44 protein-coding genes and 1 pseudogene (1 of these 45 cut by a window edge) are annotated in these 57,671 nt (G+C 40.8%); 24 read left to right on the top strand and 21 right to left on the bottom strand.

Annotated elements, in window-relative coordinates; genetic code table 11:
- Positions 1-59: 59 nt before the first annotated feature.
- The 7 genes from FFJ24_RS16440 to FFJ24_RS16410 form a co-directional block, all read right to left on the bottom strand.
- Positions 60-1,304 (bottom strand): arsenic transporter, encoded by a 1,245-nt coding sequence (locus FFJ24_RS16440; RefSeq protein WP_138818239.1) that lies wholly within the window; start codon positions 1,302-1,304, stop codon positions 60-62.
- Between the two features lie 14 nt (positions 1,305-1,318).
- Positions 1,319-2,440, bottom strand: a complete 1,122-nt coding sequence (locus FFJ24_RS16435; RefSeq protein ID WP_138818238.1) for a metallophosphoesterase — start codon at positions 2,438-2,440, stop codon at positions 1,319-1,321.
- Between the two features lie 142 nt (positions 2,441-2,582).
- On the bottom strand, positions 2,583-3,800 hold the full coding sequence (locus tag FFJ24_RS16430) for an MFS transporter (protein ID WP_138818237.1): 1,218 nt from the start codon (positions 3,798-3,800) through the stop codon (positions 2,583-2,585).
- Positions 3,801-3,960: 160 nt separating this feature from the next.
- Entirely contained in the window at positions 3,961-5,298 is a 1,338-nt protein-coding gene (locus FFJ24_RS16425; RefSeq protein ID WP_138818236.1) for a HAMP domain-containing sensor histidine kinase, read from the bottom strand.
- Positions 5,299-5,982 carry a response regulator transcription factor gene (locus tag FFJ24_RS16420; RefSeq protein WP_138818235.1) on the bottom strand — a complete coding sequence of 228 codons (684 nt, stop codon included), beginning with the start codon at positions 5,980-5,982 and terminating at the stop codon, positions 5,299-5,301.
- Positions 5,979-6,674, bottom strand: a complete 696-nt coding sequence (locus FFJ24_RS16415; RefSeq protein ID WP_168202494.1) for a hypothetical protein — start codon at positions 6,672-6,674, stop codon at positions 5,979-5,981. Before FFJ24_RS16415 ends, FFJ24_RS16420 begins: the two co-directional genes overlap by 4 nt.
- A gap of 653 nt (positions 6,675-7,327) precedes the next feature.
- On the bottom strand, positions 7,328-8,059 hold the full coding sequence (locus tag FFJ24_RS16410) for an OB-fold nucleic acid binding domain-containing protein (protein ID WP_138818233.1): 732 nt from the start codon (positions 8,057-8,059) through the stop codon (positions 7,328-7,330).
- Positions 8,060-8,613: 554 nt separating this feature from the next.
- Between FFJ24_RS16410 and FFJ24_RS16405 the strand changes: the two genes are divergently transcribed.
- From FFJ24_RS16405 to FFJ24_RS16350, 12 genes are all read left to right on the top strand, one after another.
- Positions 8,614-11,601 carry a TonB-dependent receptor gene (locus FFJ24_RS16405; RefSeq protein WP_138818232.1) on the top strand — a complete coding sequence of 996 codons (2,988 nt, stop codon included), beginning with the start codon at positions 8,614-8,616 and terminating at the stop codon, positions 11,599-11,601.
- A 12-nt stretch (positions 11,602-11,613) separates the two neighbouring features.
- Positions 11,614-13,203, top strand: a complete 1,590-nt coding sequence (locus FFJ24_RS16400; RefSeq protein WP_138818231.1) for a RagB/SusD family nutrient uptake outer membrane protein — start codon at positions 11,614-11,616, stop codon at positions 13,201-13,203.
- 10 nt (positions 13,204-13,213) lie between these two features.
- Positions 13,214-14,278 carry a phosphatidylinositol-specific phospholipase C1-like protein gene (locus FFJ24_RS16395; RefSeq protein WP_138818230.1) on the top strand — a complete coding sequence of 355 codons (1,065 nt, stop codon included), beginning with the start codon at positions 13,214-13,216 and terminating at the stop codon, positions 14,276-14,278.
- A 7-nt stretch (positions 14,279-14,285) separates the two neighbouring features.
- The gene (locus FFJ24_RS16390) at positions 14,286-15,689 is read left to right on the top strand and encodes an alkaline phosphatase (protein WP_138818229.1); all 1,404 of its coding nucleotides are present in this window, start codon (positions 14,286-14,288) and stop codon (positions 15,687-15,689) included.
- A 213-nt stretch (positions 15,690-15,902) separates the two neighbouring features.
- Positions 15,903-17,075 carry a CehA/McbA family metallohydrolase gene (locus FFJ24_RS16385; protein WP_138818228.1) on the top strand — a complete coding sequence of 391 codons (1,173 nt, stop codon included), beginning with the start codon at positions 15,903-15,905 and terminating at the stop codon, positions 17,073-17,075.
- 454 nt (positions 17,076-17,529) lie between these two features.
- Entirely contained in the window at positions 17,530-18,114 is a 585-nt protein-coding gene (locus FFJ24_RS16380; RefSeq protein WP_168202493.1) for an RNA polymerase sigma-70 factor, read from the top strand.
- 115 nt (positions 18,115-18,229) lie between these two features.
- Positions 18,230-19,393, top strand: a complete 1,164-nt coding sequence (locus tag FFJ24_RS16375; RefSeq protein WP_138818226.1) for a FecR family protein — start codon at positions 18,230-18,232, stop codon at positions 19,391-19,393.
- Positions 19,394-19,595: 202 nt separating this feature from the next.
- Positions 19,596-23,069 carry a TonB-dependent receptor gene (locus FFJ24_RS16370; protein WP_210419382.1) on the top strand — a complete coding sequence of 1,158 codons (3,474 nt, stop codon included), beginning with the start codon at positions 19,596-19,598 and terminating at the stop codon, positions 23,067-23,069.
- Positions 23,070-23,091: 22 nt separating this feature from the next.
- The gene (locus FFJ24_RS16365) at positions 23,092-24,669 is read left to right on the top strand and encodes a RagB/SusD family nutrient uptake outer membrane protein (protein ID WP_138818225.1); all 1,578 of its coding nucleotides are present in this window, start codon (positions 23,092-23,094) and stop codon (positions 24,667-24,669) included.
- Positions 24,670-24,675: 6 nt separating this feature from the next.
- The gene (locus FFJ24_RS16360) at positions 24,676-25,788 is read left to right on the top strand and encodes an IPT/TIG domain-containing protein (protein ID WP_138818224.1); all 1,113 of its coding nucleotides are present in this window, start codon (positions 24,676-24,678) and stop codon (positions 25,786-25,788) included.
- A gap of 216 nt (positions 25,789-26,004) precedes the next feature.
- On the top strand, positions 26,005-26,553 hold the full coding sequence (locus FFJ24_RS16355; RefSeq protein WP_138818223.1) for a carbohydrate binding domain-containing protein: 549 nt from the start codon (positions 26,005-26,007) through the stop codon (positions 26,551-26,553).
- 5 nt (positions 26,554-26,558) lie between these two features.
- On the top strand, positions 26,559-28,328 hold the full coding sequence (locus FFJ24_RS16350) for a glycoside hydrolase family 9 protein (RefSeq protein ID WP_138818222.1): 1,770 nt from the start codon (positions 26,559-26,561) through the stop codon (positions 28,326-28,328).
- A gap of 1,194 nt (positions 28,329-29,522) precedes the next feature.
- Here the strand turns inward: FFJ24_RS16350 and FFJ24_RS16345 are convergent.
- From FFJ24_RS16345 to FFJ24_RS16335, 3 genes are all read right to left on the bottom strand, one after another.
- Positions 29,523-31,580 carry a PAS domain-containing sensor histidine kinase gene (locus FFJ24_RS16345; protein ID WP_138818221.1) on the bottom strand — a complete coding sequence of 686 codons (2,058 nt, stop codon included), beginning with the start codon at positions 31,578-31,580 and terminating at the stop codon, positions 29,523-29,525.
- A 162-nt stretch (positions 31,581-31,742) separates the two neighbouring features.
- On the bottom strand, positions 31,743-33,092 hold the full coding sequence (locus FFJ24_RS16340) for a paraquat-inducible protein A (RefSeq protein ID WP_138818220.1): 1,350 nt from the start codon (positions 33,090-33,092) through the stop codon (positions 31,743-31,745).
- Positions 33,093-33,104: 12 nt separating this feature from the next.
- Positions 33,105-34,427 (bottom strand): paraquat-inducible protein A, encoded by a 1,323-nt coding sequence (locus FFJ24_RS16335; protein ID WP_246862633.1) that lies wholly within the window; start codon positions 34,425-34,427, stop codon positions 33,105-33,107.
- A gap of 807 nt (positions 34,428-35,234) precedes the next feature.
- Here FFJ24_RS16335 and FFJ24_RS16330 point away from each other — a divergent pair.
- Entirely contained in the window at positions 35,235-36,863 is a 1,629-nt protein-coding gene (locus tag FFJ24_RS16330; RefSeq protein ID WP_246862632.1) for a PAS domain-containing protein, read from the top strand.
- The gene (locus FFJ24_RS16325; protein WP_138818219.1) at positions 36,856-37,218 is read left to right on the top strand and encodes a response regulator; all 363 of its coding nucleotides are present in this window, start codon (positions 36,856-36,858) and stop codon (positions 37,216-37,218) included. Before FFJ24_RS16330 ends, FFJ24_RS16325 begins: the two co-directional genes overlap by 8 nt.
- A gap of 224 nt (positions 37,219-37,442) precedes the next feature.
- Here the strand turns inward: FFJ24_RS16325 and FFJ24_RS16320 are convergent, their stop codons facing one another.
- Positions 37,443-38,174, bottom strand: a complete 732-nt coding sequence (locus FFJ24_RS16320) for a DUF72 domain-containing protein (protein ID WP_138818218.1) — start codon at positions 38,172-38,174, stop codon at positions 37,443-37,445.
- Between the two features lie 65 nt (positions 38,175-38,239).
- Positions 38,240-38,536, bottom strand: a complete 297-nt coding sequence (locus tag FFJ24_RS16315; RefSeq protein WP_138818217.1) for a hypothetical protein — start codon at positions 38,534-38,536, stop codon at positions 38,240-38,242.
- Between the two features lie 264 nt (positions 38,537-38,800).
- On the opposite strand from FFJ24_RS16315, the gene FFJ24_RS16310 reads away from it, so the two are divergent.
- Entirely contained in the window at positions 38,801-39,004 is a 204-nt protein-coding gene (locus FFJ24_RS16310; protein ID WP_138818216.1) for a hypothetical protein, read from the top strand.
- A gap of 315 nt (positions 39,005-39,319) precedes the next feature.
- Entirely contained in the window at positions 39,320-41,434 is a 2,115-nt protein-coding gene (gene glgX / locus FFJ24_RS16305) for a glycogen debranching protein GlgX (RefSeq protein WP_138818215.1), read from the top strand.
- Between the two features lie 12 nt (positions 41,435-41,446).
- Here the strand turns inward: glgX and FFJ24_RS16300 are convergent, their stop codons facing one another.
- A complete protein-coding gene (locus FFJ24_RS16300; protein ID WP_138818214.1) occupies positions 41,447-41,692 on the bottom strand; it encodes a hypothetical protein in 246 nt (81 codons plus the stop codon).
- Positions 41,693-41,746: 54 nt separating this feature from the next.
- The gene (locus FFJ24_RS16295; protein WP_138818213.1) at positions 41,747-43,321 is read right to left on the bottom strand and encodes an FAD-dependent oxidoreductase; all 1,575 of its coding nucleotides are present in this window, start codon (positions 43,319-43,321) and stop codon (positions 41,747-41,749) included.
- Between the two features lie 145 nt (positions 43,322-43,466).
- Here FFJ24_RS16295 and FFJ24_RS16290 point away from each other — a divergent pair, with 145 nt between their 5' ends.
- Complete coding sequence (locus FFJ24_RS16290) at positions 43,467-44,132, top strand: hypothetical protein (protein WP_246862631.1); 666 nt, start codon at positions 43,467-43,469, stop codon at positions 44,130-44,132.
- Here the strand turns inward: FFJ24_RS16290 and FFJ24_RS16285 are convergent.
- The 6 genes and pseudogenes from FFJ24_RS16285 to FFJ24_RS16260 all read right to left on the bottom strand — a co-directional run bounded on the left by FFJ24_RS16285 (position 44,129) and on the right by FFJ24_RS16260 (position 47,933).
- Entirely contained in the window at positions 44,129-44,602 is a 474-nt protein-coding gene (locus tag FFJ24_RS16285) for an ankyrin repeat domain-containing protein (protein ID WP_138818211.1), read from the bottom strand. The two genes, FFJ24_RS16290 and FFJ24_RS16285, sit on opposite strands and share 4 nt — an antisense overlap.
- A gap of 100 nt (positions 44,603-44,702) precedes the next feature.
- Positions 44,703-45,094 (bottom strand): annotated as a pseudogene (locus tag FFJ24_RS16280) (low affinity iron permease family protein).
- 203 nt (positions 45,095-45,297) lie between these two features.
- Positions 45,298-45,855, bottom strand: coding sequence for a ferritin-like domain-containing protein (locus FFJ24_RS16275; RefSeq protein WP_138818210.1), 558 nt, complete (start codon positions 45,853-45,855; stop codon positions 45,298-45,300).
- A gap of 67 nt (positions 45,856-45,922) precedes the next feature.
- On the bottom strand, positions 45,923-46,717 hold the full coding sequence (locus FFJ24_RS16270; RefSeq protein ID WP_138818209.1) for an inorganic diphosphatase: 795 nt from the start codon (positions 46,715-46,717) through the stop codon (positions 45,923-45,925).
- Positions 46,718-46,755: 38 nt separating this feature from the next.
- A complete protein-coding gene (locus FFJ24_RS16265) occupies positions 46,756-47,433 on the bottom strand; it encodes a DUF6766 family protein (protein WP_138818208.1) in 678 nt (225 codons plus the stop codon).
- 14 nt (positions 47,434-47,447) lie between these two features.
- Complete coding sequence (locus tag FFJ24_RS16260) at positions 47,448-47,933, bottom strand: CinA family protein (protein ID WP_138818207.1); 486 nt, start codon at positions 47,931-47,933, stop codon at positions 47,448-47,450.
- 213 nt (positions 47,934-48,146) lie between these two features.
- Here FFJ24_RS16260 and FFJ24_RS16255 point away from each other — a divergent pair, with 213 nt between their 5' ends.
- The 5 genes from FFJ24_RS16255 to FFJ24_RS16235 all read left to right on the top strand — a co-directional run bounded on the left by FFJ24_RS16255 (position 48,147) and on the right by FFJ24_RS16235 (position 53,088).
- On the top strand, positions 48,147-48,701 hold the full coding sequence (locus FFJ24_RS16255; protein WP_138818206.1) for a ferritin-like domain-containing protein: 555 nt from the start codon (positions 48,147-48,149) through the stop codon (positions 48,699-48,701).
- Positions 48,702-48,715: 14 nt separating this feature from the next.
- Entirely contained in the window at positions 48,716-50,908 is a 2,193-nt protein-coding gene (locus tag FFJ24_RS16250; protein ID WP_138818205.1) for a catalase, read from the top strand.
- A 195-nt stretch (positions 50,909-51,103) separates the two neighbouring features.
- Complete coding sequence (locus tag FFJ24_RS16245; protein WP_138818204.1) at positions 51,104-51,997, top strand: SDR family oxidoreductase; 894 nt, start codon at positions 51,104-51,106, stop codon at positions 51,995-51,997.
- Between the two features lie 50 nt (positions 51,998-52,047).
- On the top strand, positions 52,048-52,239 hold the full coding sequence (locus FFJ24_RS16240; protein ID WP_138818203.1) for a hypothetical protein: 192 nt from the start codon (positions 52,048-52,050) through the stop codon (positions 52,237-52,239).
- Positions 52,240-52,290: 51 nt separating this feature from the next.
- Complete coding sequence (locus FFJ24_RS16235; RefSeq protein ID WP_138818202.1) at positions 52,291-53,088, top strand: SDR family oxidoreductase; 798 nt, start codon at positions 52,291-52,293, stop codon at positions 53,086-53,088.
- A 1,253-nt stretch (positions 53,089-54,341) separates the two neighbouring features.
- On the opposite strand, the gene FFJ24_RS16230 is transcribed toward FFJ24_RS16235, so the two are convergent.
- Positions 54,342-55,349: an SDR family oxidoreductase gene (locus FFJ24_RS16230; protein WP_138818201.1), complete on the bottom strand. Its 1,008-nt coding sequence runs from the start codon at positions 55,347-55,349 to the stop codon at positions 54,342-54,344.
- Positions 55,350-55,482: 133 nt separating this feature from the next.
- Between FFJ24_RS16230 and treZ the strand changes: the two genes are divergently transcribed.
- Together treZ and treY are read left to right on the top strand one after the other, a co-directional pair.
- Positions 55,483-57,342 (top strand): malto-oligosyltrehalose trehalohydrolase, encoded by a 1,860-nt coding sequence (gene treZ, locus FFJ24_RS16225; RefSeq protein ID WP_138818200.1) that lies wholly within the window; start codon positions 55,483-55,485, stop codon positions 57,340-57,342.
- Positions 57,335-57,671: the start of a malto-oligosyltrehalose synthase gene (gene treY, locus FFJ24_RS16220; protein ID WP_138818199.1), read on the top strand. It continues 3,716 nt past the right edge of the window; only the first 337 of its 4,053 coding nucleotides appear in the window; its start codon is at positions 57,335-57,337; its stop codon lies off the right edge, out of view. The genes treZ and treY overlap by 8 nt, the downstream gene beginning before the upstream one ends.

Below are 57,671 nucleotides of genomic sequence, written 5' to 3'. Positions count from 1 at the left end.
TATTGTTCTATCAATTGACAACTGGATTAAAGTCATGTAGTGTCAGGATACCTAACAGATCAAATCCATAAGGATAGTATGGCAATTATCAAAGCCGCAGTCATAATTACACTTCCTAATTTTAAAAATTTCCAGGCACTAACTTCTTGCCCCTCCCTTCTTAAAGCTACCAGCCATAGTATCGTAGCCAATGAACCGGTTATAGAGAGGTTGGGACCAAGATCTACGCCAATAAGCACCGCGCTTTTAACCATTTCGGGTGTATGTGTATTTTGCAACACACTTCCTGCTATTAATCCGGCCGGCAAATTATTCATTAAATTGCAGGCTACTGCGATCAGAGCACCACTAAGCCACACGGCCCCTGTCTCAGATTGTGCTATCGCATCATTTAACCATCTACTTAACTGCTGTGTCATCCCGGTTTTATTTAAAGCTTCTACCACTACAAATAAACCTGCCACTAACGGAAGTACTGCCCAGGATATCCCTTTAATAATATTGACCGGGTTTTTTCTTGCCCTGGCCAATACAATTGCGCTGGTGGTGACACCGGTAATTAACGTGGGCAATCCAAGTTGAATATTCCAGGCTGAAGCAGCCAGTAAAACAGCAGCAGTTCCACAAATCCCAATTAAAGCTGTCTTACCGCCCGGACTTAATTCAGGCAAACTAATGTCAGTTCTGATTTTCTGTTTAAAACAGTCGCGCTGAGAGAACCGGAGCATAAAATAAGTAACGGTAATGGCACATATAGAGGGTATCAGGTACAAGCTTAGCCAATGCATTAAGGAAGGCATGTGTGTGCCATAAATGACCAGATTTGCAGGGTTTGAGATGGGCAGCATAAAAGAAGCTGCATTAGCAATGAAAGCACAGATCAATAAATATGGCAGTGGTTTTTCTACTTTAGCTGCTTTAACTGCAGCGGCCACGGCTGGCGTTAGTACAACAGCTGTGGCATCATTGGAAAGAAATGTGGTTACAATAACACCAACAAGATAGATCAGCAAAAACAATTTCCCGGAAGATTCCCTGGCCCTTAAAGTGGCATGGGCAGCCAGCCAATCGAACAGTTTTTCCTCCCTGGCTGTTTCGGCCAGTAACATCATGCCCGTGAGGAATAAATAAACATCTAAACCTTTTGCTATCCCGGAAAAGGCATCAGAAACGGTAATCAGATGGAATAATAACAATATGGTAGCCCCAATTATGGCGTATACTGCTTCTGTAACTTTAAAAGGCCTGATGATCACACCTGCTATTGCCAGGAAGGAAATGATCCAGATTAGGATGTTATTCATATTTTTTTATAGCGCTAAGATATCGGTTTTCCATTTCGGTTAGGGCCAAGCTGTGTACCCATGATCCCGTTTTCCGGCCAGGTGCCAATAGTATCTGCATCGCTGCCATCTTTAATATTTTGAGGTGAAATGTATTTATCTGTAGCAGGCTGTATGGTCCAGATACCGGGACGGCCTGCAACATCTGTGGCTTTGATGGTCAGATTATTCAAAGGTTGTTCCAAAACTTCGACTCTGACCTTCCATAATCCATCTTTCTCTTCAAAGGTCATATCTTGCCAATCTGATAAACCAGATTTGCATACTACAGACGAGATTTTCCGAGGACCCAATACTAAAACAGAAGCTTCATATTCTCCTTCAACCCTTTGGTTGTCTCTGTTCAATAAACGGTAATCAGCCGGCCAGGTAGTCATTACAAATGGAAAAGGTTCTGCTAGTTGTTTAAAACGCCAGGTAACAGCAGATTTATGAACAGAAATGATTGAATAACCAACCGGACCCTCTTCAATCTGCCCGGTCGATCTGGTTGCTGCAAAAATGGTTTGACCGTTATTGGCGATATCGTTATAATGCGTGTGTCCCATATCCACCAGCACTACATCGTATTTTTCCAGCATCTCATTGATGGCTTGCCGCTCATCCGGTGCTTTCAAATCAGCAGGAAAAACATGCATAAACAGTAGGATTGTTTCTCTTCTTTCCTTAGCCGCAGCCATTTCTTTTTCCAACCATTCTAATTGTTTAATACCTAATCTAAAATCTGGTCCGCCATTTCCAAATCCGCAAACGTCTATAAACAGGCACCTGTTATTCTTATGTAAAACGGATAGCGGTAGTTTTTGGGTTTGAGGCATTTTATACATATTATCGAGGCTGCCTTGTTCCATATCATGATCACCCGCCAGGATATAAACCGGTATGCTTAACATTTTAAGGGCAGTAGCCACTAACTTATATTGTTCAGGCAAACCGTTATCGGCATTGTCGCCGGGTAACAGGACAAAATCAAGCTGGTTGTTTAGTTCTGTTTCAATTTGAGCTATAATCGATAGCAGATCTAGGTAATTCTGTTCTTTGGCTTTAGTAATATGCAGATCTCCTAAATGAGCGAAGACTAGTGGGGCTGGACTCATAGATTTATTTTTTGTATTCGCGAAGTGTTTTTAAAGATCCTGTAGAATCTTGTTTCTCTTTTGTTATCGTTTGATGTATTTTTTTAACCTCTTACAACAGCGTTTATTTACTACCATGCTATCATATAAGAATTAATAGGGGTTAGCAAGCATCCTTAATTGTTTTTGCAAATATGATCCACAATAGGATAGAACCAATAGCAAACGCACCAAGGATCATAAAAGTAGTATTATAACCTATTCCCTCAGCTATCCAGCCTCCAATTGCAGGACTAAATGAAGCACCCAGGCCTTGTACCGTCATTACTGCGCCTTGTCCGATATTTACCCTTCCTGTACCATTTAGTATATGCGCAACCAAGCCAGGAACGGCAACACTTTGAAGGCCCGCTCCGATTCCGTCTAAAATTTGTACGGGGTAAATGCCTACGTGACTGTGCATATAAGCGGCAAATAAGCCACGTATAGGTAAGGATAGGAAAGAAATGAATAAGACCAACCAGTAGCCTCTTTTATCTGCCATCTTCATGGCCAGTAATGATGTACCGATCATGACCAATTGTGCAATGATAATGGTCATGGCCACAAATACGGAAGCGTTACCATGGCCATTGGCAGCAGCGGCGAGTCCATAGAGGGGTAGCATCGCACCGTTTCCCAAATGAAAAAAGGCTAATGCGCCTGCCAATACCAATAATGATTTACATTGAAATAATACTTTAAATCCGCTGGCTTTTTCATTTTTTTCTCCTTCTTTCATGCCTCTTGCTACATGATCATCAATGGATTTAGCCGGAATCAATAACACTGAAATAATGGACAATAAACCAAAAAAAGCAGCGAGCAAGAATATGGCCGTGATGCCAAATTTATAACCGAGGTAACCAGAAAGTGCAGAACCGACTACATTGCCTGCGTGGTTGAATGCCTGGTTATAACCATTTTGCTTGTTAAAACCTTTTTGTTTGACTATGCCTAGTGTAATACCGATTATAGCCGGCCCAATAGCCGACCCGGCTATAGCTGTTGCCACTTGCGAAATACTAACCAGCCAAAACTCCTGGGTGAATAAGATTATTCCTGATGCCAGTATGGTGAAGATTGCAGATATAACCACATAAAACCGTTTTCTTTTGGTAGCATCAATTAATGCACCCGCTGGAATAGTCATGATCATCCCGGCAACTCCACCAATGGTCATCACTGAGCCGATTAGTCCGCTTTTCCAGCCATGTGCTAAAAGGAAGATGCCTAAAAACGGACCTATCCCTGCCTGGAGATCGGCCATGAAAAAATTAAGAGATTGTAAGGGCCAGATAATCCGCTTATCTGTTACGCCTTTAGCTAGTTGTTTGCTCATACGATTTGCTTAACACCATGTGCATCATTATGTTTAAACCCTAAATAAGAATATTTTAATTAATTGATTGTAAATCAATTTGTTGTGTTGCTGATTTGTGGAATTAATTTTTCTTCATATTAAATTGGTGCAATACAGGTTTTAGATTAGTGCCAAAAAGCTATGCGCTAATTGGTAAATCAACTATTGCTTCAAAAGCAAAGTTGCTGCTTTCCACGCGGAAATTTCCATGATGTAAGTGCGTAATCTCTTTAACCAGCCAAAGGCCAATGCCAGCGCCATTTGAATCTATAGCTTCCCTGTGGAAGGCATTTTGGAGATTTTCGGTTGGGAAACTTTCTTCGATGATGGTGTTTTTAAAAATTATGGCGATATGATCTTTAAACATAGACTGCTGCACAGAACAATTGATTGTGGTACCTGGAACAGCATATTTGATTGCATTTTCGACGAGGTTCATCAGTAAGATATTCAGTTTGTCATCATCGGCAACGATTAAAAAAGTTTCGGCATCCTGATCAAAATCAATCTTTGACTTTAAACTTTTTTGCTGCAAAAACGGTTGTAACCTGTTAAATAACCGCAGTATAACCAAAGAAAGATCTATTTGTTGCTTATGCAAGGTAATACCACTACTCTTTAACTGGCTTACCAACAAGAATTCCTGTACTACCTGTTGCAGCCTGTTAATTTCAGCAAGCTGGCTCTTCATCAGGTTTGATAACGCTGGTGTCAATTCAGGTTTCGATAGCTGAACTTCAATTTCGGCACGCATAATGGCTAGGGGAGTTTTTAATTCGTGCGATGCAGAGGCAAAAAAGTTTTGTTGCTGTTGTAACGATTCATCAATTCTCACCAGCATCATATTTATGGTTTCCGTTAATTCCTGCAGTTCATCATTCGTTTTCTTCACCGGAATAACATCCCTGAGTTTGTGCGCATTGATGAGTTTAGCCGCGTTAATAATACGCTGCACGGGCTGTAATAAATAAAAAGATAAGATATAGGCAATTAAACCGGCAAGCAAAACACTGAGCAAGCTACAGGCAAAAAGCAATAAGAGCAGGTATCTTAAGTTGCTGTCTAAATGATCTGCACTGCGTACTAGCATCAATTCGGCGGGATTATCCTCATTGCTACTCACCACGTAGGCAACCCTCATGCCCAAAGTATCGGTTACGCCCGTTTTTGTGGGGGTACGGATATTTTTAATGATTCCGGGGGATTGAAAAACGACAATGGGTTTTCCTGCTGAATGATATAATACCCTGATGGAAGTATTATTATCTGGCAAAGGAATAATTGCAGGTAATACTTCGGTTTTATCTAAAAGTGTTTCGGCCCTGGCTATTAAATAAGCATCATTGTCGGATATCATCAGCATCCTGATTTTCCGGTAACAGTAAAGGTTGAAAGATAAACTTAGCAAGATAAAAATCAGGCTGAACGCTACCGTTATTTTTAATTTGATACCGAACTGACGCTTTCCTATTTTCATTTAACCTTGTTTTACGTCACCTTTCAATATATATCCCCGACCAACAACCGTATGGATCAATTCTTCATCGTAACCTCTGTCCATTTTTTTCCGGAGCTGGTAAAGGTGAACTTCTATAACATTGCTACCCGGATCGAAGTTTATATCCCATACTTTTTCGAGAATCTGTGATTTTGTTACCACTTTGTTTTGGTTAGCAAGCAGAAATTCCAAGAGGGCAAATTCACGGTTACTCAGTATTACTGCTTTGCCGGCACGGCTAACTTCCCTGGTCAACAGGTCTACCTTAAGGTCTGCCACCTGTAATTTCAGTGAACCCTGCGCCAATGACCGGCGTTGTACAGAACGGATCCTGGCTAACAATTCATCAAGTTCAAACGGCTTTTTAAGATAATCAATAGCGCCATGGTCAAGCCCGTTTATCACATGTTCTGTATCGTTCAGTGCACTAATGATAATTACCTGGGTTTGATTATTAAAGCTGCGCAGGTTTTTTAGAACTTCCAGGCCATTAAGAGAGGGCAACATCATATCCAATAGGATAAGATCATAATGACCAACCATAGCCATTTCCAACCCTTTGTTGCCATCAGCAACCAGATCACAGACGTGACCTGCCTGCGTAAGGCCGTCGGCAATAAATCCTGCTAACTTTATCTCGTCTTCTATTAATAATATTTTCATCTTACCAGGAATGTTTTGTTATCTATAGTAATGCTAAGCACAATATATACTTTGTCATGATTTATATTAATAAAGCCCTGGTCATCCTGACGCCTCACCGCTACAAGATGAAATGTGTCGCTTTCTTTGATGAGGTGTGCGATATCATCTACCAGCCCTGGCTTAAAGTGAAATAAAAGGTTATTCTTCCTCAGCGCCACAATACCGCCGTATTGATCTGTGATCAAAACAGGCTTCTCCAGTTTAAAATTTTCTGTCTGATGGTTTGGAACATCCGGAGGCGGGGGCAAATCATCAAGGGTTTGGCTAATGCCCATTCTATTATTCTTAATGGCTATTAATTGGTAACCAACTACTTCATCGCTCGGGTTTAAACCATAAGTTACTGTAACCGATTCTCCTATGGCACCAATCCTGGTTACCCATGATGCAGTATGTGGCCTAAAATCAATAGTGATTGAACCAGCCTTTTCGGTTTTCAGTTCCAGTGAATTGATATCTAAATGAGGGTTGTTTTTATACCTGGTAACGATTCCGGTAATTATCCGTTGTTTATGCGGTCGTTCAACCTGTGGCCTGTTATGGTGTGCCGGTGCTTTCGGTAATAAAGGCACAGGAGGTTTTATTAATAACCAGATAATAACCAATAGTAAAATGATGATCACGACCAGCAGGGGGCGGTAATTTTTCATCTTTAATGGCTCTACGTCATTATCTTGCTCCATTTTCATACAATCTGCAAAATATCTGTATATTTTATCAGTTAACAGCGAAGCAGCCAATTAGTTCATACGCGTCAACAATTAATTTAAGATTGGGAGAGCTATTTCGCTCTCCCAATCTAACCCTATCGTACATCCCTTTTAGTTTACATTTTTTTTAGCGTCGTTGCCTAGGTCGATCGTCATGCTGAATTTATTTCAGCATCTTTCCTGCTAATAGCAAGCTTTGATATCTTAAAAACTATACTTTGGAAATAAATGTTGATTTTTTCCGCTCTATGCCGCGGTGGCATGGTACTTTGGAGCGCCAAAGTACCCAAAGCGCTTTGTCAATCCAGCAATGGGCTCTTTACACAATCTCACGCACATCAAAAAAACAGCGGCACTTTGTTTTGTGTTCAATGCTATTTTGAGCTTTAATTCAGTGATTACGAACACAAAACCACTGCGTTTCAGGTTTGTTTGTGCCAATTGTAATGAACTACTCCTGTTTTTTTGATTCTCCTGGCCCTTGGGATTGACGGCGTTCTTCGGTAAAACCTGTAAATTTATTAAAGCAAGCTAGCAAAACGTATAAAAAACCCAAACCAAAAGATGTGTCCACACGAAAGGATCTAACCAGATTATCTCAACAAATAAGTCTGTCCATTAATCTCTATGGTTTCCGGGTGAATGATGGTTGGGGCACCAGTTTCCAATGCTACACCTGATGGTGGTGTGTCTTTAATTCCGGTTACCTTTACTTTATCACCAGCTTTTAATAAAGATTGTAACTGTTCAATTGCAGGTGGAGGCAAATCTATCTGTACCTTATTGTCGAGGCTAAGCCCGCGGATTGCACCTCCCTGGTCACGCTTAAAATCACTGATTTTTCCTGTAAAGGTTCCAGACTGTGCATTAACTGGTGCAATAGGTACGGTTGGCGGGCTATCTGCTATTTGCGTTCCACCAACCAGCAAACTCGCCATTTGGAATACATTTACACCATCTGGTCCATTATCTGTAAAGCCTTTTACAGTTACCGATTTACCCTTAGCTGCTGCACTCATTAATTGTTTACCTAGTTGTTCCGGAAACCTGACTGTGATCGCCTGACTGCCATTTTGCAAGGTGAAACTATTATAAATATACCTGTCATTCGTTTGGTAGGCAATAACCTTTCCGTTTAGTGACGTTAAAACTTTTAAAGCACCGCCTTCCAAACCGCCTCTGTTTCGCCCAGGATGAGGAAGCATTTCTCCAGGCCCTATAGGTGGTGCCGGAGGGTTATCATTTGGACGTACCTGCGCTAGTGTTACTATGCTCATCAGCGCGAAACAAGCAGTTATTGCTGTTTTTTTGATTTGACTTTTCATATTCTCTTTTTTTGATTATCAATAATTTTATGATTCAAAACTACGCTTGTGATCTGAAGAGGGTATGAAAAGCGAATTAAATTTAATTCATTTGATTGTTAGATTATCCTCACCGGTTTAAAATGCGATCGTTGTCCTGAACTGTAGCGAAGCGGAAAGCTATGGAGTAAACCAAGCTTTAAGCGAACTCACAGAAGGTAATTTATTTCAGGGTCTTAATAGCAGCGAATAGCCTTTTCGCAATGCTGATTTCTCAAAGAGATCCACAAATCAAATGGAAATATCTGACACCATGAATAATCTCAAATGACCTCAATATTTTGATTTGCAAATGATTGTTAAACGTCATGTTAAATTAAAAAATCTAACCTGACGTTTAATGGCTGTTTTCTTAACATTCCAATGCTTTTCCTTCCCTAATTTAACAATTCAGTATTTTTTACATCATAAATTCCTAACCAACCGGGCTCATCTTTGTAGCAAATTAGTCATTGGGTTTTGGCCAAATGAGGTGCCGTTCTGGCTAATGCAAACAAACTATAAATTATTCATTCATGAAAAAAATTTACAAACTGATTTACTTTACTGAGGTACGCAGGCTGCAGGGGGTATTGATTATGCTAATGCTTTTCTCCATAAATGTAATGGCGCAAAATACCCGGAACATTAGCGGTAGGGTTGTTGATGAAACCAACCAGCCGATTCCTGGTGTAACGATAAGAATAAAAGGTTCGACAGGCGGAACTTCTACAAATCCTGATGGAAACTACACCCTATCGGTAAAATCATCAAACGTTTTAGTTTTTTCCATGCTGGGTAGCATCTCAAAGGAAGTGCCTGTTGGTAATCAAACGCGAATTAATGTAACGCTCATGCCAGACAATCAGACATTGAAGGACGTTGTGGTAATCGGTTATGGTACAGCGAATAAAAAAGATGTAACGGGTTCAGTAACCTCCATTAAGTCTGAAGAATTTAATCAGGGTGTAATGGTAAATCCCGCCCAGTTACTTCAAGGAAAGGTTGCCGGTTTAAATGTAACCAAAAGTGGCGATCCAAATGCTAAGCCATCAATTACACTTCGTGGGCCTTCATCATTCAGAGAAGGTGCAGCACAAGAGCCTTTTTATGTTATCGATGGTGTTCCGGGAGCATCAATTGATTTATTGGCCCCTGCCGATATTGAAAGTATAGATATCTTAAAGGATGCATCCTCAACGGCAATTTATGGTTCACGCGCTGCAAATGGGGTAATTATGGTGACCACAAAAAGATCTAAAAATGGGCAGGCACGCCTTTCATACAATGGTTATGCTGCGGTAGAAAAGGTTTCCAAGAAATATGATATGCTATCTGCGCCAGAGTTAAGGCAGTACCTTGCAGATAATAAACAGACTTTAAACCCGATCGATGACGATGGTTCTGATACCAACTGGCAATCGTTATTGGAAAGAACAGGTTTTTCACAGAATCATAATGTTTCTTTCGGTGGTTCTGGTCAGGCATCCGATTATGGCGCTAGTGTAAATTACCTGGATAACAAAGGAATACTAAAAAATACTTCTTTAAAAAGAACTATTGTAAGGGCATATATCAATCAGAAATTTTTTAACGACAGGTTAAAACTTGGCTTAACGGTTACCAACAGCAATTCAAAAAGCTCGGATATTTATCAAACGCAGGCTTTACCAAATATGCTGTTCTATTTACCAACGGTAAGTCCATTCAACACTGATGGTACTTACAAAGAAAACTATAACCGTACCGGAAGCGGAACGAGAAATCCTTTATCAATTGTAGATAATAATGTCATCAATAACCTGAACAATAAAACACTGATTAATGGAATGGCGCAGGTGAATATTCTTGATGGCCTGAAGTTCACAGCCAGTGTTTCTTCGCAAAGGGATCAGAATAATTACAGCACTTACCTGAACAGCCAATCGGGATTAGCAAGGGGTGTTAACGGACAGGCGCAAAAATTTGATGTTTTAAATAAAAGTCAGGTACTTGAAGGTTATTTTAATTATGATAAAACTTTCGGGAAACACGGTTTGAAATTACTTGCAGGTTATTCATGGCAGGAAGACAGAACCAATGATGGTTTTGGCGTTACCACACAGAATTTCTCAAATGATAATTTAGGTTACAACAACCTTTTCCTTTCAAACCCGACGTTGCTTTCGCAAATCGCATTCAATAACGCCCCGATATCTACCTTAAGATTAATTTCCTACTACGGAAGGGTTCAATATAATTACAACGAGAAATATTTATTTCAGGCCTCGTTACGAAATGATGGTTCATCTGCTTTCGGAAGAAATAACCGTTGGGGTTTATTCCCTGCTGTATCTGCCGGATGGAGAATTATTGGCGAGGATTTTATGAAAACTGTTCCGGTAGTGAGTGATTTAAAACTACGTGCAGGTTATGGTGTTTCAGGCAACAGTTTAGGTTTTGATGCCTTTTCTGCACTACTGATTTACGGTACGCCTGCCGGAAATAGTAAGTTTTTAAATAATGGCAATATCAGCAATGCAATTGGGCCGGTAAGAAATCCGAATCCGGATTTGAAATGGGAAAGTACGGCAACCACCAACATTGGTTTAGATTTTGGCTTATTTAAAGACAGAATTACAGGTTCAGTTGATTTTTATGTGAAGAAAACTTCTGATTTAATTTACGATCGTTATGAAGTATCTACCACGCAGTTTTTCCTGCCAAACATAACAGCCAACGTAGGTAAAATCAAAAATAAAGGTGTGGAGTTCTCTTTAAACGCTATTGCAGTTAAAACTGACAATTTCAAATGGACAACCTCTCCAAACATAGCACACAATAAAAACGTTGTAGAAACCTTATCTGATGATTTCTATAAAATCTCATTCATTCAAACGGCTCAGTTGGGTGGTAAAGGCCAGTCAGGAAATTTCAGTCAGTTAATTCAGCCAGGTTATGCCCTGGGTACCTTCAATTTATGGAACTATGCGGGTAAAAATGCGGCTGGCGTAAGTACTTATGTTAATGCTGCCGGACAAACCATCGCTACACAACCCTTAACCACTGATGCTAAAATTGCAGGCGATGCACAACCAAAATTAATTTACGGATGGGCAAATACCTTCAACTATAAAAACTGGGATTTGAATTTCCTTGTTCGTGGGGTATTAGGTAATAAAATCCTAAATGCAACAATGGCATCATTAAACAATCCGGCTGATGCCAAGCTGCAAAATATCCCCAGATTTACTTTAGGCGAATCTTTCAACGATACAAATGCATACCTGATTTCTGATCGTTTTGTGGAAAGTGGTTCTTACCTGCGCTTAGACAATGCTACAATCGGTTACACCATTAAGCCAAAAGCACAATCAATTAAAGCGATCAGACTTTACGTTACAGCAAATAATCTTTTCGTGATTACAAACTACAGCGGTATTGATCCTGAGATTAATATGGGTGGTGTAACGCCAGGTATAGACAATAACAATTATTATCCAAAAACAAGAACCTATAGTTTTGGTGTAAGTGCATCATTCTAAAAAAATAAGAAAATGAAAAAGTTTATCATCCTGTTTAATATTCTTGCCTGTTTGATGGTAATGGAGTCGTGCAGCAAGCTAGATGTCGATGTAGAATCGCAATACGTTAAAGAAAATTTTCCCTATACCCCTGCAGATTATACAGCACTTTTTGGCACCATGTATTCTAACTTATCATCACAGTACGGCGTGCCTTACTGGAGAATGCAGGAACTTTCTACCGATGCGGCTATCCTGCCCGCCCGTGATGGAAATTTTGATGATGGTGGCCAGTACCGCCAGTTGCATTACCATACCTGGACCATTGATCATCCAAATGTTAGAGATATCTGGCAGTGGGGTTTCGGCGGTATTAACAATTGCAACCGCTTAATAAATCTTACAACTGAATCAGTAGCATCTGATGCTTCAAAAGCTAAAAGTATAGCTGAAATAAGAGCAATGAGGGCATTGTATTATTACTTTATGATGGATTTGTATGGAAACGTACCCATTATAGATGCCTTTCCGGTGAGTACGCCTCCTGGAAATCAAACCCGCGAAAAAGTATTCGAATTTATAGAAAAGGAGCTTTTAGCTATTGTTGCTCAATTACCGGTAAAGGATAACACCAACCGGATTTTGGTTTACGGCAGACCAACACAGGCAATGGTTTATGCTTTGCTGGAGAAAATGTATTTAAACGCAGAAGTTTATACCGGCAAACCAAGATATACAGACGCCGTTACCATGGCCGATAACATTTTGAAAAACAGCAATTATAGTCTGGATGCAAAATATAGCGATATTTTCGATGTAAACAACGGTCCGCAGATTAACGAAACCATTTTTGCAATTCCTTATGATCAGCAGATTCCAGGAAATCAAATCACCAGATTTGGCTTTTATCCTGCGCTGGCGCCAGCCTATGGAATAAACGTGGGTTTTAGTATTTCGATGAGTACCACGCCTGAATATTTCAACCGTTTCAACTTAAGTAATGATATTCGTACAACTTTCTGGCTGGTTGGTAAGCAATATGCGCCGGATGCAAACCGTAAACCTGATTTAACCAAACCTGTTTATGTTGCAGGAACAACAACTCAAATTGAGATTACCCCTGACCTTATTTTAAAACCAGGTAAACCGATGGATTTAGGTAATACAGTTGCTGATCAGGCAAAAGGTGTCCGCTCAGTAAAATACTGGCCAGATCCAAATGCCATCCAGGCAACCAGGTTAAACGGAAACGATATGCCGGTTTTACGTCTTGCCGATGTCATGTTAATGAAAGCCGAAGCCATATTAAGAGGTGCAACAGCAACAACCGTTAACAGTGAGTTACAAACGCCTTTGGTTTTAGTTAATAAAATAAGAAGCCGTGCCGGCGCTGAAAGCGCAACAACGGTTACTTTGAGTACTTTGCTTGATGAAAGAGCGCGTGAATTTAGCTGGGAGGCCTGGAGAAGAAATGATTTAATCCGTTTCGGGCAATTTGAAACTGAATATCCACTCCCGAATGATGTGCTTTTTATGAATAAAGACATCACCAGGAGGATTTATCCAATTCCTGCAAATGAGCTGAAACTGAATGCAAATTTAAAACAGAACCCAGGCTACTAAAATTAAAAATATGAGACTGATTACCTGCTTTGGTTTATTGCTGGTTGTACCTGCAATTGCCTTAATTACTAAAAAAGACGATTTGCCAATCAATCAAATACAGGTTATCGGCTCGCACAACAGTTATAAGCAAGCCATTAATCCTGCGCTGTTCAATGTTATTAAATCACAGGATTCGGTAGCCGCCAACAGTCTGGATTATGAACATATTCCGATGCCCGAGCAATTGGATATGGGTTTAAGAAATCTCGAAATCGATGTTTATGCTGATGAGAAGGGTGGTAAATATGCCCATCCCAGAGGTTTAGAACAGGTAAAGGGGCAACCTGCATTCGATAAAGACGGTGAAATGAATAAACCCGGATTCAAGGTATTTCATGTTCCGGATTTAGATTTCAGGTCGTCGGCACTAACTTTTGTGATTGCATTACAGCAATTAAAGAAATGGTCAGATGCTAATCCGGACCACACACCAGTTTTTATCACTTTAGAAGCTAAAGATGACTCGATAAAGCGTAAAGGATTTACGCAGCCTGAGCCCTTTACAAGTAAAACTTTTGATGAACTGGATGCTGTGATTATTCAAAATTTAGGGAAAGAGCATATTTTAAGTCCGGATGAGGTGAGAGGCAAATATAAAACTTTGGAAGAGGCTGTGCTGGCCAAGAACTGGCCGAAACTTAGTCAGGCCAAAGGTAAATTCCTTTTCGTTTTGGACGCTAAAGACAGAAAGCGCTCCACCTATATTCAGGGGCATCCTTCACTTAAGGGTCGCGTACTATTTGCCAATGCAGACCCGGGAACGCCTGAAGCAGGTTTAATGATTCGAAATAATCCGAAGGATGAGCAAATTCCTGAATTGGTGAAGAAAGGTTACATCATCAGGACCAGGGCCGATGCGGATACGAAGCAAGCCAGAAATAACGACTGGAGTGATTTCGAAGCCGCCTGTAAATCGGGCGCCCAGATTATTACAACAGATTACTACAAAAAAAGTACGCACTTTAAATCAGATTATGCCATCAGTTTTGCTGATGGAAAATACTTTAGAGCGAACCCTTTATTTAAAAAGTAAGTTAGATATGAACAGAAGATCGTTATTAAAAGGAGGCTTTTTAGCCGGTTTAGGTTTGCCTTTTGTGGGTATGAAAGATGTAATCGCTTCTCCAGTAGTTGGGAGTAAAAAGGCGAAAAACATCATCATGATGGTAAGTGATGGGATGAGTATCGGAACGTTGAATATGGCAGATATCTATTCCAATCGCATATTTGGCAAAAGCAGTAAATGGTTGGGGCTTTACAGAGATAACAAAGCAGTAAGAGCGCTGATGGATACCGCTTCGGCGAGTTCTTTGGTTACTGATTCTGCTGCGGCAAGTTCATCCTGGGGTGGAGGCATGCGCGTTAGAAACGGATCACTAAACGTTGGCATGAAAGGAGAAAAGCCTCAACCGATTCTTCAAAAGTTTAAAGAAAAAGGTAAAAAGGTAGGTTGTGTAACCACTGTGCCCATTACGCATGCAACGCCGGCAGGTTTTTGCATCAATATTGATAACCGCGGCGGTCAGGATATTATTGCAGAAATGTATCTGGGTCTGAAATTCGATGTGATGATGGGTGGCGGGCATAAATATTTCGGTGAGAAAAGGGAAGGTGGGAATCTCATTCCGAAATATTTAATTCAGGGTTATAAAGTTGCAGAAAACAGGGCCGAAATGTTAGCCTTAGATCAATCAAAGCCTGTTTTAGGTTTGTTTGCAGAAGATGGCATGCCTTACGAGATCGACCGTCTACACGACCAGGAACTCATCAAATCGACGCCAACACTGGCAGAGATGACCATGAAAGCAATCGAACTAATGAAAGATCATAAAGATGGTTTTGCATTACAGGTTGAAGGTGGTAAAGTGGATTGGGCTGCGCATTCAAATGATTTGAGCGGTTTAATTTTCGATCAGCTTGCTTTTGATGAAGCTGTTGGAAAAGTAATAGAATTTGCTGAAAAAGATGGAGAAACCTTAGTGATCATCACTACAGATCATGGTAATTCGAACCCTGGTTTGTTTTATGCTGATGAAGCCAACAAAAAGTTCGATAGCCTTCAAAACTTCAAACACAGTAATACCTGGCTTTTGGCTCAGCTTAATCAATCATTTAGCGAACAGAAAATAATTGATTTGATCAAAGAAAATCAAGGTTTTGAAATGAAATCAGAAGATGTAAAATCTTTATTGGTTCACTTTAAGGATATTGTTCCAGGGCAGCTTTATAATGAATCAAACCTGCCATTTTATGAGTATGGCAAAATTTTGGGTAAATATACTGATGTACAATGGGCGGGTATGAACCATACCGGAGATTATGTTGAGTTAACGATGTTTGGTCCGGGATCTGAAAATTTAAAACCTTTTGTTAAAAATTACGAGCTGCATAATTTCATGCTCAAAGCTGCAGAAATGCCTGAAGCATTTTTAGTAAAAGTTTAATCTTAATTACGCAGCAAACAAATAATCAGGAGGCTGTATCTGTATCATAAATGCAAAATGTCATCCTGAGCCTGTCGAAGGACTTTAAAAAAAATATTTAAAGCGTTTCTATGCTTCGGCAAACTCAGCACAGGCTAAGCTCAACCTAACAAAACTCAAAACAAGTTGATTTTTGATACAGCTTCTTTTTTAATTCTATCTTTAAACCAGATTATGGCTATTCAATCAAAATATTTTCGTTTTTTAATTTGCCTTATTTTAATGCTCAATGCTGGCTATCTCCAGGCACAGGAAACCGTAAATCCTCCGGCAATAATAAATACATACGGAATTTGGCTAAAGGGTGATTTACATGTACACTCAAGACATAGTATAGAATCATCTAATAATTCGATTGCGAAAATTATTAATTTTTCAAAGTCAGTTGGTATGGATTATCTGGCCATAACCGACCATGATAATCATGTTAATGGCGATGTTGCTCACCATACCTGGGCGGATCCGGAATTTAAATCTGATTCATTGCTTTTGCTTTATGGTGCCGAATGGACAACAACCAGGGGACATGGAAATGTATTTTCTGATAAGCCATACAACCATCAACGTCTTTATGATATCAGAGATGCCCGTGACGTCAACATTGGGAAAGTTAAAAAATCTTTAGGTATCCATTTATCGGCAAATCATCCCAGCGGAAAAGATAATTTTGGCTTTTCGTACGATTTGGTTCAGTCTATAGAGGTCTGGAATTCGGCTGTTTGGCCGAAGAATGCCAACGCAATAATGATTTGGGATGACATGCTTTCTTCGGGCAGGATGATGACAGGCAGAGGTGGAAGCGATACCCATCATGGTGTGCCTACTGCAGCTGAAAAACCAAGTGCAAATACATATCAGGCAGAATTTAATTATGTAGGTACACCAACAACATGGGTTTTTGCCAAACAACGTAGCCTTACTGCGATTATAGATGCTTTAGATCATGGAAAAACTGCTGTAAGTTCCAATCCTTTCGCGCCAAGAGTTGAGTTTTATGCTGATTATGGAGGCAATGGTAAGTTTGAAATGATGATGGGTGATAATGCGGTTTCAAAGGGTAAACCTATAAAGTTTCAGGTGCAATTGATTGGCAATAAATTACCTAAAGAGCAATATACTGTTACAGTAATCAAGAATGGAGCAAAGCTGAACAGTTTTCAGGTTAGCGGTGAAGTTCCTGCTTTTCAGTTTACCGATACACCAGATTTAAAGGGCCGCGCCTATTACCGTGTTACGGTTGAAGGTAAAAATACTGATTACCCTCAGGTGCCAAAGTCTGCCGGGTTAAGCGAAAAAATGGTGGCGCTATCTAATCCGATCTACTTTAATTTTGATCCTGAATTTTAATTATAGCCAGTGTCAGATGGAAACATCTGACACTGGCTATAATTGACAGAGTCTGGAGTTCCATCCAGTCTAATAGAATGATCGTCATCTCGATCCGATAGCGATCGGATGTAGTGCAGCGAAATGGAGAGATCTATCCGGACAGATTTGCTGAGCAATCATGGTTCACTGGATGACAATTCTATATTTAAAACACAGCCTCCATTTTTTAGAAAAGAATATCTATCCTATCGACGCTGTTAATTACATGCGAACGTTGGCATAATCACCTTCCTCACTGCTAAATCAGCATCAGAAAGTAGTTGAAATTTTATTGTGGTTGGATCAGGATTATAGGTTAGATTTTTAGAATCATCAAAGCAAAATGCCATAAATATCAGCATTTTAATATATCGTCAGGTCTGGCATTATGTTCGTATTTTTGGATTCAATTTTTTTTATAATTTTACTGGCTATGGGCAACCAACATAATCATACTGATGAAGAACTGATCGTAATGTTGAGAGAGAACGAAGTGGTTGCTTTCAAGGAAATTTATACCAGGTATTGGTATGATTTATATCTGATTACCAATAAAAGATTAAGGTCTAAAGAAGCCGCAGAAGAGATTATTCAGAATTTCTTCACAACATTCTGGATCAATCGGGAGAAAATAAATATCACAGGGTCTTTAAAGGCTTATCTCCATTCTGCTATCCGCTATTCTATTATTGATTATCTGGCTAAGGAGGCTACCCGGAACAATTACCTCGAACTGCTTTCATTTAGTTATCAGGAGGCTACAAATACCACTGAAGAAACCATATTTATAAAAGAGTTGGAAAACGGAATCAACGGAGTGATTTCGAAGTTACCCGCCAAATGCAGAAGGGTATTTGAACTCAGCAGAAAAGAGCACAAATCTAATAAGGAAATTGCCGAATTACTGGGACTGTCTGAAAAGACTGTTGAAAACCATATTACCAATGCCTTAAAACACTTTAGGGTGCATTATAAGGTGATTTTGATTGCTTCTGGTTTTGCCTGGTTACTCCGTTAAATACAGTCGCCCGCACATCTGGGATGCATTTTAAATTTTTTTTATTTTTTTTTGGGGGGAAGGGGCAGGCTACCCGACTATACTATTAACGAACCAAATATAACTACGTATCAACATGGGCAGATCAATAGCCGTTTCCCTACTTAAAAAATATCTTTCTGGGGATTGTACTGTTAGTGAAATAAAAGAAGTAGATCAATGGTTTGATAGTATGGATGAGGTACCTGAAGATCTTGTCGGTCTTTCTGATGACCAGCGCAAACTCGTGGAAGATAAAATTTTTGAACGCATTCTGCTCAATATCCAAACTAAAGGTCAGCAAAAGATAATATCACTTCCTAAAAAATCAATACGTATAAGTACCATGTTATGGGCAGCAGCATCACTCGTTGTGGTTCTGGGAGCGGTGCTGACCTGGAGATATATTTCGCAACTACACCTGCAAAATCAAACTGCAAAATTACATCAATCGAATCATATAAAACCGGGTGGTAACAGGGCGGTTTTGACATTAGACGATGGATCTTCAGTTGTATTAACTGAAGCCAAAATAGGTGCACTGGCCGACCAGCAAAACGTTAGTGTTGTAAAAACAGCTGAAGGCGAACTCAGCTATAAAATGCATACCGGATCTGCATCTTCAAAAATAAGCTTTAATAAGATTACCACGCCGCTTGGTGGGAAATACAGCGTTGTTTTGCCTGATGGAAGTAAAGCCTGGTTAAATGCGAAATCAAGCTTGCGGTTCCCAACTGCTTTTAAGGGCGCTGAAAGAGTTGTGCAGATGACAGGCGAAGTATATTTCGAAGTGGCCAAGAATCCTAATCAGCCCTTTAAGGTACAATCGGGTGGAACGGAAATTAGGGTACTGGGTACGCATTTTAACGTAATGGCTTATGACGATGAGGCCGAGCAGAAAACAACGTTAATTGAAGGCAGTATCCATTTATCATCTGGTAAATTTTCACAGCTATTGAAACCCGGACAACAAGCCCTGGTAGATCCGTTTGGCATAAACGTGAATAACAATTGCGATTTGGAAGCTGTAATGGCCTGGAGAAACGATCTTTTCATCTTTAAAGATATGGAGATCAAAGCAATTGCCAGGCAGTTGGTTCGATGGTATGATATTCAGGTTGTATTTAAAGGAACGCCTTCTAAAATATCTTATACAGGAACAATATCTAAAGATGTAGAACTCTCAGAGTTGTTAAGTATGCTTCAATTTACAGGATTAAAATATGAATTGAACGGACATGTGCTAACTATAATCGATTAAAGAGACGTAATCGGTAAAAAATAAATTTTAACCAAATAAATATTCAAACATGAGAAACTACTACAATACTGTATAATGTGAAGGCGTAACTATGCTATTTAAGAAAAAACCGGATAGTGTTTGCACCACATCCGGTTATTGTAAAGGTTACTTACAATCCGATTTAGACAACATTATAATTTAACCAAAACTCCATAAAGATATGAATTTATTTTTTAGGATCAGGCAGGTATTGCGCCGTGATTCTTATCAAATCCTGTTAACAATGAGACTCGTAGTGCTTTTCTTTACGCTTACCCTTATGCAGGTTAGCGCTAGCAGCTTCAGTCAGAATCTAACGCTTAAACAGAATAATTCTGACATTATTTCCATCTTAAAGCAAATAGAAAAACAGAGTGGTTACCACTTGCTTTTCAGACGTGCTGATATTTACGATAAATATAAAGTAAACCTTAACGTAACCGACATGCCTATTGAGCAGGTAATGGGCGTGGTTTTAAAAAATACCAATCTCGATTTCAAAATCATCAAAAAAACAATTATTCTTAAAAAGAATACCTATTCGCCATTTACATCTATCTCCGTTCGGGATATAGAGATTTCTGGTACGGTGAGTGATGAAAAAGGGGTAACGCTTCCCGGGGTAGCCGTTAATGTGAAGGGGACTAAACAATCAACCATTACAGATATCAATGGTAAATACAAGATTTCTCTGCCTGCCGGATCGACGACCCTCGTATTTTCTTTTGTTGGGATGGAACCTCAGGAGATTAGTCCGGGCAATAATCGCGTACTGAATGTGGTACTTAAGGCACAGACTACATCACTTTCTGATGTGGTGGTGATTGGTTACGGAACTCAAAAACGTACAGATCTTAATGGATCTATTTCGTCTGTAAAAGCTTCCGATATTGCCAATGTGCCTCAAACCAGTATCGATCAAATGCTGCAGGGCAGAGCTTCAGGACTTACGATTTCGCAAAATTCTGGTGCACCCGGTAGCAATACATCTGTACGTGTACGTGGAGTAACCTCTTTAAGCGGTAGTAATGAGCCTTTATATGTGATAGATGGTGTGCCGATTTCAGGCGATGCGGGCAATCAGAGTACCAGCGGAAGATCTCCTTTACAGGCTTCATCTTCTAATGCCAATTCGCAGACTACCGTAAGTCCGTTATCTTTGATCAATCCAAATGACATTGAGTCGATTGATGTACTAAAAGATGCATCTGCAACAGCAATATACGGAAACCGGGCTTCAAATGGGGTAATTATCATCACTACCAAAAGGGGTAGGAGCGGTAATTCTTCGATAAATTATGATGGTTATTACGGTTTCCAGCGTGTGGCAAGGTATATGGATGTAATGAATCTTCGCCAGTATGCAGCACTTCAAAATTCACTGGGTGATATTTACGGTACCGGAAGAAGGGTCGAATTTGCAGATCCTTCAGTATTGGGAGAGGGTACCAACTGGCAAAAGGAAATATTTACAACTGCACCACAGCAGAGTCATCAGGTAGCTGTTTCCGGGGGTAAAGAGGGACTAAACTATTACATTTCTGGTGGATACCTCGGGCAGGATGGTACAGTTATCGGTTCAGATTTTCGCCGCTATAGTCTTCGGGTAAATGCTGATGCCCAGGTAAAGGAATGGTTTAAACTTGGAATTACCTTAACCGGAAGCCGGTCTGCAGAAAATGTAGTGACCAGTGATAATAACGGGATCATTTACAATGCTTTATTGCAGGCTCCTGATTTAGCTGTAACTAACCTTGATGGTTCGTATACTGGTCCTCCTTTATCTGATCCACTTGCTGCCGCTGCTGCATTAAATCCGGTGGCCCAGGCGCAGCAAATTAAAAATAAGCTGAACAGGACGAATATCAACACCAATATTTATAACGAAATTAAGTTTCTTAAGCCATTGTCGCTAAGATCGGAACTTGGAGGTGATTTTAATTTCTCAGATAATAATGTATTTACGCCGAGTTATTCTTGGGGCCGTTTTACCAATCCTACCGCGTCGTTAAAGGAAAGATTCCAGCAAAGTACATTTTTAATCTGGAAAGAATATCTTAATTACAACCAGACTTTTGGTCAAAAGCATAACCTTAGTGCCATTTTAGGTTACGAGGTGCAGCAGTCAAACTGGAGAGGGATTGAAGGAACACGCCAGGGATTTTACAGTAACGATGTACAATCACTGAATTTAGGTCAGGCTGTAACAGCTACCAATGATGAATATATTGGTACGCAACGCCAGGAGTCGGTTTACGCACGTGCCATTTATACCTATAATTCTAAATATAGCCTTACTTCAACAATCAGAAGAGACAAGACTTCTAAGTTCGCTGAAGGGTCTCAATCTGGTTATTTCCCATCATTTGCGGCCTCCTGGAAATTATCTGAAGAACCATTTATGAAAGGGATCAATAAGGTAGTAAACGGGCTTAAGATCCGTTTGGGTTACGGAGAGGTGGGTAACCAGGATGTTCCCAATTATTTATACAGCTCTTTGTTAAGATCTTCACAAACGGGTTTGGGAACTGGTTTTCTTGCCGGACGGATCGATAATAAATCACTAAAATGGCAAACCTCTATCCAATACAATGGTGGTGTTGATATGAGCTTTTTAAACGGTAGGATTAGCACGAGTATAGATGTTTACAAAAAAACTTCAAAAGACTTCTTATTCCAGCTTACGCTTCCAGCCTATTTAGTGGGTGGTCCTGATTATTTGGGCGGTATTAACCCTCCCTATGTAAATCTTGGGAAAATTGATAACGTAGGTTTTGATTTGAATATCAACTCGCGCAATTTTGAAAAAGGCGATTTCAAATGGAATACAAGTGTTGTGCTATCACATTATAACAACGAAGTCAAAGAACTTGGTAACGGCCTAACCGAACTTTTTGGCACAGTAACCAATGCTTACCTTCAAACTCCGGTTACCCGTACTGTGGTAGGCAGATCAGTAGGTGAATTTTATGGTTATAAAGTAAAGGGAATATTTAAAACGCAAGCGCAGCTTCAATCTGCTCCAGTTCAGTTTGGCCGTGGCATTGCCAACAATAGCAGTAGTACCTGGTTGGGCGATGTGCAATATGAAGACGTTAATGGTGATGGGGTAATAAACGAAAAAGACCGTACAGCAATCGGAAATCCAAATCCTAAATTTACGTATGGTATTACCAATACTTTTAGTTATAAAGCTTTTGATTTTACCTTGTTCCTGAACGGATCTTACGGCTCCAAAATTATGAACCTGTTAAACAATACCATGGGCAACCTGGCTGCAGTATATCAGAATCAATATGCGGCATATAGTAATTTCTGGTCACCACAAAATCCTGATTCCAACATTCCTGCACCTAAAATCGGTATTGATAACCCCAATCTGTTTGTATCAGACCGTTATGTAGAAAGTGGATCTTTCTTGCGCATACAGAATGTTAGTTTGGGTTACAGGGTACCTGCTTCATGGATCAGGAAATTTAAATTCTCCAATTTAAAAGTGTACTCAAGCGTACAAAACCTTTACACCTTTACAAAATATAAGGGTTATGATCCGGAAATCGGGGCGATGAACCAGAGTGCCATTTTAAATAATATCGACCTGGGAAGATATCCAATTGCCAGGACCATCACTTTTGGGATAAATGCACAATTTTAGTGACCTACAATTATTGAACAAAATGAAATCATATTTAATATACAGCTTTATTTTTATAGCCATTGTTAGCGCGGGCTGTAAAAAAGAATTTTTTAATATTCCTCCACAGGATTCGCTCAGTGCTGATAATTTTTACCAAAATACCGAGCAGGTTCAGGCCAGTACAATTGCCTTATATAATTCGCCATGGTTCGATTGGAATGCCAAAGCGTCCTGGTGTATTTCAGAATTGCTAAGTGGCAACGCACACACGTATTCTCCGGATGTGATCAATTTTGGGAATTTTTCTGTAACAGGAGATAATACCCAATTGGCATCAGCCTGGAATTCGCTATATAGTGTAATTGCACAATCTAATGCGTTGATTAATAACCTGAAGGCGAAAGTCCCAGCCAGCGTGCCTGCACCAATCGTTAATAATGCCATTGGCGAAGCGAGATTTATGCGGGCTATGGCTTATTTTTATTTAGTAAGAACATGGGGAAATGTGCCAATTATCGAAAATAGCCTGGATTATGTGAACAATTACCAGATTAATACCAACCCGGTAACTGATGTTTACAAGTTTATCATTAACGACCTCAAATTTGCGGAAGATAATTGTGATAAAATGATCAGAACGGGTTCTGTTTCTCAGGGTAAAGTATCCAGTGGATCAGCATCTGCATTATTGGCTAAAGTTTATTTGTACATGCGCGATTATTCGAATGCTCGGTTAAAAGCCGAGCAGGTAATCAATAGTGGCGAATTTAAATTGTATGGAATAGATATTTCGGGCAAAACCTATGCTGATTTATTTAAAACGGCCAATAATAACAACGAAGAAAGTGTTGCGGCTATTCAATGGCTGGGTGGATCTTCGTATGGTCATGGTAATGCTTTACAATCTTTCCTTGCCTTTAACTCTGAAATTACGGGTACGGGAGATGGTTACGGAAGTGTTACGCCCTCTATAGATTTGCTTACTGCTTTCGAGCCTGGCGATCTAAGGAGAAAGCCAACGGTGATGATGCAGGGCGATGTTTACCCTGAAATTAACCAGGCTAAAGGTGGTTACACTCTACCTGCCGGAGCCGTTGCCCAAGGGATGCCGGCATTTATTAAAAAATATGTAGTGGGTACACCTGCAGATAATGGTGGTAAAGGTGCAGCATTTTCTGCTGGTAATAATACTTATCTAATGCGTTATGCCGATGTATTGTTAATTGAAGCAGAAGCTGTGCTTGCTGGTGCCGATCGTACTTCTGATGATGCGGCGTTGATACCTTTTAACAAAATCAGAAGAAGGGCCGGCTTAATCCCTAAAACTTCGATTACCATCCAGGATATTTATCAGGAACGTCGCATGGAGTTCGTTTTCGAGGCTGATTACTGGTTTGATCTGGGTAGGTTAGATGGTTTTAATGTGACCTCGCATCCTAAAGCAATTGCCATTATCTCTAACCAGGAAAGAGGAATTTACAGCAACACTACACCTGTTGTAATCTGGGGGCAAAAGTATACCCCAACCGATGCCAATTTCCGTTTGCCTTATCCTACAACAGAAACCATTCTAAATCCAAAATTACTATTGGCTCCAGTGCCTTACAATTTTAAATAAGCTAATATGAAAACGTTATATAAAAATACTATAGCCATTTATTTTATTGGTATATTCTGCATGCTGATCTTTGCCACATCCTGCAAAAAGGAAAAAGAAGGACAGGGCGCGCCAAGCATTACCCGGGTTCGTACTTTAGTAAGGCCAGGAGATAGTAACCTTACCCCGTTGGATTCAACAGTTACTTCCGGCGATCTTGGCGTTACTTATGTTATAGAAGGGGTAAATTTGAAATCGACCAACAAAGTCGAATTTAATGGGGCATCAGCCTATCTTAATACTGCTCTTTTTAGTGATAACAGCATTGTGGTGATGATCCCAACAACCGCCACCTGGATCAATCAAACAGGGAAATTAACACTGACCAATTCGTTTGGTACCACTTCCTTTAATTTTAGTATTAAACAACCTGCTCCGGCGATTAGTGATTTGAGTCAATTTGCTGGTAATCCCGGCGATGTAATTACCATTACCGGCTTGCGTTTTGATCAGGTATCAAGTGTTAAATTCGGTACAACAGAAGCCAGGATAATCTCTTCAACCAGTACTGAACTTAAGGTAACTGTTCCAACAGGTGCGCTTGGTGCAGTAAGTGTTACTACTCCAGGTGGCACGGGTACTGGTCCGTATGTATCTTACGATGGTGTTGTGGTTCCAATATTACTGCCATTTGGATTCAGCCATTTATTTTATGATGATGAAATAACAGCTGGTTACGATTTCAATTTTGGAGGTGCTAACGCTGACGTAAATAGTACCGAGATGGTAAAACGCGGTACCCATTCAATCAAACTTACCTATACCGGAAGTTATGCAGGATATGCAGTAGGCAGTAATAACGCTGTTGATCTAAGTGACAAAACCTATGTTAAGTTTTCTATTTATGGCACAGCGGGTACTGAAGGTAAAGTGGTAAAGGTTGCATTAGATGATTTTGACAACCGTAATGTAAGTGTTGTACTGCATGCCGGCAAGTGGACTAATTATGTAGTTCCTTTGGATCGTTTCCAGAATGCGAGTCATCCGGGCAAACCTGCAAGTCTAAGTTGGATCGGGTTTCAGGAATTGAGTGGCAACGCACCGGAAACCATTTACCTGGATGATATTGGAGTGTACTAGTTTAAGGAGATCTTTTAGCTTAATGAGGTAGCTTCCTAGAGTTATCGTCATTTCGAGCGTAGTGCAACGCAGTCGAGAAATCTGTCTCAAAAGATCTCTCCATTTCGCTGCGCTACATCCGATTGCTATCGGATCGGGATGACGATCCTTTTTATTCGAAATCTATCAATGGTAGTAGATACAACCTTTGGATTTATAATTTTAAATAATTAATCAATGAAATTAATACAATATATGCTAGTTGGCATCGTCATGCTGGTAACTAGTTCTACCGTATTTGCACAAAAAAACCTGGTGGTTAATGGTGGCTTTGAAAATGAGTTGGATGGGTGGGTTGATTATTCAGCAAAGGCAACGCCTTACATGTATAGCTCCGGGAAAATGAGTAGCGCTATATTTTCTTCAGATTCTTCTAAATGGACCGGTATGCATCAGGTCGTTTTTTTGCCTAAAAATACCCAGTATATACTCATGAGTGCGAAGATTAAAGCAGATGCAGTGAGTACCGGAACAAAATCATGGAATGGGGCATTATTTCTTTTCGAAACCCTTAACAAACAAGGTACTAAAATAGGCGAAGGAATCAACATTGCTTCAGTTACAGGAGACGAAGATTGGAAGTTATACGAAAAAGCATATATTATTCCGCCAGGTGTTACGCAAATAAAATTGTTGTTCGCGCTCGGTTATGTTACTGGCACCATGTTTATAGATGATGTAAGTCTGAAAGTGATTACTCAATCTGAGTTTGAAAAATATTTGTAGTTATAATGAATAGCATTGTATATAGGTGGTTTTTAATATTGTTATCGCTGGTTACAACTGCGGCTACTGCTCAACAAATAGCCCCCCCGGAGATTGTTCTGGACCAGTCAGGTTATTATCCAAAGCTGGAAAAAAGTGCGGTTGTACTCCAGGCAGTTTCAGCTAATGGTTTCGAGTTGTTATCTATGCCAGACCGAAAACCAGTGTACACGGGTGTATTATCTGAACCAAAGGTTACCGGCTACTCGAAAATTAAAACCAGGATAGCAGATTTTAGTGCCTTCAATCAACCTGGCCAATACATAATCCGTATTCCCGGAGTTTCTGACTCTCCTGTTTTTAGGATTGCAGAGGGGGTGCACCACGATCTTGCAGTAGCTGCATTAAAAGCATTCTATTATCAGCGTGCCTCATCTGCACTGGATGTAAACTATGCAGGGAAATGGAATCGTGTTGCCGGGCATCCGGATACTTCAGTCTATATTCATCCATCGGCCGCTTCTAAAAACCGGAAGGCCGATAGTAAAATTAATGTTGCTGGTGGATGGTATGATGCCGGAGATTACAATAAATATGTTGTTAACAGTGGGATCTCTACCTCAACCTTACTTTCAGCTTATGAAGATTTTTCTGAATATTTCCTGAATCAGGAGGTGCATATTCCGCATGCAAAAAACAAAGTTCCAGATGTTTTAACAGAGGCTGTTTACAATTTGCGATGGATGCTCAAAATGCAGGACCCTGCTGATGGCGGAGTTTATCATAAATGTACCAATCTGGATTTCGACGCCATGGTGATGCCAGATAAGGCCTTATCAAAACGCTATGTAGTGGCGAAAGGTACTGCAGCTACACTTAATTTAGCCGCTGTTGCCGCACAGGCTTATCGTATTTTTAAACATTTTCCTGAGCAATATCCCGGACTGGCAGATAGTTGCCTGTTAGCATCCAGGAATGCCTGGCGTTGGTCGCTAAATAATCCAAGCGTTATTTACGATCAGGATCTGCTCAACAAAACGTCAGACCTTAAAGTAACCACGGGCACTTATGGCGATAAGAACTTAGAAGATGAATGGACCTGGGCCTCTGCAGAACTATTGGCCTCAACCGGAGAGCAAGCGTATTTTGATGCTTTTTTTGCCCGTTTAAATGATCAGGTGAGCCTACCCAGTTGGAGTAATGTAGGCATACTGGGATATTATACGTTGATTAGATGCGAGGGGCAGTTACCTGAGCGTTACAAAAGTGTAACCAGTATTTTGAAGAAGAAAATACTCACACTTGCTGATCGCTACTTGGCTGCTTTTAAAACAGGCCCATATCATACCGTAATCGGTGCCTCGCTTTACGACTTTGCCTGGGGAAGTAATTCTTCAGCTATGAATCAAAGCATATTACTGATTAAGAGTTATTTGTTTTCCAAAAAGGATGCTTATCTCGATGCTGCGGTTAGTAATCTGGATTACGTTTTGGGTAAAAATGCCACGGGTTATTCATTTGTAACCGGTATTGGTTATAAATCACCTATGCACCCGCATCATCGCCTGTCTTTTGCAGATGGTATTGCTGAACCTGTTCCAGGGTTGCTGGTTGGAGGGCCTAACCGGGAAAAACAAGATGGATTGAAATATGATCCCGAACCAGAATTATCATACCTGGATGATGCCAACTCTTATGCAAGTAATGAAATTGCCATCAATTGGAATGCCCCATTGGTATATGTGGCAAATGCAATGGAATATCTTGAAAAGGGGATGAAAGAAGGAATGAAATAACCGTAACTGCAAAACTTGTCCATTTCATGGAACGAAGAATGAGCGAGGACTTGAAGAGATAGCGGGATTAAAGTCCAACATTGGAGCAGAAATGTTCGTTTCCAAAATCTTTAATCGATGCTGCTCTACGTACCAATCTATTTTCAGCTGTATATTGCTGTCTGTTTTTTGGAAAGCAGCATTTGTAGCTTTTTTTAATGTTATTCGGGCTTTCCGTTATAGTCCCGATGAAAAATCGGGAGCTACCACTTCAATCCCGTTTAGTTAGTTGGGTTTGTGCTGCTATTTGGGCTTGCATGGTGCTTAGCTGTACCTCCCGTTAATCATAAACCCGATAGAACAAAAAGCCCACAGCGCAGCGAGGACTTGAAGAGATAGCGGGACTATAGTCTGCCACAGGAGTTGAACTGCTCATTTCTAAAATTTTTAATAAATGCTGCTCTTTGTATCAATCTATTTTCAGCTGTATATTTGCTGTCTGTTTTTTGGAAAGCAGCATCTGTAGCTTTTTTTAATGTCAGTCGGGCTTTCCGTTATAGTCCCGATGAAAAATCGGGAGCTACCACTTCAATCCCGTTTAGTTAGTTGGGTTTGTACTGCTATTTGAGCTTACGTGGTGCTTAGCTGTACCTCCCGTTAATCATAAACCCGATAGAACGAAAAGCCCACAGCGCAGCGAGGACTTGAAGAGATAGCGGGACTATAGTCTGCCACAGGAGTTGAAATGCTCATTTCCAAAATTTTTAATCAATGCTGCTCTTTGTATCAATCTATTTCCAGCTGTATATTTGCTGTCTGTTTTTTGGAAAGCAGCATTTGTAGCTTTTTTTAATGTCAGTCAGGCTTTGCGTTATAGTCCCGATGAAAAACCGGGAGCTAGCACTTCAATCAAGTTTAGTTAGTTGGATTTGTGCTGCTATTTGGGCTTACATGGTGCTTAGCTGTACTTCCCGCTAATCATAAACCCGATAGAACGAAAAGCCCACAGTGCAGCGAGGACTTGAAGGGATAGCGGGACTATAGTCTGCCACAGGAGTTGAAATGCTCATTTCCAAAATTTTAATCAATGCTGCTCTTTGTATCAATCTGCGCTCAGTTATGTTCGATAACTATTTTATCAAATACTATTACCCGGACAAGCATAAACTTTGGCCATTCCGGTTGGTCGTTTTTCAACCAGATGAGTTCTGGTATTTAGCTCGCAGTGCTCAGTGGAATACTGAAAGAAAACGTACTGCCTTTCCCAAATTCACTCTCCACCCATATTTTTCCATGATGACGGGTTACAATTTCTGCGCACAAATACAGCCCTATCCCGAACCCTGCTATGGTGCTGTCATTTTCAACCCTGTAATATCGATCAAAAAGTTTTTGTTGATGTTCTGGCTTAATCCCGATACCTTTATCAATAATACTGATGATAATATGGTCATTATCAATAGCGTATTTTATGTTGACCTCGCTTCCCAGATCAGAATACTTAATGGCGTTACCAATCAGGTTTTGAAGCACCTGGCTTAATTTGTTCTGGTCTGCATTAACCATAATCTCATTGTTGAGGTGCAGGTTTACACGATGACCTTTTGTCAAAGTCATGGTTTCCTCGCAAACTTCCTTCAATAAGTTTGTAATTTCAAATTGTTGCTTATCAATCGCTATCTTTCCTGATTCCAGTCTCGATACATTTAAAAAGCCATCGATCATACGGGTCATCCGCTTAACCTGGTTTAGGGATTTGTCAATCGTAGAAAGCATCCTGTTTTCACTCTGCAGACGGGCATGATATTGCAATAACTGAAGGTAACCGTTTATCGAAGTAAGCGGTGTCTTGAGCTCGTGGCTCGCCATGCCAATAAAATCATTCTTGCGCTGCTCATCTTCTTTTTGCTCTGTAATATCCAGCACCGAACCTATAAACCTCAATGGTTTATCATTTGCATCGAAATAAACCTGTCCTTTGGCTCTAATCCACCTAAGGCGTTTATCTTCATATCCAATGGTGCGATATTTTACATCGTAAATACCATTACTGGCCTGTTTGTCAAAAACGTGGGTTAAAATCGAATTTATCCTTTCTACATCTTCCGGATGAAGGTTATTTAAAAAATCCCGCTCAAAATCTACTTCATCGGAATGGCTTATCCCGAATAAAAGCCGGCAACGGTCGTCCCATTGCAATCGGCCAGTAACCATGTCCATATCGAAAGTGCCTAATTGCGCTGCCTCTTTAGATAACCTGATTTGTTCGTATGCCTTTTGAAGTTTATCTTTTGAAGTAACATATTCGGTGATGTCGGTGGCCGTCTGCATCAGCCCGATTACTTTTCCATTTTCTTTCAGAGGTGTATAAGTCAGATCATAATAACCCAATGTAGATTCACCATTTTTTATTAGTGATATGCCAACACCTGGTAAATGATGGGCGAGCCCCGTGCGGTACGCGTAAAAAAGTTCATCTACAACCGGTTGTCCAACCAATTCGGGGATAGCCTCAAACCAGGGTTTTCCTAAAACAGAGGAATCCCTGCCAATCAAATTTAGCATGGCATTATTAATCACATCAAAAACCATGTCTTCACCCTTGGTAATCAACATCGCAACAGGAGAGGAGTGAACCATATTTTTAAACCATTCCCGGCTGGTTTCCAGTTCTATCCAGGTTTCTGATAAAGCTTGCTGCGCCTCCGCCGATTCACTTTTTTTAATATCGCCATTAGAAATCAATAAATTGTCAGTTTCTATTTGCTGGCTTTCCCCAACCGCTTGTACATATTCAATGTTTGGGCGTTTTTCTGTCGGTTTCATATCTGACAGGACTTCTTTACCAGATTCCTGTTTTACAAGGGTTTGATCACTCGTGATGGATATATCGGGCTCCGTTGTAACTTTAGTTTTAGCAATTAACCAAACGGCAATCTTCAGTTTGGTGCCGTGTGCTTCTTCAAATGTACTAGCAAAATAACTGTAGCTTGAAAATGGCGTTATATTGCTCTCTATATCAGGAATCTGTACGGGAATCGAAGTATTGTTTGAAGCATTTTCCAACTGCAAAAAGAAGGCAGAGATCGCTAAGGATAAATCCTGACCAAGGATGTCATTAATAATCAGTCCCTCAATTTCCTGAAGACTTCCATTCACTAAATCTAAAAATCGGGCATTTGCATATTCCAGTTTCAGTGAATAGGGATCAATGATAAAGATCGGTATTGGTGCAAGTGCTATAAAACTGGAAGTGTTGGTACTCGTTCGCATTGATTATATCCCTTTAAATACAAAAGTAATAATTTTGATAATTTACCGGAGTCACAAGATTAAAAACCTTAACTTGATTTTTTTAACTTTAAGTGAATAATAAAGGGCATTTCGAATGGTTAGTTAGTAATGATGCCTATCCATTTTAACTTAAAATCTCTGCTAATTGCAGGGGCCATTTTGTTCATCTATGCGTTTGAGAATGGAAGATAATATGATATTATAAGCTACATAAGCAACAAAGATAAAGAAGCCCAGCTGTAGTGCTGAGTTGTTTACGGTAACCACTTTTAAGGCCTCAGTATCGATATTAAGCCCTGATAACTGGCTTTTTAATATCCCGTTAAGGCCAATGTAAGTCATTGCTATCCCCACTACCATAACGTCTGCCATATCCCATTTGCCAAGGTCAAACGCCAGAAAACGGATGAATTTAGAGTCGCCCAGTATCTTAGTGCAAGATACCTGCAGCCCGCGGGCAATCAGACGTAACAGCGGCAATATCACCACAAAGAGCATAAGCAGTATGCCAACCAATACCGCATCTGGTTTAGGCTGTTCTACCAATGTACCAATAATACCCAGTATACTCTGACTTTGGAAAAAGAGCACCTGATTGGTGAAAACAAGTTTTTCTCCAAGCAATGCAAATTCAAGAGTACTAATTCTGGCATCTACTTCAATAATAGGGGAAGATACACCTACTGCAAGTAAAATAAAGGCAAAAAGCAATGAGATAACAAAAAGGGCAACCTCACTATCTACCCGCTTGCGCAATATCAGCCAGAGCAGTAGGGCGATAACAATGCAAGCGGTCATACCTATTGCATATTGATAGCTTAACCCTTTAATCTGCTTAAGTTTTGAATTTACAACTTTGTCAAATGCAGTTGCATTGTTTACTTTATATTTTTGATAAATGCTATGCTCTACGGATGAGATGGTTTGATCGCTTAAGTCGTAAGTCTGTGCTTCCAGTTCATCAAGTTTACCCACCGCTACAGATTTTAACTTTTTCAGGCTTTTAGGGCTGGTTACTTTGGTAACGATGGTACGGGAGAAAGATGGAACCAGTGCATGGATCTCTTTTACATCGACAAATGTATTGAAAGCAAGTTTTTTGAGTTTCGCTCCAAGCCCTTTCTGAGGCCTGGTAAATTCTGCCACAGCTTTATTAACCATACCGTGCAACTGTTTTTCAACCTCCTGCTGCATATCAGCTTTCTGGCTTTTAGTGAGTTTAAAGCCCTTTACCCGGCGATCAACCACTGCTGATATTTTATCTCCCCAACGGTCAACCGAAAATATACCAAAAGTGATGTTGTTCGAAAGACTATAATCTTCCTTAATGTGTTTCTGCTCATAGGCAAGTGTCCTGAAACGGTATCCGCAGTATGCTGCAACCACTAATAACAGCGAAAGCGCTGCAATCAGGATAAAAGATGCTGATCTTGATCGACCTGGCTTAACCTGGTTATGACTGCTGGTGTTATCTTTTTGCAATTCGCTCATTCATTTTCGGATTTAATGCACGTCGTGCGGAGTAATAGATTTAAGAATTGTCGAAAGGATCAATCCATAAAGTACAAAACAGATAAAAATAATGTAGCCCGGTTGCAGGGCAGTATTATTGGTCGTAAGGATAGTCAGCGAATCATTATTAATGTTTAATGCCCGCAGCTGGTTTTCAAGCAGTCCGTTAAGGCCAATGTATGCCATTAAAATAGCAATTACGATTACATCTGCCATGCTCCATTTTCCTGATTGAAAGGCAAAATACCGGATGATCCCGTTTTCTGCCCACCTCTTGCCACCCAGCAGGTGCACACCTGTCGAAGTTAGTTTAACTACCGGGAACAGGATACTGAAAGCCAGGATTAATACACCAACCAGAACGGAATCTATTGCGGATTGGCTGATCAATACCCGAACGACATCCATAATACTCTTGCTCTGGAAAAAGAGTACCTGGTCGCTAAAAACTACGTGTTCTCCTAGTAAAACAAAATCCAAAGAGCGGATCCTGGCATCAACTTCAATCATAGATGCAGTTAGGCCTACAGCTAAAAGGATGAAAGCGAATAATAACGACATAATAAAGAGCGTGGTGTGCAAATCTGTGCGTTTGCGTAGCAGCCACCAGAATGCAAGTACTACAATTACGCAGCTTAACATGCCAAAACAATAGTAGTAGGTTTGTTGTCGAATGTTGCTTAATGTACTGCTAAGCTTTTGGTTTAGCTGTTGATTAGAAGATACGTTATAACGGTGATAAATTTTTTTCATTATGGCATTGTTAGCAACAAATGCCGTATCCTGGCTTTCCTCTTTGGCTATTTCATTAAACTCACCCAAAGCCATTCGGCCCAGTTGCTTTTTATTTTTTGGATTATCTATTTCTGCAATGATTTTTCTGGCAAAAGCAGGTACCTGCGCGCGGATACTATCAGAGTTGACAAAATTTTTGATGGCAAATTTTTGGATCTTGCCACTGATGGTTTTTTTTGGTTTGTTTACCAGGGCTTCTGCCTTATCAATAAGTGCCAGCAATATCTGTTCAACTTCACCCTGTAGAATCTTTTTTTGTTTGCTGGTTATTTTTAGCCCGGAAACCTGGTGGTGAACAATGTCTGCTACCTTATCTTTCCACTGTTGTACAGAAAACAGCCCATAGGTAATGTTATTTACCCTGGAATAATCATGTTTAATCTGTTCCTGTTTTTCCGATAATTCATGCAGCCTGAAACCGAAAAAGCCTTCGGCCAAAAGCAGTACGCCTAATGCAAGGATCAGCAAAATGCGGTAAATAAGCTTTCCTTCTGCAGGTTTGTTGATTATTTTTTCCAATCTGTGCGTTATAATAGTGATTACATTTCCTCCAAAGGAACTATTTGCAGATAAACATTAATTTTTTGGAAAATGTTTTAGCCATTTTAAGCCAGCATAAAAAGATCATTTATGGCTAACTATATGGGTTTCAGTTTTGCAGGGTAGGCTACCAGGTCAATGCCAATAAGTAGGAGATAAATCGTAAAAAGATGTCGCCGTGAGTGATAATTTATTGTATAAAAATCAAGATGAATGGACAGATGAATAAAAAAGGTGAATTGTCTCGAAGTATCGTTTCGACCGTATTGGAGAACCCGAAGGCTCTGCGAAGCAAAATCTTTTAAATTTGATTTCAATAAATAGTACAAAGATCTCTCCACTTCGCGTTGCTCCGGTCGAGATGACGACCATTCTATTGGAGTTTGTTAATGGTAGCGTAGTGAAAGGGCATTTATTTGCGATTTATCAATCTCAAGAAGTCTTCAACTACGCTCAGACTGACAACTGCGGTGTTTAACTTAGGCTGCCGGAAATACCGGCAGCCGGATCGATTTTCAACTAACCGATTTTATAGTCATTTTAGGTAGATGTGGATTTTTAACATACGTAGTTTCCAAATTGTTTTGAAAAAAATTATTTTAGCAGGATATTTTAAACTAATTAGATTTCACATTGCTACAAAACAAGGTCAGTTCTGGAGAAAATATTCTTGATTCTTCTATTTTTATACCACAGATATGATCTTAAACAGTCGTCCATATTTTGGCAATATCACCGTATTTTAGTTGTAAAGAAAAAACAAAATATCGCTTAATGGGTTATAAGATGGATTTAATTTCATTAAGCGTGATTAAATCACTATTTAAAATAAGTCAGATACTCACATTTTATACTGATCAATTGGAAACATCAAATAATCGAAAATTCGAACTTTCAGGAAATGCAGGCGCATCTAATTTCCAGCTGATGACCATGGCATTGGATGCCTCTATTTCTGGCATTATTATCACCGATCATACCCAGCCAGACAACCCAATTATCTATTGCAATAAGGCCTTTGAAAATATTACAGGATATTCCAGGAAGGAGATTATAGGTCATAACTGCAGGTTTCTACAGGCGCAAGACCGAAACCAAAAAGAAAGGGCAATTTTAGCCAAATGTATTACCGAGGGTGAAGAGTGCCGGGTAGAAATCAGGAATTATAAAAAGAATGGAGACCTGTTCTGGAACGAACTCTATATGTCGCCGGTTAAAAATCCTGACGGTGAGGTAACCCATTTTATAGGTGTTCAGAATGATGTAACCTCGAGAAAGAATGCAGAACAAGATTTGCGGCAGCAGAAATTGGTAATGGAAAAGAGGATCAGGGAACGCACAAAAGAACTTCGCGAAAGCGAAGCATTTCTATCGAGTATTATTGAAACAGTGCGCGAGGGTCTTTTAGTGCTCGATCCTGATTTTAATGTGCTGAGTGCAAATTATCATTTTCTGAGGACTTTTAAGGTAAGTAAAGAAGAAACAGTGGGCCGTCAGTTATATGATTTAGGTAACCATCAATGGGATATTCCGAAGCTCCGCGATTTGCTCGTTAAAATTCTGCCAACCAATAACCCTGTTGTTGATTTCGAGGTTGAGCATGATTTTCCACATATTGGAAGGAAACTAATGCTCCTGAATGCTTACCGGGTAGAATTTGAGGGGCAATTTAAAGACCAGATTCTACTGGCTATAGAAGACATTACCGAAAGGCGTGAGGTAGAAATTAGGAAGGATGATTTTTTATCAATTGCCAGTCACGAACTTCGTACACCGCTAACTACCATAAAAGGTTATGTGCAGCTGTTGGAACGCGCTATGCCACAAAATGCCAGTGAGAAATTTTTGTCGACTTTTGGTAAAGTATCTGTGTACGTAGAGCGGTTAAATTCGCTAATTAGTGAACTGCTCGACGTTTCGCGTATTCAAAGTGGTAATATGGAACTACACATGGCGAAATTCGATTTCGATGTCATGATTGCAGAAGCCGTTGAAGGTATGCGCGCTACGGTTCCTGGTCACCAAATTATACTGAATGGCCAAACCGGGGCAAGCGTGATGGCTGATGAGTCGCATATTGCCCAGGTAGTGAGCAACCTTTTGTCAAATGCCATTAAATATGCGCCAGATTCTGAGAAAATTGAAGTGAACATCGCCAATGTAAGTGATTATGTGAAGGTATCAGTAAAGGATTTTGGATTGGGAATGAGTCCTGAAGACAGGAAAAAAGTTTTTGAACGGTTTTATCGGGGAGTAGAAATCCAGAAGAAATTTCCAGGTATGGGAATAGGTCTTTATATCTGCGACCAGATTATTAAAAACCATAACGGCACCCTTTGGGTAGAAAGCGAAATAGGCAAAGGTTCTATATTTAGCTTTACTTTACCTAAGGCAGGAAAGGAACCGAATGGATAAAAAGAAAATCATAATCTGCGATGATGATGAAGGGATTATTGATGTGTTGGAAATGATTCTGGAGGAAGTAGGACATACGGTGATTTCGGTAAATGATAGTTTAAAGGTACAGTCGGTTATAGATAAGGAACAACCAGATTTATTGATTCTTGACCTGTGGATGCCAAGGCTTTCAGGGCAGGACGTACTGAGGCAATTAAGAAGCCATTCAGGCCATGATGATCTGAAGGTTATTGTAATTTCAGCCAGCAGGGATGGAGAACAGATCGCAATGGATGCAGATGCAGATCAATTTATTGCCAAACCTTTCGATTTGAACAATATTTTAGATTCAGTTAATACTTTGCTTAATTAGAAGAGATTTAGCCAGTCTTTTGTAGATAATGGATTTAATCGTTCAACTGGAATTCAATTAGTATATTTAAGACGGTGAGCTTGAAAGCGTCACTTTTATGTGATGTAATAGTTAATTTAAAGGAGGTTATATGTTTTTTTTCGTTGTAACAGACAGCATAAAAGACCCCTTAAACGCTTACATATTTTGTTTAACATGCGCGTCAAATAACCTGGTTTATTACTTTAATATTTAATCATTTTTTTTATTTCAAGTGCATTAAACGCCGCATAACCTTCCTGGTCATTATCAAAATACAGATAAACATCTTTTTTTTCATTCAGCCAGGTTTTGCACCTGTTGGCCCAACGTTCTAAAACCGATCGGCTATAAGAACCCTGGTATTTTTCGCCAGGTCCGTGCAGCCTGATGTATACAAAGTCGGCCGTAGCAGCAATAGGCGATTGATGCCCTGCCAGATCATAAATACAGAAAGCACAATTGTATTTTTTTAAAAGGGCAAACACCTCATCATGGTACCACCCCGGATTTCTAAATTCAAAGGTGTAACGGTATTCCGGCGGAAGCATTTCTAAAAATCTTTCCAGACGCTCAGTATTTATGTTCCATTTTGGGGGCAGCTGAAAAAGGATTGGCCCTAATTTCTTCTCCAGCCCCAGGCAGGCATCCAGAAAATCAACGATTTCCTTCCGCGCTACATTCAGCTTTTTTAAATGCGTAAAATACCTGTTGGCCTTAACGGCATAAACGAAATTGGCCGGCGCTTGTTCCTGCCAGGCTTGAAAATTTTGCAACGTAGGCTGGCGGTAAAAAGAATTATTCAGTTCTACCGTATCGAAATGTGCAGTAAAATATTCTAATTGATCTTTCTTTTTAAGGTCTGATGGATAAAACGTACCTTCCCAATGGCGGTATTTCCACCCTGATGTACCGATATGAGCTTTACCTGATTTCATGTAGTCTCTATTATCATTCAAAAAATATTGTCCTGTTTAGGCCAAAGCAGCAAACAACGTATTGGCTATTCTATTTCGCCATCAACCAGTCCATCTAAGAACCATCCCGATTTATATTCAAATCTGGCAGTTTCGGTTTTTGATTCATTGGTAACCTTGCCCGTAAAATCATGCGCAATATCACCTTCACTTTCGAGGATCTGTTTGGCAGTCAGCGCGTATTCATTTAAGTCAAGCCCATCTTTAATCACATACATTAATTCTCCGTTTTCGCTCCACACTGACTCTATCACACCATCATCAAACTTTTTCTTTAGTACACTCAAATCTTCTTTCGAAATGTTGGTTGGTATATTTTTCATGTTATATTTTTTATAAATGTTTTAGTAAAAACAAATGAAATGAGCCTTTGGTTCAGATTTGTTTTTATTTCCATATAAAAGGATATCTCATTAAGTCACTTAGCGTCTTCTCACTCGCTTGCTTTACTGTAGCTATCTACCATCAGTCGAAAATTCAATTCTAGCTGTTTTAATTGATTACCCCAATATTCAAAATTTCAAGAATGGTTTATGGTGTACAAAACCAATTTCCTGTAAACAATGTTGTTATAGAAAAAAGATATTATGAAACCGGATAACAATAACGAACAAGAAAATCAAGATAACCTGGCACATGAAGCTGGCCTTGACCAATCTGACAACACTGAGAATAAGAATAAAGACCTGGAGGATAATGAACTTCAGCGGGGGCTTACCGGTGAAAGCGATGATGAAGAAGATGTCTCTGGAGATCTGGCCGGAAACGCAGCTGGAAATCCAGAAGAATAAGAGGCCTTTATGACCAAAATTGTCGGCCTGAATCTGCCGATGACCTTTTAATTAGTTGAAACAAATATTTGTCCTTCGGCAGACTGGTATGAACCGATTAGGATAAAGCTATCCACATTGCAGGAAGGAATGGTTATATGATTTTTCAGCTTTGGGTTGAGATAACTTCATCCTATGAAAAATGGATCCCCGATAACAATTTTTACGAAAAACTTATCATTAGCTTCCATGTAAACCTAACGCTCCGGATGTCAATTTTTTTGCCTCCTTGAGCCAAGGGCACGAAAGAAGTAAATGAATGCAACATAAACAATTATGCATACAGTTTGCCAGCTACCTGGCCGTCCTTATCCGCTTGGATCTACCTGGGACGGCAAGGGGACTAATTTTGCACTTTTTGCGGCGCATGCCCAAAAGGTAGAACTCTGCCTTTATAATGAGGATGGAGAAGAAACAGGCCGGATTAATATTGCTGAACGTGATCACCATATTTTTCACTGTTATATTCCTGATATTGGCCCCGGGCAGTTATATGGTTACCGGGTGTACGGCGTTTACGAACCGATAAACGGTCACAGGTTTAATCCGAATAAATTACTGATTGATCCCTATGCGAAGGCAATATCGGGTGATGTGGAATGGTGTTCTGCAGTTTTTGGATATGACCTGGATGGAGAAGAAGCTGATTTAAGTTTCTCTGATACGGATAGTGCACCTTACATGCCCAAGTCGGTAGTTGTTGATATGGCCTATGATTGGGGGGATGATAAACCTTTACAGATTCCCTATAATCAAACTGTGATTTACGAGCTTCATGTAAAGGGTTTTTCCAGGTTAAATCCCTTAGTTCCAGAATCGCTGCGTGGTACTTATGCGGGGTTGGCCCATCCGGCAAGTATTCAATACCTTAAATCGCTGGGTATTACTGCTGTTGAGTTAATGCCCGTACACCAGTTTGTTTCTGACGGCCATCTGATTGACAGGGGACTAAATAATTATTGGGGATATAATACCATCGGTTTTTTTGCGCCCGAATCCAGGTATGCTTCTTCCGGTGCGAATGGAAAGCAGGTTAACGAATTCAGGGATATGGTTAAAGCCCTGCATGCTGCCGGAATAGAAGTTATTTTAGATGTAGTTTATAACCATACCGCCGAAGGCAACGAGAAAGGCCCGACACTCTCTTTTAAGGGAATCGATAATTTTACTTATTATAGGCTAGAAGAGAAGAACAAACGATATTATACAGATTATACGGGAACGGGGAATACCTTAAATTCAAGAATGCCTACCGTACTCAGGTTTATTATGGATAGCCTGGGGTTTTGGATACAGGAGATGCATGTGGATGGATTCAGGTTTGATCTGGCTTCAACTTTGGCAAGGGGGCTGCACGATGTTGACAGGTTGGGTGCATTTTTTGATATCATCCACCAGGATCCGATCATTTCTATGGTAAAACTGATTGCTGAACCCTGGGATTTAGGAGAAGGCGGCTACCAGGTGGGCAAGTTCCCTCCAGGCTGGGCAGAATGGAACGGCAAGTACCGCGATCTGATGCGCCGTTTCTGGAAAGGCGACAGTGGAACACTCGGACAGTTTGCTAAACGGTTTTTAGGAAGTCCTGATATTTATATGCAGGATTACAGAAGGCCAACTGCCAGCATTAATTTCATTACTGCACACGATGGTTTTACCCTTCACGATTTGGTAAGCTATAATGAACGGCACAACCTGGCAAATGGCGATCACAATACCGATGTCGAAGCGGAGAACCACTCGTGGAACTGCGGTGTGGAAGGCCAAACGGATGATAATACCATAAATACACTCCGTGCCAGACAAAAACGCAATTTTTTAGCCACACTGTTACTTTCGCAAGGCATCCCGATGATCACCTCGGGCGATGAAATAGGAAAGACCCAAATGGGTAATAACAATGCCTATTGTCAGGACAATGAAATTTCCTGGATAGATTGGCAGCACAAAGATGAGGCACTTTTAAAGTTCACTCAAGACCTGATTAGACTCCGCCTTAAACATCCGAGCCTGCGTAGAAAAGAATGGATAGTGGGTGATCGGATCGATTCGGATGGACTTTTGGACATTGCCTGGTTTTCGCCAAGCGGTAAAATTATGGAAACTGTGGATTGGCAAACGGATAATTCCGGTAGTATCGGCATTTTTCTTCATGGAGAAGGCATACAGGGGAAATCAGAAAATGGAGAGGATATTCTGGATGTCCATTTTTACCTCATCTTCAATGCCCATCACGATGGTGTAACCTTTAAACTACCGGAAGAGAAATATGCATCTAAGTGGTCTGTTGAGATTTCGACAGATGAACAGATTGATCAGCAAGCGCAATTTGGAGCAGAAAGCAGTGTTGAGGTTGGAGGAAGAACGTTAATGGTACTTAGGGCAGGATAACTGCCCTAAGATTTATAAAAGGCCCTGAAGGCCATTTTTCGTCGCCAAAACAGTTAAAACCTTTATTTCTCCCGGAACATCACGGGGATCTTTTAATGTGTTCGCATCAAAATTGCGTAACTGTAAAACAGTGACAGTTTTTTTTAGCGCTCCGATTTCTGCACCCATTAAGGCATGTACTTTGAGCGCGGGTTTCCTGACTGTAAGTGCATTCATGGATTCATTATCCAGCCCAACTGATCTTTTCATCTTTTCCATATATTCTTTTTTGTTATTAATAACAAAAAAAATCTTTCACTGGTTTTAAGATGTTTATTTTTTTTGCACATTTTTTGGCGAATCTATTTCATTTACGGGAATCACTTCAAGGTCTTTCTGCGGTGGTCCGTTTAGGACTTTTCCTGTAATCGAAAATCTACCTCCATGGCAGGGACAGTCCCAGGTTTTTTCTGTTGGGTTCCAGTCCACAATACAGCCAGCATGTGTACATACCGGATTTAAGGCTGTTATTTCTCCGGTATCATCTTTATATAATGCCAGTTTTTTTCCATCAAATTCTACTATTTTACCCTCATCATTTGCCAGTTCACCGGTAGATCTGATTATTTCAGCACCAAAACGATCAGCTACAAAATGGTAAGCCACATCTGCATTTTCCTTTACAAACTCGGTAAATCCAGAGATCGGTTTTAACCTTGATGGGCTCAGCAATTTTTCATAGGGGTTTTCTTTTCCTAAAATAAGATCGCTGAGCAGGACAGCCGAAAGACTACCTAATATCATGCCGTTCCCATTAAAACCTGTTGCAACGAAAATCCCCTTGTCGCTACCGGGTAAATGGCCAATGTAGGGAAGGCCATCAACAGGTACATAGTATTGGGATGACCAGCGGAAATCGATCTGGCTAATGTCGAAATATGTTCTGGCATAGCTTTCAAGATCTTCAAATGCCTTTATTGGATCTTCGTGACCGGTTTTATGATCAGCACCTCCAATAATCAGATATTTTTGTCCATCAATTTCATGGCTCCTAAAGTAATGGTATGGCTCCTGCATATCGTATGCGAGGCTATCTGGATACTCGCCGCTGTTCAGTTTTACTGCCAGTACATAACTGCGGTAAGGTGCATTGCGTAGTGAAAGAATATTTATACCTGGAGGAATGTGCGTTGCGTAAACAATATTTTTTGCTTTGAATGTAAATTTATCGCTCTTTGCATAGTGGATGTCTTCACGCAACTCGGTACTATGGATAAACGTTTGTTCGATAATTTTTCCGCCCAGTCTTTCAAATTCTTTGGCCAGGCCGGTGATATATTTTAAGGGGTGGAACTGGGCCTGGTTTTTAAAACACAGCACATGCTCAAACGGGATTGGAACACCGTTTTCAAAAACTTCGCTCACTTCTATACCGGCAGTTTGCGATGATTCCAGAATAGACTGGAGTTCTTCGGTTTCTTTTTCGTTCTGCGAAAAAAGATAAGCCGCTTTAAACTCAAAGTCTGCATCAATTTTTAGTTCCCTGATGTTTGTGCTGATCATTTCGATCATCTTCTTTGCGCCTTTGGCCATCAGGCTTGAGGCCTCTTTACTGAAAGCGCTGTCAATTTCAGGATAAGTGGTGTCCAGAAAAGTGTTTAAGTGCGCGGTAGTTCCCCCAGTTGTGCCGAAACCTAGATTTTTTGCTTCTACCAGTAAACATTTCTTTCCTTGTTTTTGCAGAAGCAGAGCGGTTGTTATACCGGTAATTCCTCCGCCTATAATCAGTGCATCGTATACTTCCTGGTAATCAGAATAGTCACTTGCCGGGTGGTCTGCTAAAGCAGATTGCCAGATACTGGTATTGGCTCCGTCTCTCTTATTTGTTTCTGTTCCGTGGTTTTCCATTTTTTAAAGCAGTTGATACATTAAAAACCTGTTTTTAAACAGAAAGGTTTGTAGTTTTTTTAAAACAGCTTAGCTGCTATTCTGAGTGATTATTTTTATAGGGTATCATTTTAAATTTTAAAAGTTATTTCAGGCCTGGTTATTTATGTTCAAATTAATCAAACCAAGAGCAAAGACAAATGGTTCTATAGAAAAAGAGACAATGGGAAAATTAAATAACAGTCTGGTTCCCCGGCAGGTTATCGGAAGCCAGATGGATGTGGTTGAAGAACGGAAGTTAAACAGCCTCAGTCAGGCGCAGGAATTTTTCTCAATAGCTGCAAAAAGATTACTTGAAGTGAATGAATGGAGTAAAATCTCCGGACTTTCAGACTTTAAGATTTTTGCGCCTGAAGGGAAAGAAGCTATGCGATCAGCCCAAAAGGGAGATTTCATTAGAATAGATATCCCTGGGCCAGGTCCGGTATCAGGAGATGGATTTGATTGGGTAATGATTGAAGAAATTAAAAAAGACCATGAGGGTGATCAGGAAATGATCAGTATGTGTGTCCGTCCATGTCCTTCACCTTTTAATAACGATAAACAAACTGCTCATTTTTTAAAAAACCATGCCACTTCCACCTTTATTGTCCGCAGAGATGGGATTACTGTATGGGCAGAGGAACATGGCAGGAATGAGCAGGCGAATACCGATGAAGGAAATTTAATCGATAGAACACGGAATCTCATTGTTGGTTTTAGTGCAAAGCTTGGTTTATCCTATCCTCAATGGAAACTGCTGGTAAAAGGACTACTTGATGGCAGACCTTAATGTTGTAAAATTGCAAGTCCTTCTTCATTACCCTGCATTGCTGCAAGCTCTGCAGCACGCTGTCCACGGATATCGGTAAGCGAAGGATCTGCACCTTTTTCAAGTAAGAGTTTCAGCAGATCGTTCCTTCCAAACATCGCTGCAAACATTAATGCCGTTCCACCGTTTCCATGTTGCAGGTCTAATTTTGCACCCCTGGCTATAAGTAATTCGGCAATTGGTAGGTAACCCTTAAAGCAAACACCCATTAGTGCTGTATTGCCACCAAAGTCTGCGGCATCTATATCAGCTCCTGCATCTAAAAGCACCTCTGCACTTTGTAAACGGTTATTATAACAGGCGATGATTAACGGGGTATAGCCTTTCTCATCTCTGACATTTACATTGGCACCCCTTTTAATCAGCTCTTTCAATACTTCGGTTTCTCCCTGCCTTGCTGCAGGTATAATTAATTGGTCTAAATTTTCCATGTAGATAAAACTGTGATTATAGGGAAAAGGTTTTCCTGCCTTTAAGTTAAAACAGATTTTATTAATTTGCTACGGCAGTAACTGGCTGCTTAGAAATAGGTCAATCCGTTTTATTCCTGTTCGTCCGCTTTTTGCCCGATGATTTTTCGCTGGAAAGTTTTTCTGCAGAATCAATGGAATGCGAAACGTGTATGTCTTCATCTTTTTCTGCCGCATCAGAAAGTTTTTGATAATATTTATGCAGTACGTCAAGCTCAGCCTCCGAAAGATCTTCAATATCAACCATGCGGTTACTGGCGTGCCGGCTTGCTGCCAATAGTTCATTAAGCTTCAATTGTATTGCTTTTGAATCTTTGTTTTGCGTTTTTTGAATCAGAAATACCATTAAAAAAGTAATGATGGTTGTCCCTGTATTAATGACCATTGCCAGGTATCCGAATAATGGAATACAGGGCCGCTTATGCCCCAGATAATGATAACACCTAAAGCCATGGTAAAAGCCCAGGCACTTCCTGTCCAATAAGTAATTTTATCGGATATACGCTCAAAAAGGTTTTGCTTTTTCATGATAAAATTTTTTAAAACTATATACAAGGCTAACCCTGTTTGGTTTTAATTTATGTTAAAACATGATTGAGCAGCGCTTTATTGAAAGAGAAAGCAAAAAAAAAGGCTCCTTTTGGAGCCTTTTTTAATTATTCTGCTACCGCCTCAGCGTTGACTGCGTTAACGGCTATTTCGGTCAGGGCTACATCTGTCGCCTTCTCATTTTCGAGCGTTTGCGTCAGTAGTTCTGCCACGTCATCGTGGCCAATATTCTCTGCAAATACCCTTAAAGTTCCGTAGGTTGCAATTTCATAATGCTCCACCTTTTGAGCAGCCAGGATAAGCCCGGCATCGCGGATCATGGTGCCTTTATCAGTATCAGCGATAATTCCGTTGGCCTCTTCCAATAAACCAGCCATCGCATCACATTTTTTTGCACTGGCTTTTTCTCCTAAAAGACTGAATACTTCTTCCAGGGTGGCGATATGTTGCTCAGTTTCCTGGGTGTGTTTTTCAAAAGCTGCTGCCAGTTCAGGACTTGTAGCGGCCTTCTGCATTTTTGGAAGCGCCTTTGCAAGATGTTTCTCTGCCCAATAAATATCCTTTAACTCATCAATAAAAAAATCATGGAATTCTGAATTCTCAATTTTTCCTGTTTTTCCTGTAGGTTTAGCGGTTTTTTTTACCGTTGCTTTTGTAGTTGCCATAATTATATTTTTAATAGGTTTCTTTATTATAGAACAGGTTAAAAGTGTGATGGTTTTGAGTTTTTTATTATATCATCCCGATATCGAGAGACCTGATCAATATTTCTTTCTGACGAAACTGTTTTTCCAGACTCGTTTTAAGTTTCTTCCAAAATTTTTGATCAACAAGGGGTACCATCACTTCAAATACCATCATTTTGTCTTTCTCCAATTGTCCTTTTTCCCTCCAGCTGCCCAATACGGGGTTTTGGGCATAAATACTCAGTCCTCCGAAATTTTTGATCAGTTTTTGCTCCAGCGCCTTTAATTTTTGATCTGCAGATCGCGAATTTGTTAAAGGCAAAAACAACTGGATGAGTTTTTGTTTGTCATGGTTGTTTCTACGGCCCTTGTCAATAAGTTTAAGGGCCTGATCCTGGTTGATATGCCCCTGGACCTTAAATGATTTTCCTGCCTGCAGGTTATAGCCAATGAAAAACTGCTCAATTTCTTTCAGTAGTTTTTCAGGTATTTCCTTTAATGAATTTAACTTTTCATAAGCCAGACTAATTTCCGGAACGGCAATAAAACGATCGTTACGTGTTATTTTTCCATCTTTTTCCCGCTGTTGGGCCTTTATCCCGCCAATAATCCGGCAATCGACCACACAGCCCGTGAAAGTATTAAGTTCAGAGATCAGCATCACATCAAACGGATCGCCATCATCTCCGATGGTACCCGGAATAAACCCAAAATCAAATGGAAAGACTGTGCCTGCCGGCATCAGTTTGCTCAGCAAAAAGCTGCCACTTTCGGGTTCATAGTCGAATTTTTGTCGCGATCCTTTTGGTGTCTCGATAATTACCTGTGTATATCTGCTCATCACCCTAAACTATTAATATGGTTATTTTGATTATCAGTTTATTTCCCTGTTTCCATATGAGGTGCATCAACGGGTTTCGATTCTGGCGATCCCTTTTGCCTTAAAAATATCGTGAGTACCACAATGGCAGCTACAGACAGGAATTCGCTCTGCCAGTTTTGGAAGGTTTCGAACCAGAAATTGGCTTGTCCGATGTATGCGCCCATCGTGTCTGTTGGTTCTCCTTTTAATACCTGTTCTACATTGTGGTCTTGCCAGCTGCCATAAAAATGCAGGTACCAGCTCAGCAAAAAAAGTATGCTGAAAACAATAGAAAGCGAGTTGGAATATAGTTTTAAGATCCACCCGCCCCGGCGTACTGCCCATGGCGCATCTTTAGAAGGAACAGGTTCCCGGTCTACTTCCTCGGGCTCATCCAGTTTTTTTGATTCGGCAGAACCAATCTGGCGGAGTTTTACGGTCAACAATACATATAACATCATCTGTAAAAATTCACTTTCGAAATTTTCAAAAGTTGCGGAGATAAAATGACCTGTCTGCAGGTAAGTGCCGAAATCAAGGCCGGGTGCTCCATGTTCGTTCAGTTCACTGTTGTGCTCGTTCCAGCCGGTAAGGGCCTGCGCGAAAAGCGTAAGGATAAACAGGCTGATGAAGACAACAGACAGCCCGTTTTTATATAACCAGGTTTTTTTGGGGAATACTTTTTTTGCTTTCATAATACGGCTATTAATTAGATGGAATCAAGATATTCTATCAGCATTGCTGCACAGGCCTCTACCGTTGCAGAAACAATTTCTTCCCGTTCTCCGGTAAAATTAAACCTTTGCGAAAAGGCCAGATCACCCTGGTGGGTGGCATAAATAAACATGGTACCTACTGGTTTTTCCTGGGTTTCGCTCCCGCCCGGGGTGGTGAGTCCGGTAATTCCGATATGGATATCTGCAGGGATCAACCGTGAAAGCCCAAGGCTAATTGCCCGGGTTACCTCCATTGATTCGGGTGTATAGGTTTTAATAAGCGCGTGGTCAACCTGTAAAAGATCTTCCTTTAAGCAGGCATCATAACAGGCGATACCACCTTTAAGAAATTTTCCAGCATTATCAATCATGGAAAATTCAGCTGAAAGCCGGCCGGCAGTCGCACTTTCGGCAAAGGCTATTATTAAATTTTTACTGATGAGCATTTTGCCCACCGTATCCATATTCTCGCTTTTCATAATAAGATCTGGCTAGTGGCCCACTCATTATCTGATTAAGGGCTTCGCCTAAAATAACATCCTGTTTTGGCAAATGGTTTTAAAGCCGGGATCGTAACAGGTAGCTATTAGGCCCTTTATTAAAACATACATAAATTTCGGAAACTAAATAGCAAAATATAGGGTTATAATACATGATGGTCAACAACGAAACATCTTAAACATAAACATACCATGAAAAAACAAGACAGCGGCAGTAAACCAAAACTTAGCGCTAAAGATACGATAGCGGCTTCTCCGGCCTTGAAAGAACTCTTTAAAGATGGAATCTGTGATCTTTATTGGGCCGAGAATCATTTGGTTAAAAATTTGCCTAAAATGATTTCCAGCGCAACATCACCAGTACTTAAAGGTGCAATTGAATCGCATCTTACTGAAACCACAGGACATGTAGCCAGACTTGAAAAGGTATTTGAACTCCTTGGCGAAAAACCCATAGCCAAAAAATGTGATGCGATGGAAGGATTGAGTAAAGAGGGAGAAAGTATTATTGAAGAAACTGAGGCTGGAACAGCAACCCGGGATGTGGGCATTATATTAGCCAGCCAAAAGGTAGAACACTACGAAATTGCTTCTTACAGCGGGCTTTTCCAATTGGCAACTACATTGGGTTTAACAGAAATTGCAGATTTACTTGAACAAACACTAGCAGAAGAAAAACTTGCTGATGTAAAGCTTACCGATATTGCTGAGAATGAAATTAATTATAAAGCAGCTGAGGAGGCTTAAGAAAGGAGAAAAAAATGGCAAAAAAAACAACAGTAAAAGATACCAGTCCAATACAACAGGACAATGATAAAACGACAAAACTTGAGGCCTTTGTTGCGGATTCTACCGGTCAAAAACTAACCACCAATCATGGAGTCAAAATAAACGACGACCAGAATTCTCTTAAGGCCGGCGATCGCGGTGCAACCTTATTGGAAGATTTTATATTACGGGAAAAGATTACCCATTTCGACCATGAGCGGATACCCGAGCGTGTTGTACATGCCAGAGGATCTGGGGCACATGGGGTGTTTAAGGTATATGAGGACATGTCTGACATGACAAGGGCAGCTTTCCTTTGCGATCCGGGTTTGGAAACACCTGTTTTTGTCCGGTTTTCAACTGTAGCAGGATCAAGAGGTTCTACCGATCTTGCCCGTGATGTCCGGGGTTTTGCCGTAAAATTTTACACTCAGGAAGGTAATTTTGACCTTGTAGGTAATAACATGCCTGTATTTTTTATTCAGGATGCAGTTAAATTCCCTGACTTAGTGCATGCTGTTAAGCCTGAGCCAGACAATGAAATGCCCCAGGCGGCATCTGCACACGATACTTTTTGGGATTTCATTTCCTTTATGCCCGAGTCTGCTCACATGGTTATGTGGCTGATGAGCGACAGGGCCGTTCCAAGGAGTTACCGGATGATGGAAGGTTTCGGGGTACATACTTTTCGCTTTGTTAATGGATCGGGGGTGGCAAGTTTTGTGAAATTTCACTGGAAACCACTGCTGGGCGTACATTCGGTTGCATGGGATGAAGCGCAGAATATTTCTGGAAAGGACCCAGACTTTCATAGAAGAGATCTTTGGGATGCGATAGAAGCAGGTGCTTTTCCGGAGTGGGAACTTGGTGTTCAGATTGTTGCAGAAGAAGATGAATTTAAGTTTGGCTTCGACTTATTGGATCCGACAAAATTAATTCCTGAAGAGCTGGTTCCGGTGCAACGCATTGGAAAAATGACTTTAAACCGCAATCCCGATAATTTTTTTGCAGAAACTGAACAGGTTGCTTTTCATGTCGGGCATGTTGTTCCGGGAATAGATTTTACCAACGACCCGCTTTTACAGGGCAGGCTTTTTTCTTATACCGATACGCAGCTGATCAGGCTTGGCGGACCAAATTTTCATGAGATTCCGATTAACAGACCTGTTGTGTCTGTACACAATAACCAGCGCGACGGCTATATGCGCCAAACTATAAACCGTGGGAAGACCAGTTATGGTCCTAATGGAATAGCTGCAAACGATCCACAACAGGCTACAGCTGCAGATGGCGGCTTTGTAAGTTATAACGAACGTATTGATGCGAAGAAGATCCGCGCAAGAAGCAGGAGCTTTTTCGATCACTTCTCACAGGCGAGGTTGTTTTTTAACAGTCAGTCTGATGCCGAAAAAAACCACCTTATAGATGCATTAAGCTTTGAGCTGGGCAAGGTAAAAATGGTTGAGATAAGGGAACGCATGCTTGGCTTACTTAACCATGTTGATAAAGGACTTGCTGCAGCAGTAGCTTATGCTCTTGGGCTTCACGTTCCCGTTATTCCTTTGGAAGAACTAAATGGCAGTGTGCCGGCAGACGCTGATCCTGCTGATTATAGCCCCGAACAGAAAGATGGAGAACTTGCAAAATCGGAGGCATTAAGTATGTCTGGAACACTTAAGGATAGCATTGCTACCAGAAAAATAGCCATCCTAGCAGCAGATGGGGTAGATGGTAAATCGCTCAGTCAAGTTAAGGATGCACTTATTGCCCAAGGTGCAGTTGTGCACATTATAGCGCCAAAACTTGGTGCCATTCTTTCGCAGGAAGATCAGCAGATCAAGGTTGATGAGAGTTTTCTTACAGCCGCTTCTGTACTTTATGATGCTGTTTATCTTCCGGGAGGAACAAACAGTTCTGCTACATTAGAAGCAGAGGCTAATGCAGTACATTTTCTGAACGAGGCCTTTAAGCATTGTAAGGCAATAGCAGCCGATGTTACCGCAATACAGGTTTTGGAGGCTACATATTTCTACAAGAAACTTCCGGATGAATATTCGGAGGAGACTGTGCTGCGCGAGGGGATAATTGTTTCGGAAAATCTTTCTTCATTAGCAGAACTGTTTATCAGGATGATTGCCCAGCACAGATTTTGGGACCGGGAAGTTCCAAGAAAAATTCCGGCATAGAAATTCCGGTAATTTTAGAACAACACCAGTTTAAATGTCATTTCAGCCAGGTAATCCATCAGCCTGGCTGTTTTTTTAATAAAACCAAACCGGCAAAGGTTTTAGCTTGTTTTATAATGGAGAGGAATTTTTCCGGACAGCAAGAAAATCTGCCCGGAATTAATCTATAGCGTATTATAAATTTAATTATTCGACATGGAAAATTATAAGAACTCTGAAGATCCGAAAGAAAAATATCCGAAACCCGCATTTCCAACACAGGACCAGGAGCCTCCCGGAACCGAGTCGGAATTAATTCCAAAAGCAGATCATGGGGAACTTTCATATAAAGGCAGCGGAAAACTGGCCGGGAAAAAAGCTGTTATTACGGGCGGTGACTCCGGAATAGGGCGTGCTGTAGCCATTGCATTTGCAAGAGAGGGGGCAGATGTGCTGATCAGTTATTTAAATGAAACCGAAGATGAGGATGCACAGGAAACGGCCCGTTGGGTAACCGAAGCCGGAAGAAAAGCGATAACCTTGCCAGGTGACATCAGAAACCAAGAGCATTGTCAGGAAATTATCGATACTGCTGTTAGTGAACTGGGCGGTCTGGATATTTTGGTTAATAATGCTGCTTTTCAAATGGCCCGGAAAGGGTTGGATGATTTGTCACCTGCTGAATGGGAGCGGACATTTGATACCAATATTACTGCCATGTTCTATTTATGCAAAGCGGCAGAGCCTCATCTCAAACCCGGCAGCAGCATCATCAATACAACTTCGGTTAATGCATACTCGCCAAGCGAGCAGCTTTTGGCTTATGCCACAACCAAAGGCGCCATACAGAATTTTACGGCTAATCTGAGCCAGATATTGTTGAAAAACGGCAAGGGAATCAGGGTGAATGCTGTAGCTCCTGGCCCAATATGGACGCCATTGATCCCGTCTACAATCCCGGATCATGAAGAATTCGGAAAGCAGTCGCCGATGGGCAGACCAGCCCAGCCCGTAGAAGTAGCCCCGGCATTTGTGTTTCTGGCCGCTGATGATGCAAGCTATGTTGCAGGGGCCACTATACCCGTTACAGGTGGGATGATTACCATCTGATAAAAGGCAATCCGTCCTGCTAAGTATGATTTTTAATAAATATTAAAACTATGGAAAACAAAAAAACAGACATCGAAACACAGAAAGAGGATAAAGTAGGGGTTATCCCGCTCTCGGAAATAGAAGGAAGTGATGCTGACAGTGCTCACCAGGATGAAGATGCTGCCGGGGAGTTGGCTAAACAGTCATCAAAATCGGATTCGGAGATGGATCAACAGACTGATGAAGACCTTAATGATTAAATAGATCATTAATTTTTTAAAGGCTTTGATGAATTGAAAAAATAGATTTTTATGGATACTACAAAACATTTTGCCCTTGTTACAGGGGCAAGCAGCGGCATTGGTTATGAACTCGCAAAGCTTTTTGCGAAAGACAGCTTTAACCTGATTATTGTTGGCAGGGACGAGGCCAAACTAAAACGGGTTGCGGTTGTACTCGAAGAACATGGAGTTGAAGTCATCACCATTACTGCCGATCTTTTTGAGCCTAAGGCTGCTTTAGACGTGTACGAGCAAATAAAAGCTAAAAATATACAGGTAGATGTGCTGGTTAATGATGCAGGCCAGGGTGTTTACGGCAAGTTTATAGATACCGATCTGGATAAGGAACTCGATATTATCCAGCTTAACATCTCTGCTCTGCTAACCTTAACCAAATTGTATGTACGTGAAATGGTAGCGCGGGGAAGCGGCAAAATATTAAATGTGGCTTCTGTTGCAGGAAAAGTACCCGGACCTTATCAGGCTGTTTATCATGGAACAAAAGCATTTGTGCACTCCTTTAATGAAGCAGTCCGCGCGGAAATTAAAGATACACCTGTTACCATAACCTCTTTATTGCCAGGTCCAACGGATACCGATTTTTTTAGAAAAGCCGATATGCTGGATTCTAAGGTGGTACAGGATGGGGAACTGGCAGACCCTGCAGATGTAGCTAAAGATGGTTATGAGGCCATGATTGCAGGAAAGGATATGGTGATCTCCGGATTTAAGAATAAATTGCAGGTAGCAATGGGGAATGTTACGCCTGATAGTTTGCTGGCCGAACAGACCGGTAAGCAGCAGGAGCCGGTTGATGATCAATCATAATGGCATTCTAAAAACCGGTATCTAAAACTGGTCGTTATTTAGACCGGAACCAAGTGGAGTGGAGAAATTTTTGAACGATGTTAAAAGATCTCCCCATTGCGGGTGGATGATAATTGGAGGTCATTTATTCCTCAGAATGACAGTGTTTTAGGTTTTGCGTTTCAGAAAGATTTGGAAATGAACAGACAGTGGTTCTTGGCGGCCTGCTGTCCCGCTCTTTGTTCCAAGTCCTCGCCCTCATGCTTCGGGTCTGCGGGCTTTGCACACCGATCGGGTTTAGGAACTACGGCTGGTGCTGCAAAAGCTAAAAATAAATATAGAAACAGACGCTTTGCAATTACAAAACGCTAAACCAGGTCACAAATCCCGCACCAACAAAAACCTCGAAAGCTACTCTGCGATGATCTGCGAAATCAGCGGGAAATATTTGGGTAAGGTCTTCGGCTATGCTATTAATATAGATGTTATATTTACTAATGATAATAATTGTGGGCGTCATTTCGACTGGAACACAGTGGAATGGAGAAATCTTTGAACGATGTTAGAAGATCTCCCCACTGCAGCCCGAAACAACGATCTTAGCCTAACAATTCAGAGTTTTAGAGCCATGCCATACCTAACCCTTGTTAAATAAACCCGACAGAGCGGATAGCCCACAGTGAAGCTTTAGCGTAACGAGGACTATAAGCGATGGCGGGACTGCTGCCAGCCATGAAAAACAGACCTTTCGTTTCTAAAACCTAAAAACATTTTTTACTATTCACCTGGCCTATATCTTAAAGATCCTTGATCTATGTGTCTAAAAAAAATCTAACCGCTACCATAACAGATTTCTAAAATTGGGCGTCATTTCGACTGGAAAGTAGGGGAATGGAGAAATCTTCGATGTTAAAAGATCTCTCCACTGCGGTCGAGATGACGATATCACACAACCTATAGCCATCAATCTGAAATTTTTCTAAAATCAGGGCCTCATGATGACAAGGGCTTAAGCATTCAGTTTCTCTGTGTTAACGGCTAAAACGTTTATCTCTCAATGACAGATTTCTAAATTGGGCGTCATTTCGACTGGAACACAGTGGAATGGAGAAATCTTTAAACGATGTTAGAAGATCTCCCCACTGCCAGAAATAACGATATTACTCAAACTATTTTGTGGGACCATGCCATACCTATTATAACTGTTCACCTGGTATCTTTAAAGTCCTTTGTTCCATATCAATAGTAAATCATACTGACTGTACATCAATATTTTATGGTTGCCCGTTTCCGCCGGCAGCACCATATATCTGTCCTGTAGAAAAACTTGCATCATTTGCAGCAAGCTGAACATAAATTGAAGCCAGTTCTGCAGGCTGACCTGGTCTGCCTAATGCAGTGTCTTTGCCAAATTCTTTAAGTTTCTCGGGCGTCGAACCACCTCCCATTTGTAACGGCGTCCAGATAGGACCGGGTGCAACGCCATTTACCCGGATGCCTTTAGGCCCAAGTTGTTTAGCCAGAGATTTTACAAAATTTGTTGTAGCAGCTTTGGTCTGTGCATAATCATAAAGGTCGGGCGAAGGATCGGTTGCCTGTACCGAGGTAGTTCCGATAATAGACGATCCGGGTTTTAAATGTGGCAAGGCTGCTTTAATTATCCAGAACGGGGCATATATGTTTGTTTTTATGGTCCAGTCGAACTGATCGCTGGTTAAATCGGCAAGCGAAGGCGTACTTTGCTGTCTGGCAGCATTACTTACCAGAATATCGAGGCCACCCAACTGGCTTACTGCGGTATCTACCAGCTTTTTGCAAAAGGCTTCGTCTCTGATATCGCCTGGAATTGCAACGGCTTTACGGCCAGCCTTTTTTATCAGTTCAATAACTTCTTTGGCATCCGGTTCTTCCTGTGGAAGATAGCCGATGGCCACGTCCGCGCCTTCTCTGGCATAGGCAATGGCTGCGGCTCTGCCCATGCCAGAATCGCCACCCGTAATTAGCGCCTTTCGTCCTGTCAGTCTTCCCGAACCTTTATAACTGGTTTCGCCATGATCGGGCCTTGGTTCCATTTTGCTGGCTAACGCTGGCCAGGGCTGATTCTGATGGTTAAAGGGTGGACGAGGGTACTTAGTGGTAGGATCTTCAAGCGGCGCATCTGGCCAGTAATTGTTTTGGCTTGATGTTGCTGCAGTTAATGTTGGTGAAATTGCCATGCTAGCCAGTCCGATTCCGAGGCCCCCGATTGCCTCGCGTCGCGTAACTTTTTTTTGTGTGTCCATAATGATGTATTTAATAGGTATAGATATAACCAGATGAAGTTTTAGATGGTTTGGTTTTTTTGAACTTTGGCAAATGAGCTGTTGTTGCCAAAACTTTTGGCTCATTTTTTTTGTTTTTTTTAAAACTGCTTCCATGGAAATAGATATACGAAAACAAAATATTGGACTAAATTTTACTGAAAACGGGGAAGCTGAAATCAGGCTGTGGGCACCGCTGGCCGCACAGGTTTCTATCTTAATTGGAGATCGCGAAATTTCTTTAGCGCTGTTTGAGGAGGGCTATGGTTATTGGTATTTGCAAACGAACCAGATCAAGGCGCTTGATCGATATGCCTTTAAAATTAATCTGATAACCGGGGGAGAAATGCTTCACCGGGCAGACCCAGCCTCTTTGTTTTTGGAAGAAGGGCCTCACGGGCGCTCTACCGCATTTGATGTAAACACTTTTAACTGGACGGATGCTGATTGGAAAGGAAAAGACCTCAATGATCTCATAATCTACGAGCTTCACACCGGAACATTTACGCCAGATGGAGATTTTGCTGCCATAGCAACTAAACTTGATTATCTGGTTGAGCTTGGCATTACAGCCGTAGAAATTATGCCGGTGGCACAATTTCCGGGTAATAGAAACTGGGGTTACGACGGCGTGTTTCCCTTTGCAGTACAAAACACTTATGGCGGACCGCTGGCCTTACAGCATTTGGTTAATGCCTGCCACGCCAAAGGTTTGGCAGTAATTTTAGATGTGGTTTATAACCATTTGGGCCCCGAAGGGAATTATTTCTCCGATTTTGGCGACTATTTTACTGATAAATACCATACACCATGGGGGAAGGCGATTAATTTTGATGATGCAAACTGTGATGCCGTGCGTGATTTCTTTATTGAAAATGCGTTGATGTGGTTAAGGGATTTTCACATCGATGCCCTCAGGTTGGATGCGGTGCATGCAATTAAAGATCTTAGTCCGGTGCATATTCTGGCGGAGATTAAAACACACACCGAAAAACTCTCTCAATTTACCGGCAGGACATACCAACTGATTGTTGAGCTTGATTTAAATGACGATCGTTATATCCGGCATCAAAGCAAATATGGTTATGGAATGGACGCCCAGTGGGTTGACGAGTTTCATCACGCACTCCGGGTTTGTACTGGACAAGCGAAAGAGGGCTATTATTCCGATTTTAACGGTGTAGCAGATCTGGCCAAATCTTGTCAGGATGCTTATGTGTACACCGGGCAATATTCGGCACACCGGCAGAAAAAGTTTGGTGTTCCCGTAAAAGATGATTCAGGAGCTAAATTTGTTGTCTTTTCACAAAACCACGATCAGGTGGGCAACCGCATGTTGGGCGAAAGGAGCAGTACCCTGGTTAGTTTTGAAATGTTAAAGGTAATGGCTGCGGCAGTTTTTTGCAGCCCGTTTTTACCCTTAATATTTATGGGCGAGGAATGGGCAGAAACCAATCCTTTCCAGTTTTTTGTCAGTCATAGCGATGAGGAACTGGTAGAAGCGGTGAGGAAAGGAAGAAAGGCAGAATTTGCTGCTTTTCACAATAATGGCGATACACCCGACCCCCAGGACGAGTCTACTTTTGAAAGGTCTAAGCTCGACTGGAAAAAAACCGGTGAACCGAAGCACAAGACCATGCTCAGTTATTATAAAACTTTAATCGCTTTGCGGAAACAACATCCTGTACTGGCTAACCTGGATCGGAAAAATGTATATGCAGAGGCCTTTTCTAAAAAAAACTGCATGATATTGAAACGCTGGAAAGACAAGGAAGAAATCATTGCCATGTTTAATTTTTCTATACAAAAGCAAACGTTATCTATCGATCCGGCATTTCAACAGGCGTCGGTGCTGTTGGATTCTGCTTTGCTAAAATGGGGAGGCTCAAACGCCGAATCAAACAGTATACCTGCAGACGGTCAGATTACTTTATTTCCCGAATCAACTCTTATTCTTTTTAAAACACATGTATAAACCCACTTCTACCTATCGAATCCAGTTCCATAAAAATTTTAACTTCAAATCTCTCGATCATATTATTCCCTACCTGACAGAACTGGGGATCGATACGATATACGCGTCGCCAATTTTTGAGGCGATGCCAGGGAGTACGCACGGTTACGATATCGTAAATCCACTGAAAATAAATCCCGAGATTGGTACCGAGGCAGAATTGCTTAAGCTTTCTGAAAAGTTAAAAGCTGCTGGCATTAAATGGCTTCAGGATATTGTTCCAAACCATATGGCCTTTCATCCAAATAATACCTGGTTAATGGATGTACTTCGAAAAGGAAATGATTCTG

This window comes from Pedobacter sp. KBS0701 (genome assembly GCF_005938645.2).
Lineage (GTDB): Bacteria > Bacteroidota > Bacteroidia > Sphingobacteriales > Sphingobacteriaceae > Pedobacter.
This window is presented reverse-complemented; position numbering and strand designations above follow the sequence as displayed.

Bases quoted from the DNA above. Each gene is read 5' to 3' on its own strand.
- glgX (WP_138818215.1), top strand. From the start codon at position 39,320: ATGCATACAGTTTGCCAGCTACCTGGCCGTCCTTATCCGCTTGGATCT.
- FFJ24_RS16235 (WP_138818202.1), top strand. From the start codon at position 52,291: ATGGATACTACAAAACATTTTGCCCTTGTTACAGGGGCAAGCAGCGGC.
- FFJ24_RS16355 (WP_138818223.1), top strand. From the start codon at position 26,005: ATGAAATTAATACAATATATGCTAGTTGGCATCGTCATGCTGGTAACT.
- FFJ24_RS16275 (WP_138818210.1), bottom strand. From the start codon at position 45,855: ATGGCAACTACAAAAGCAACGGTAAAAAAAACCGCTAAACCTACAGGA.
- FFJ24_RS16265 (WP_138818208.1), bottom strand. From the start codon at position 47,433: ATGAAAGCAAAAAAAGTATTCCCCAAAAAAACCTGGTTATATAAAAAC.
- FFJ24_RS16230 (WP_138818201.1), bottom strand. From the start codon at position 55,349: ATGGACACACAAAAAAAAGTTACGCGACGCGAGGCAATCGGGGGCCTC.
- FFJ24_RS16345 (WP_138818221.1), bottom strand. From the start codon at position 31,580: ATGCGAACGAGTACCAACACTTCCAGTTTTATAGCACTTGCACCAATA.
- FFJ24_RS16390 (WP_138818229.1), top strand. From the start codon at position 14,286: ATGAACAGAAGATCGTTATTAAAAGGAGGCTTTTTAGCCGGTTTAGGT.
- FFJ24_RS16270 (WP_138818209.1), bottom strand. From the start codon at position 46,717: ATGAGCAGATATACACAGGTAATTATCGAGACACCAAAAGGATCGCGA.
- FFJ24_RS16425 (WP_138818236.1), bottom strand. From the start codon at position 5,298: ATGAAAATAGGAAAGCGTCAGTTCGGTATCAAATTAAAAATAACGGTA.
- FFJ24_RS16365 (WP_138818225.1), top strand. From the start codon at position 23,092: ATGAAATCATATTTAATATACAGCTTTATTTTTATAGCCATTGTTAGC.
- FFJ24_RS16375 (WP_138818226.1), top strand. From the start codon at position 18,230: ATGGGCAGATCAATAGCCGTTTCCCTACTTAAAAAATATCTTTCTGGG.
- FFJ24_RS16290 (WP_246862631.1), top strand. From the start codon at position 43,467: ATGTTCAAATTAATCAAACCAAGAGCAAAGACAAATGGTTCTATAGAA.
- FFJ24_RS16250 (WP_138818205.1), top strand. From the start codon at position 48,716: ATGGCAAAAAAAACAACAGTAAAAGATACCAGTCCAATACAACAGGAC.
- FFJ24_RS16260 (WP_138818207.1), bottom strand. From the start codon at position 47,933: ATGAAAAGCGAGAATATGGATACGGTGGGCAAAATGCTCATCAGTAAA.
- FFJ24_RS16370 (WP_210419382.1), top strand. From the start codon at position 19,596: ATGAATTTATTTTTTAGGATCAGGCAGGTATTGCGCCGTGATTCTTAT.
- treZ (WP_138818200.1), top strand. From the start codon at position 55,483: ATGGAAATAGATATACGAAAACAAAATATTGGACTAAATTTTACTGAA.
- FFJ24_RS16315 (WP_138818217.1), bottom strand. From the start codon at position 38,536: ATGAAAAATATACCAACCAACATTTCGAAAGAAGATTTGAGTGTACTA.
- FFJ24_RS16320 (WP_138818218.1), bottom strand. From the start codon at position 38,174: ATGAAATCAGGTAAAGCTCATATCGGTACATCAGGGTGGAAATACCGC.
- FFJ24_RS16435 (WP_138818238.1), bottom strand. From the start codon at position 2,440: ATGAGTCCAGCCCCACTAGTCTTCGCTCATTTAGGAGATCTGCATATT.
- FFJ24_RS16385 (WP_138818228.1), top strand. From the start codon at position 15,903: ATGGCTATTCAATCAAAATATTTTCGTTTTTTAATTTGCCTTATTTTA.
- FFJ24_RS16405 (WP_138818232.1), top strand. From the start codon at position 8,614: ATGAAAAAAATTTACAAACTGATTTACTTTACTGAGGTACGCAGGCTG.
- FFJ24_RS16325 (WP_138818219.1), top strand. From the start codon at position 36,856: ATGGATAAAAAGAAAATCATAATCTGCGATGATGATGAAGGGATTATT.
- FFJ24_RS16380 (WP_168202493.1), top strand. From the start codon at position 17,530: ATGGGCAACCAACATAATCATACTGATGAAGAACTGATCGTAATGTTG.
- FFJ24_RS16395 (WP_138818230.1), top strand. From the start codon at position 13,214: ATGAGACTGATTACCTGCTTTGGTTTATTGCTGGTTGTACCTGCAATT.
- FFJ24_RS16430 (WP_138818237.1), bottom strand. From the start codon at position 3,800: ATGAGCAAACAACTAGCTAAAGGCGTAACAGATAAGCGGATTATCTGG.
- FFJ24_RS16285 (WP_138818211.1), bottom strand. From the start codon at position 44,602: ATGGAAAATTTAGACCAATTAATTATACCTGCAGCAAGGCAGGGAGAA.
- FFJ24_RS16245 (WP_138818204.1), top strand. From the start codon at position 51,104: ATGGAAAATTATAAGAACTCTGAAGATCCGAAAGAAAAATATCCGAAA.
- FFJ24_RS16300 (WP_138818214.1), bottom strand. From the start codon at position 41,692: ATGGAAAAGATGAAAAGATCAGTTGGGCTGGATAATGAATCCATGAAT.
- FFJ24_RS16340 (WP_138818220.1), bottom strand. From the start codon at position 33,092: ATGAGCGAATTGCAAAAAGATAACACCAGCAGTCATAACCAGGTTAAG.
- FFJ24_RS16350 (WP_138818222.1), top strand. From the start codon at position 26,559: ATGAATAGCATTGTATATAGGTGGTTTTTAATATTGTTATCGCTGGTT.
- FFJ24_RS16255 (WP_138818206.1), top strand. From the start codon at position 48,147: ATGAAAAAACAAGACAGCGGCAGTAAACCAAAACTTAGCGCTAAAGAT.
- FFJ24_RS16420 (WP_138818235.1), bottom strand. From the start codon at position 5,982: ATGAAAATATTATTAATAGAAGACGAGATAAAGTTAGCAGGATTTATT.
- FFJ24_RS16330 (WP_246862632.1), top strand. From the start codon at position 35,235: ATGGATTTAATTTCATTAAGCGTGATTAAATCACTATTTAAAATAAGT.
- FFJ24_RS16240 (WP_138818203.1), top strand. From the start codon at position 52,048: ATGGAAAACAAAAAAACAGACATCGAAACACAGAAAGAGGATAAAGTA.
- FFJ24_RS16440 (WP_138818239.1), bottom strand. From the start codon at position 1,304: ATGAATAACATCCTAATCTGGATCATTTCCTTCCTGGCAATAGCAGGT.
- FFJ24_RS16360 (WP_138818224.1), top strand. From the start codon at position 24,676: ATGAAAACGTTATATAAAAATACTATAGCCATTTATTTTATTGGTATA.
- FFJ24_RS16415 (WP_168202494.1), bottom strand. From the start codon at position 6,674: ATGAAAAATTACCGCCCCCTGCTGGTCGTGATCATCATTTTACTATTG.
- FFJ24_RS16295 (WP_138818213.1), bottom strand. From the start codon at position 43,321: ATGGAAAACCACGGAACAGAAACAAATAAGAGAGACGGAGCCAATACC.
- FFJ24_RS16410 (WP_138818233.1), bottom strand. From the start codon at position 8,059: ATGAAAAGTCAAATCAAAAAAACAGCAATAACTGCTTGTTTCGCGCTG.
- FFJ24_RS16400 (WP_138818231.1), top strand. From the start codon at position 11,614: ATGAAAAAGTTTATCATCCTGTTTAATATTCTTGCCTGTTTGATGGTA.
- FFJ24_RS16310 (WP_138818216.1), top strand. From the start codon at position 38,801: ATGAAACCGGATAACAATAACGAACAAGAAAATCAAGATAACCTGGCA.